Here is a 52,275-nt window from a genome sequence, read left to right as displayed (position 1 = left end):
TGCGGCTGGCCTCACAGGGGCTGCCCAGGGGCGGAGCGGTTGGTTTCGAGCTGATGGAGAGCCAGAAATTCGGCATCAGCCAGTTTGCCGAACAGGTCAATTATCAGCGCGGCCTGGAAGGCGAACTATCGCGCACCATTCAATCAGTTGCGGCGGTGCAGGCCGCGCGCGTGCACCTGGCCATACCGAAGCCGAGTGTTTTCATGCGCGAAGAGATGAAGCCATCGGCATCGGTGATGCTCAATCTCTACCCTGGACGCTCGCTCGATGCGGGCCAGATCGTCGGCATCCAGAATCTTGTCGCGGCCAGCGTTCCACAACTGGCGCCGGCCAGCGTCACGCTGCTCGACCAGAGCGGCACGTTGCTGTCGCAGATGAAGAGCAAGCTGCTCGAGGCCGGCCTCGACCCGACGCAGGTCAAGTACATCCAAGAAGTCGAGGCAAGCATCATCAAGCGCGTTGAAGATATTCTGGCGCCGATCGTCGGCCCCGGCAACGCCCGCGTCCAGATCGCCGCCGACATCGACTTCTCGCAGGCTGAACAGACTGCCGAAACGCATCGACCGAACGTGACACCACCGGAAATCAGCATTCGCAGCCAACAGACCAGTGAAACCGCCAGCACCAGCCCGACCGCACAGGGAGTTCCCGGCGCCCTGAGCAATCAACCCCCGGTGCCGGCTACCGCGCCGCTGACACAACCTCCGGTCGCGGGTGCCGGGGCCGCTGCTACACCCACCCCGCCGGTGCCCGGGCAACTCAATGCGGCCGGAGTGCAGGCGTCGATCGCCAATGTCGGCCAGCCGATCAGCACCAGCAAGAACTCGACGATCAACTACGAGATCGACAAGACCATCCGCCATGTCAAGCAATCGATCGGCACCATCAAACGCCTGTCGGCGGCGGTAGTGGTCAATCAGCGCAAGGAAATCGGCAAGGACGGCAAACCGGCCAACAAGCCGCTGCCGGATGGCGAGCTGAAGCAGATCAGCGACCTGGTCAAGGAAGCCATGGGCTTCAGCAAGGATCGCGGTGATACCATTTCAGTGGCCAATGCGCCGTTCACCGTCATTGAAAAGGACGAAGGAATGCCACTCTGGCGTGACCCCGAAATGATTTCGTTGATCAAGGATCTGATCAAGTACGGCGTCCTCGCCGGCATCATCGCCTATCTGCTGCTCGGCGTCGTGCGGCCACTGCTCAAGACCATGCTTCCCCCCCCTCCTCCTGCCGAACCCCCCGCCACCGTCGGCAGCAAGATTGACGTGGTTGACGAGGAAGAGGGCGAAGAACCCGTTCAGGAGCACGTCCCGACCGCCGCCGAGTTGTTTGAAGCCAAGCTCGTGCAGGCCCGCGAACTGGCGGAAACGGACCCGCGACTGGTAGCCAACATCGTCAAGGAATGGATGGGCGGCAATGGCAGCTGACGACGGCGTCGAGAAGAGCGCCATACTGCTGATCTCGCTGGGCGAGGACTATGCTGCAGCCGTGCTCAAGCATCTCGGCCCGAAGGAGGTGCAGAAGCTTGGTCATGCCATGGCGGCGTTGAAATCGGTTCCGCGCGCGCGCGTCGACGAGGTGTTGACCGAGTTCAAACAAACAGCCGACGAATCGGCTGCGGTGCACGTCGATACGGACGCCTATATCCGCTCGGTGCTCACCAAGGCGCTGGGTGACGACAAGGCCTCCAACCTGATCTCGCGCATCCTCCAACCCGGCGATACCAATGGGATTGAAGGCCTGAAGTGGATGGATGCGCCGACGGTCGCCGATCTGATCAGGAACGAGCATCCGCAGATCATCGCCACGATTCTCGTCCATCTCGCCCACGATCACGCCAGCGACATCCTGAACCAGTTTTCGGAAAGGCTGCGCAACGACGTGGTTCTGCGTGTGGCCACCCTCGAAGGCATTCAGCCGGAAGCACTGAAGGAGCTGAACGACGTGATGTTACGCCTGCTCTCGGGATCAGCCAGCATCAAGAAGTCAGCCATGGGGGGCGTACGCACGGTCGCCGAAATGCTCAATTTCATGGGCAGCGCCAATGAGACCGCGGTCCTGGACTCGATCCGCGAGTACGATCCGGACCTGGCGCAAAAAATTCTCGACGAAATGTTCGTCTTCGAGAATCTCCTCGACCTTGACGACCGGGGCATCCAGCTTCTGTTGCGGGAAATCCAGTCAGAATCGCTGATCCTGGCCATGAAGGGGGCCAGCGAGCCTCTGCGTGCGAAGATTTTCAAGAACATGTCGCAGCGTGCCTCGGAAATGTTGCGCGAGGATCTCGATTCGCGCGGCCCGGTTCGCCTCTCGGAAGTCGAGGCCGAGCAGAAGGAAATCCTCAAGATCGTCCGCCGCCTCGCCGACGAAGGCCAGATCGTACTGGGCTCGGCGGGTGGCGAGGAAATGCTGTGAGCTTGCAACGGCGATGAGCCACTCGATTCCGAAGGAGAAGATGACTGCCTACCAGCGCTGGGAACTGGCTTCTTTCGATATCGAACCACCGCCAGTGACATCCCCGGAGGTTCTGCCGGAGGTTCTGCCGGACGTTCCCCCGGCCGAGACAGAGCCGTTGGCGAGCGCAATCGAAACCCTGCCGGAAGAGCCACCGCTGGCGCTGCCAACGGCTGAGGAAATCGAGCGCGTCCATCACGAGGCGCATACCGCGGGATACACCGCGGGATACAGTACCGGCTACGCAGCCGGCTACGCCACCGGCCATGAGGAGGGGATCAAGGCGGCACAGGCGGTGGCAACCGATATGGCCTCGCTGATGGAGCACCTGCAACAGGCACTGGCCACCATTGATCAGGACGTGGCCGAGCAGTTGCTGGTCCTGGCGATCGAGATTGCCAATCAGGTCTTGCGCCAGAGTCTGCACGTTCAACCGGAGCTGATCTTGCCAGTGGTCAGGGAAGCAGTGACCGCCCTGCACCCGCATCATGGTCAGCCTCTGCTGTTCGTGCACCCGGATGACGCCGCGCTGGTTCGCAGCCATCTGGGCGAACAGCTCGCCCATGCCAACTGGCGAATCATCGACGACAAGACGCTCAGCGCTGGCGGTTGCCGAGTTGAACTCGGCGCCAGCGAGGTCGACGCCACCCTGGAAACACGTTGGCGACGCGTCATTGAAGCCATCGGCGTCAACCAAGAATGGCTCAAGGCCCGGGCATGAAGTCCATTGGCAAAGACGATGACTGAGCGCACTGAAAACCCGCACCTTGCCGCATGGCATGGTTTCCTCAATGGCTGCCGACAGACCGCCAGCCAGGCCAACGCACTGCTGCCGAGCGGCCACCTGACCCGCATCAATGGCCTGGTCATGGAGGCTTCGGGGCTCAAGCTACCCCTTGGCAGTTCATGCCGGATCGTTCCGCCGGGTGGCTCGCCAATCGAGGCAGAAGTGGTTGGCTTCAACGGCGAGCGACTTTTCCTGATGCCATCGGAAGATGTCTACGGTCTCTCGCCAGGAGCCAGGGTCGTCGCGCTCGAAACCCCCAACCCGCCTCCGCAGGTCGGTCGGCCACCCCCTGCACGCCGGCGCTGGATCGACCGTGCCAAACTGGTTCCGGTCGGAGAGTCGCTGCTCGGCCGTGTCCTCGATGGCGCCGGCCGACCGCTTGACCGGCTGGGTCCCCTGCACGCGAACTCCCTGCGCCCGCTCCAGAGTCGGCCCTTCAATCCCATGTCCAGGGCACCGATCAACCAGCCCCTCGATGTCGGGGTACGCGCAGTCAATGCTTTGCTCTGCGTCGGCCGCGGCCAGCGGATGGGACTCTTTGCCGGATCGGGAGTCGGCAAGAGCGTCCTGCTCGGCATGATGGCTCGCTATACTGCGGCCGAAGTGATTGTTGTCGGACTGATCGGAGAGCGCGGACGTGAAGTCAAGGAGTTCATCGAACAGATCCTGGGTGAGGAAGGCCTCCGCCGTTCGGTCGTCATCGCCGCACCGGCTGACGTCAGCCCGCTGATGCGCATGCAGGGCGCGGCCTACGCGACCTGTATCGCCGAATACTTCCGGGATCGCGGCCGGCAGGTGCTGCTGATCATGGACTCGCTGACCCGCTACGCGATGGCACAACGCGAGATTGCCCTGGCCATCGGCGAACCTCCGGTCACGCGTGGCTACCCGCCGTCGGTCTTCGCACGCCTGCCGCAACTCGTCGAGCGCGCCGGCAACGGCCTCGAAGGCGGCGGTTCGATCACGGCCTTCTACACCGTACTCGCCGAAGGTGACGACCAACAGGACCCCATCGCCGATGCCGCAAGAGCCATCCTTGACGGCCACATCGTTCTGTCGCGGATGCTCGCCGATGCGGGCCACTATCCGGCCATCGACATCGAGCAATCGATCTCGCGCGCCATGGTCAATCTCGTCAGTCCGGCGCATCTGCAGTACATCCGCAAATTCAAGAACCTCTTTTCGCGCTATCAACGATCGCGCGACCTGATCAGCGTGGGTGCCTATGCTGCGGGTTCCGACCCGCAGCTCGACCAGGCGATCGCCATCTATCCGCGATTCGAGGAATTGCTGCAACAAAACCTCAGCCAACGCTCCGATTTCACCAACAGCCTTGCGCGTCTGCGCGCCTTGTTCGAGCCGGTTGCGTGAGCCGCTGACACGACCTTGAAAGCAACCTAACCGATCGGAGAACTCGGCGTGGCCAAACCTTTCTCCCTGCAGATGGTGCTCGACCTGATGCGCAATCGTCACGACGAGGCAACACAATCGCTCGCTCGTCTGCTGGCAGCTGAACGTGACGCCAAGAAGAAGCTCGCGATGCTGCTGCAGTATCGCGAGGAATACACCACCCGCTTCCGGGAAGCTGCCCAGGGCGGACTGGGGCAACCCGAATGGCGCAATTTCCAAGACTTCCTGAACCGGCTCGATGAGGCCATCACGCAGCAGCTTCAGTCCGTCAGCCTGCAGGAAGCGCATACGGCCGCCGGTCAGGCAGAGTGGCGGCAACAGCAGAAGCGCTTGAAAGCCTTCGACGCGCTCTCCGAACGCCATCGCGTCAGCGAAGCACGATGGGAATCCCGCCAGGAGCAGAAAACCCAGGACGAGTTTGCCGCCCGCCACAAAAACCGCAATGAAGATCGTTGACCCGACTTTGGCATGATGTTTGCTTATGTCGCTGCAGCTCCTTCTGAAAGTGACCGATCATGACCATTGCCATCGTTGCAACGTCCTTCCAGCCCCCCCTCCAGGCAAAGTCCGTCGAGGACACCGGCCCTCCGGCGACGGCCCCCCAGAACAGCGGCCTCGACTTTGCCAGCATTCTACTTGGCCTGCCGGTCACTACCGCCAATCTTCTGCCTGAGGACGACAAGCCAGCCAAGGACGAAATGGTCGTTGCCGACGCTGGCACGGTGACTGCTGCTGCCGACCCATCATTCCTGGCAACGCTTGGCTACCTGCCATCGCCAGACCGTTCAGAAGTGGCAAGCCATCCCGAGATGGCGCCTTCCCTGCCCACTCTCAGCACGCTATCGAGGTCCGCAAGAATCGGGCCGGATGCCCTGGAAATCAGGACTCAGAGTGGCGATGGCCGGCAACCATCGGTATCGACCTTATTGGCTGCCGACGACCAAGCGGCAAAATTTGCCGTTGCGCAATCCGTTGAACCCGCCACTAGGCAATCCGGGACGAACACGCCCCAACCGCGCGATTCGGCCAGCAACCTGGGCACACTTGCTGCGGAGCCCTCCTCCGCAAGATCCGGGCCGACCACGTTCGGGCTGCGCGATCCGGCCAGCCATTCGGATACGCTCGCGGCAATGCCCTCCCCCGCACCGTCCGGGCTGAACGCGTTCGAACTGCGCGCTTCGCTCAGCAATCCGGACACGCCCGCGACGATGCCCTTCCCCGCGCCGTCCGGGCTGAATACGTTCGAACGGCATGATCCAACCAGCAATCCGGGCACGCTCGCGGCGGAGCCCTCTCCCGCACCGTCCGGGCTGAACACGTTCGTGCCAAGCAATCCGGACAGCAATTCGGATACGCTCGTGACGGGCACGCTCGCGGCGATGCCTTCTCCCATCCCATCCGGGACAAACACGTTCGAGTTGCGCGCTCCAGCCAGCCAGCCGACCATGCTCTCAACCATGCCATCCCTCGAGCCTGAGTCAAATACGACCGAGCTGCACGACCCGACCAGCAGCCTGAGCGCGCTCGCAGCCGTACCCGGCCATGGTGCAGCAGTGACCGACGACATCACCGTTCACCTTCCGACACCGCTACGGGACCCGTCCTGGGCCGGCGACTTGGGTCAGAAGCTGTTGTGGTTTGCCAGCCATGAAAAACAGCTCGCCCAACTGACCCTGCATCCGCCGCAACTCGGGTCGATAGAGATCACCCTGAACCTGGACAAGGGCGGTGCCAGTGCTCACTTTGTTTCGCCCCATGCCGATGTTCGGGGCGCCATCGAAACGGCTGTGCCACGCTTGCGCGAGATGTTCGCCGGTACGGGTATCGAACTCGGACAGGTCAGCGTCGGCAGCGAGTCGTTCCGTCAGCAACCAGACGGGCAGCAGGAATCGTCGCACCGACCCCGCCCACCGGCTGATAACGCTATACTTGCCAGCGATTCGGCGAACCGCCTGTCAGGCGAGACCTTCATCGCGCAGCGCGGTCGCGGACTGGTCGATATTTTCGCGTAGCAATAGTCATCCAGCCGGGACAAAGCCCGTGTATCGGCATGAGCCCGGCTGCACACCCAGGGAGAGAACTGCCGCATGGCCAAGGATGCAAAGCCCGCAACCGAGGGCGTGGACGCCCCACCCGCGAAGAACAACAAGAAGCTGTTCATCATCATCGGAATCCTGGTACTGGTTCTCGGCATCGGCGGGGTAGGCGCCTTTCTGATGTTGAGGCATTCCCCGGAGCAGGGCGACGATGACGGTGAAGTGGCCGTGGAAAAAGCCAAACCGGTCAAAAAGAAGAAAGTCGACCGCAATGCCCCACCAGTCTATATCGCACTCGATGCCTTTACCGTCAATCTCGTCCCGGAACGGGGTGACCAGTTCCTGCAACTGGTCCTGTCGGTCGAGGTCGACGATCCGCAGACCGGTGACCAGCTCAAGGCCTACATGCCGAAGCTGCGCAACGACCTGACCTTGCTGCTGTCGAGCAAGAAAGCCTCGGATTTGATCAGCACCGAAGGCAAGGAGAAGCTGGCGAAGGAGATCATGGAGAAAATGAACGGCGTTCTCGACCCGGCCGGCAAAGGGAAAAACCGCGACGGACCCATCAGAGATGTGTTATTTACCTCGTTCATCATCCAATAAACCGCAATGAGCGCCGATTTCCTCTCCCAGGATGAAGTCGACGCCCTGCTCAAAGGCGTCAGCGGCGAAACCGACGAACCCGAAGAGCTTGAAGAAACTGGCGAGGGCCCCCGCCCGTACAATCTCGGAACGCAGGAGCGAATCGTCCGGGGACGCATGCCGACGCTCGAGCTGGTCAATGAGCGTTTTGCCCGTTACCTTCGCATCGGTCTTTTTAACTACATGCATCGCAGCGCCGAGATCTCGGTGGGCTCGATACGAGTGCAGAAATACAGCGAGTTCACCCGCAACCTGGTGGTACCGACCAACCTGAATCTGGTCGCGGCCAAACCATTGCGTGGTACGGCCTTGTTCGTCTTCGACCCTAGTCTGGTCTTTCTGGTCGTAGACAATATGTTCGGCGGCGACGGCCGCTTTCACACGCGCGTCGAAGGCCGGGATTTCACCGCGACCGAACAACGCATCATTCAGGGACTGCTGAGGGTCGTCTTCAGCGAGTACGGCCGCTCATGGAAGCCGGTCTACGATCTCACATTCGAGTACATCCGATCCGAAATGAACTCGCAGTTTGCGAACATCGCCACTCCGTCCGAGATCGTCATCGCAACGACCTTCTCGCTGGAATTCGGTGGCTCGAACGCGGACATGCATATCTGTTTCCCCTACTCGATGATCGAACCGATTCGTGATCTGCTGTACAGCTCCATGCAGAGCGATCAACTATCCACCGATCGACGCTGGATCATCATGTTGCGCAAACAGTTGAAAAATGCCGAAGTCGAAATTACGGCGCAACTGGCCACGCAGACGGTGACCCTGCGCGAGATTCTCCGGTTGAAGGTCGGCGAGGTCATTCCTCTCGAAATCCCCGATAAAATCGTCGCACTGGTCGACGAAATACCCCTGCTGGAATGCCGCTACGGACAGCAAGGTGGGCAGTACGCGCTCAAGATCGAGCGATTCATGGCCTCCGAAATCGCGGAGGCTTCGGTGGGAGAAAGCAATGGCTAAAGAAACAGACGATTACGCGTCTCCGACGACTGACGACGCGGAAGATGACTGGGCGGCGGCGATGGCTGAACAGGCCATGGCTGAAACAGCCCCAACCGCCAGCGCACAGCCCGCCAACATCTTCCCGAGTTTCGATGACTCGGATCGGAAGACCTCGATGATGAACGAACTCGACCTGATTCTGGACATTCCCGTCCAGATTTCGGTCGAACTCGGGCGCACCAAAATCACCATCAAGAACCTCCTGCAACTGGCACACGGTTCGGTCGTCGAACTGGACGCCATGGCAGGTGAACCACTGAACGTCTTCGTCAATGGCACCCTGATCGCGCAGGGCGAAGTGGTGGTGGTGAACGACAAATTCGGCATTCGTCTGACCGATATCGTCACTCCCTCCGAACGGGCGCGTAAAATCGGGCACTGAGCGTCTCTGCCGAGCCTCTTTCTGGCCGATCACGACGACGTTTTGACCTTCTCCCCACTTGTTTTAAGATAGTGGCCTGTCACCAAGTCTGGCCGACCCTCTTGATTCGATACTGCAAACCGATTGGCCATAACGGCACCCGCAGGGTGGGCCGTTTGCTGTTTGCCCTGTATTCGGGCAGCGCCTTCGCGCAGGCTGCCGAACCGCCAGGCGTTTCAACCAGCATGTTGCTGCAGACCGTTCTGGCCCTGGTCCTGGTCATTGGCGTTCTGTTTCTTGCCGCGTTCCTGCTGCGCAAGCTCAATGGCGGCCGCGGCTTCGGCAGCAGTGGCCCCTTGCGCGTCGTGGGTGGTCTGATGATTGGCACCCGCGAGCGTATCGTGCTCGTTGAAATCGGCGACACCTGGATCGTCGTCGGCCTCGTACCTGGCCAGATCCGGACCCTGCATACGCTGCCGAAAGGCGACCTCAAACCTGCCGGGAATGGCGAGCGGCATTTTGCGCAGTGGCTGAAACAGATCACCGAGCGCAAGAATGAAGGCGGTTAAGCACCTCCCCTGGCTGCTTCTGCTCGCACTCGCCGTGCCTGCGCTTGCCTGGGCACAGGCCGGCGGGTTGCCGATGCTGACCAGTACGCCGGGCAGCGGCGGCAGCCAGACCTACACCTTGTCGATCCAGACCCTGCTGACGCTGACGGCACTCACCTTCCTGCCGGCTGCGCTGCTGATGATGACCAGCTTCACACGCATCATCATCGTCCTCTCGCTGTTACGGCAGGCACTGGGGACACAGAGTTCGCCGCCGAATCAGGTGCTGATCGGTCTCTCGCTGTTCCTGACCTTTTTCATCATGTCCCCGGTTCTCGACACCGTCTACAGCGATGCCTATCTTCCTTTGTCGGAGAACCGGATCAGCTACCTCGAGGCCATTGAGCGAGGGGCGGTGCCACTGCGCAAGTTCATGCTCAAGCAGACCCGTGAGGCCGACATCGCCCTTTTCGCGCGCATGACCAAGACCGCCAACTTCGCATCGGCTGAAGACATTCCCATGCGCCTGCTGATCCCGGCGTTCATCACCAGCGAACTGAAGACGGCCTTTCAGATCGGCTTCATCATCTTCATCCCGTTCCTGGTCGTCGACATGGTGGTTGCCAGCGTGCTGATGTCGATGGGCATGATGATGATGTCGCCGGTACTGGTGGCGCTGCCCTTGAAACTGATGTTGTTCGTGCTCGTCGATGGCTGGCATCTGCTGCTCGGATCGCTGGTCGCGAGCTTTGCCACATGACCCCCGAGCTGGTCATGGATATCGGACGCCAGGCAGTCGAGATGACCTTGCTGATGTCCGCGCCGTTGCTGCTGGCCGCGCTGGTGATCGGCCTGATCATCAGCATCTTTCAGGCGGCGACCCAGATCAACGAGCAGACTCTCTCCTTCATTCCCAAGCTGGTGGGGATGTACCTGATCCTTCTTCTGGCCGGCCCGTGGATGCTCGAGCTGATGGTCGATTACGTGCGGCGACTGTTCGAGAGCATCCCGCTCCTGATCGGCTAACGGTCATGACTTTTCCAGGCGCCCCAGATCATGAAAGTCATGACCGTTTCCCTCTCCCCCAACCCCTCCCCCACGAGGGGAGAGAGGCGGTTCGTGAGTCGCATACGCGACTTTCACATTAAACGCCGCATGATCAGCCTCAGCACAGCCGAGATCAACGCCTGGGTGGTAGCCTTCTTCTTCCCGCTGGCACGCATCCTGGCGGTCTTTGCCGCGGCTTCGCCATTTGACCATCCGGCCCTGGGCACGCGGGTCCGCTTGCTACTCGGCCTGGCGATCAGCATGGCCATTGTGCCCGTACTGCCCAGCGTGCCGTCGCTGGATCCGGCATCGGGAACCGGCCTGCTGATTCTGGCGCAACAACTGCTCGTCGGATTCGCCATGGGTTTTGCCATCCGCCTGGTGTTCACCGCGGTGGACTTGGCGGGCAGCCTGATCAGCCTGCAGATGGGTCTCGGCTTTGCCACTTCATATGACCCGCAGACCGCCGGCCAGACTGTAGTCATTTCGGAATTCATGGGACTGCTGGCCTTGCTGGTGTTCCTGGCCATCAACGGCCACCTGATGGTGGTCGCCACCCTGGCACACAGCTTTACGGCGCTTCCCGTCGGCACTCAGGGTTTCACAGCAGACTCCTGGGGGAAGCTGGCGAACGCCGGCGCGGTCATCTTTTCTTCGGGGCTGCTGCTGGCGCTGCCCATCGTCGTCGCCTTGATGATCGGCAACCTGGCCCTGACGATTCTGAGCCGCGCCGCGCCGCAACTCAACCTGATGGCCATCGGCTTTCCACTGACCATCGCGCTCGGATTCGCCGCCCTGATGGTCAGTCTGTCGTATCTGGGCGCCCCCCTGCAACAATTGTTCGAATACGGACTGGAGTCGATGCTCGGAAATTTGCATATTGTCCGCTAAAGTTTTCCCGCGGCGCGTCGTAAGAAAAAGTGTCAGCGAAACAATCGCCACACAGGACGGGCCGGCAGACACCTGAAGAGGCAGATCACCGGAAACCCGACGTTATTCGACCCAGCCAGGAGAAAGAAAATGCCCCAAGTCATCAACACCAACGTCGCGTCGCTGAACTCGCAACGCAGCCTCAGCATGTCGCAAGCCTCGCTCTCCACCTCGCTGCAACGCTTGTCATCGGGCCTGCGCATCAACAGCGCCAAGGACGATGCTGCCGGCCTCGCCATTTCGACGCGCATGAGTTCACAGATCACCGGCCTCAACCAGGCTTCGCGCAACGCCAACGACGGCATTTCGCTGGCGCAGACCGCTGAAGGCGGCCTGCAAAGCATCACCGACTCGCTGCAGCGGATGCGCGAGCTGTCGGTGCAGGCCTCCAACGCCACCAACACCGCCACCGACCGCGCCGCCTTGCAACAGGAAGTCGACACGCTGGTGCAGCAGATCAATACCGTCGCCAGTCAGACTGCATTCAACGGCGTCAAGCTGCTCGACGGCACCTTCAACGCGCAGTCCTTCCAGGTCGGTGCGAACAGCGGCGAAGCACTGACGATCAGTTCGCTCGCCAGCGCCAAAGCCGATGCGCTGGGCGTCGGCACGACTTCCTCGTTCAGTTCGACCACCGCCGGCGCAGTCGCCACCGGGGCCATTGCCGCCGGCGGCATCACCGTCAATGGTTTTGGCATCGGGCCGAGCGTGCGGGACGGTCTTTCCGCCGCGGGAAGCAACGATAGCGCCATCTCCAAAGCAGCCGCCTTCAATGCCGTGTCGGGTCAGACCGGGGTCACGGCCAAGGCGAGTGCCACCACGCTGACCGGCATCGCGAACACGGCACAGGCTGCCATTGCTGGCGATACCACCGACTTCATTTACGTCAATAACGTCAAACTGGGTGCCATCGCCGCAGGAGCAGACGCCGTCACCCAGGGCGCCAACGTCGCCGCAGCATTCAATGCCGTTTCCAACCAAAGCGGGGTCACCGCCACTTTCAGCACTTCGACGGGCGCGGTCTCGCTGACCGCTGCCGATGGCCGCAACATCAGCCTGATTGGCCGTGGTACAGGGGCGCTTATCGATAACACCGGTTTGACCATCGGCGACGATGGCGGCACTAACAGCAACATCGTCGCCGCCGGCGCCAGCGACGGGTCCGCCCTGGCTGCCGGAGATCTGACGATCAATGGCTACGATATTGGCGCAGTTGCCGCCGATGCTGCCGCGACGCCAGGGAACAACCTGGCCGCTGCGATCAATGCACTGACCAGCAAGACCGGGGTGACGGCAACCAATGCCGCTGGCACCCTGACCTTGTCGGCCGGCGAGGGACAAGCGATCACCATCAGTGGCAACCTGGCGCACGCAACCACTACGTCAACCTCCACCGGCTTCAGCACAGATCAACTCGGTGCAGGCGCTGACGAGACCGCCAATGCCGCATCCTCCAATGCCGTCATTACACGAGGCAACATCACGCTCAGCTCCACGGCGAGTGCCGGCATCACCCTGAGTGGTTCCGACATCGCACGCTCGGGACTGAGTTCAGCCTATACGGCCGCCACGGCCACCTTTGGCGCCGGCATCGCCAGCGTTGATCTGACCACCGCCACCGGTGCGCAGAACGCCATTGCGACGATCGACTCGGCGCTGGCCAACATCAACTCGAGTCGGGCCAACCTCGGTGCGCTGCAGAACCGCTTCAACAGCGTCGTCAACAATCTGGCGACCACCTCGGAAAACCTAACGGCCTCGCGCAGCCGCATTCTCGACGCCGACTTCGCTGCCGAGACCGCTAACCTGAGCCGCGGGCAGATCATGCAGCAGGCCGGTACGGCGATGCTGGCGCAGGCCAACTCGCTACCGCAGGGAGTACTCTCGCTGCTGCGCGGCTAAGCGAACGCCGTCAAATCGCGCTAAGATCAGGGGTGCGGTCGTGCTCAGGCGGTCGCACCCTGGCGTCTGTTCCCTAAGGAGTCCGAGATGAACATCCCATCCACTGCCGCTTCACTCTCCCCCCAGAGCAATCTGGTCGTTGTCAGCCCTGCGGCACGTGACGTCAAATCAGCGGGCGAAACCAGAACCACCGACCCCACGCTGACCCTGCTGCCGGTGCAGCCTCCCGACCGGACGCAGCTTGAAGCAGCCACCCAGAGCGTCCGCGATTTTGTCAAGCCGATCAACGACGATCTGGAGTTCAGTGTGGACGGAGATTCCGGGCAATTGGTGGTCAAGATCATCGACAGTGCCACCAAGGAAGTGATCCGCCAAGTGCCCTCGCAGGAAATGCTGGCCATTGCCAAGGCTCTCGACAGCATCAAGGGATTATTTGTCAAACAATCGGCCTGACGGTCATGACTTTTCCAGACACCTCCGATCATGAAAGTCATGACCGTTTCCCCCTCTCGCGAGTGGAGAGGGGAGCCCTTCGACAAAGCTCAGGGCAGGGTTCGTGAGTCGCTGACGCGACTTTTACATTAACCGCTTCCTCGCTCGCAGTTCGCAGCGCACAGCCGCAGGAGAATACCATGGCGGTTTCGTCACCGGGCCTCGGCTCGAACCTCGATGTAAACAGTATCGTCAGCCAGTTGATGGCGGTGGAGAAACGACCGCTGACCGTTCTGGCACAGAAGCAGGCCGGCTTTCAGGCCAAGATCTCGGCGCTCGGATCGCTGCAGGGGACGATTTCGGCCATGCAAACGGCCGCAGGGAACCTGGTGCCCGTCAGTGGCACGACGGCGGCGCAGAAATTCACGGTTTTGAGAACGTCGGTAGCCGACGCGACGATCGCTTCGGCCACCACGACATCAAGCGCGGTAGCCGGGACCTATAGTCTGGCCGTGACCCAACTTGCCACGCAGCACAGCATCGCCACCCCCAGCGGAGCCAGTTCGCCCTTTTCGGGGACCAACGGAACCCTCCCGCAGGGCGGTACGCTGACCCTCGCACTGGGCACCGCGGACGGCGTCACCGTGGGCAAAACGACCGACATCACCATCGCCGATGACGCCACGCCGGAGGCCATCCGCGACGCGATCAATGCCGCCAACGCCGGTGTTGCGGCGCTGGTGATCAATGGGACCGATGGCAAGCAACTCCTGTTGACCAGCGATACCGCCGGCAGCAACCAGGTGATCAAAATTTCTGGAAGTACGGGCCTGTCCTACGTCGCTCCAGAGGCCAGGCACCACAGCGTCAGCACGGACAGCGGCGTATTTTCCGGGGTCGGCGGCACCCTGCCGGTCAGCGGCACGCTGACCATCCAGCTCGGCGACAGCGATGGTTCCAATATCCACAAGACCACGGATGTCACCATCGCCGCTGACTCCACCCCGGAAATGATGCGCGACGCCATCAACAGCGCGAGCGCAGGCGTGACGGCAGAGGTCATCGACGGCACCTCCGGTAAACAGCTCGTGTTGACCAGCGATGCCGGCGGCAGCAACCAGTTCATCGAATTGTCGGGGAGTGCCGCCCCGTCCAATACCCGCTCGGACCCGGTCGAGCCGGCGGATACCTTTACCCAGACGCACGCTGCACTCGGCGCCACCTTCACCCTGAATGGCGTTGCGGTATCGTCCGCAACCAACACCGTGACGACGGCGATCGACGGCATCACCCTGAATCTGCTGAAAGGCCCGGAAGCGCCCGCGACCTCGCTCAGCACCACGCTGACGATCAGCAAGGACAATTCCAGCCTGACCACCGGCGTCAACGCGCTGGTCAAGGCGATCAACGAATTCCAGAGCACCGCCAGGAATCTCGGCAGTTACGATGCAGCCAGCAAGAAAGCCGGCACGCTCAACGGCGACAGCACGCTACGGACGGCGCAGAATTTTTTCCGCACCGCACTTGGCGAGGTTCCCTCTGCACTCGCCGGCGCCAGCCTGCAACGTCTGTCGGACATCGGTGTCAGCCTGCAGAAGGACGGCACGCTGACCGTCGATGCCGCCAAGCTGAGCACGGCCATCGGCAAGGATTTCAACGGCGTCGCCAACCTGGTCGCCGCCTACGGCAGCGCGGTCAAGAGCGCGGCCGACGGACTGGTCGGTAGTGGTGGCCTGATTGCCGCCCGCAGCGACGGACTCAATTCGTCGATCGTCAACCTCGGCAAGCAATCGACGGTGATATCGGATCGGCTGGTCGATATCGAAGCGCGCTATCGCAAGCAGTTCACCTCACTCGACACGCTCATCGCAGGAATGACCACGACCAGCACTTTCCTGACGCAACAGCTCGCCAACCTGCCCAAGTACAATAATAGTTAATCGTTAGTTTCATCCACCAGGAGCCCGCAATGTTCGGCAATGCACGCAACGCGATTTCAGCCTATCAGAAGGTAGGTATCGATGCAGCCATCGAGGTGGCCGACCCGTACCGGCTAATTCTGCTGCTCTTCGCCGGCGCCCAGACCGCTATCGGCAAGGCCCGCGCTGCCATGCAGCAACAACAGATCGCCGCCAAGGGGGAAGCCATTTCCAAGGCCATCGACATCATCGGCAACGGCCTCAAGGTCAGCCTCGACCTGGAACAAGGCGGCGAACTCGCCGAGCGCCTCCATGCCCTTTACGACTACATGGTGCTGCGCCTGCTGCGCGCCAATCTCGACAACGATCTGCGCGCGCTCGAGGAAGTCGCAGCTCTGCTCGAAGAGATTCATGGTGCCTGGCGGGAAATCTCACCCCAGGCGCGGCAAAGAGCTGTCGCATGACTTCCTCGCTGAGATCACTTGAGCAGCTGCTGGCGCTTGCCGAGGCGATGCTCAGCGCTGCCGAAGACGGTGACTGGGAATTGCTGTCCAGGCACGAGGCCGAACGCCGGGCCCTGACCGACAGCCTGCCAAACAACCTGACAGGCCAGATCGCACCTGCGGCGGCCGTGCGTGCGCGCACGCTGATCGAGAATTGCCAGCGCTGCGATGCGCGCATCCGCCCGCTGGTCGAGGCCCGCCTGAATGAACTGCGCGTCGTCCTGCGAGAGATCTGAGCGACTCTCACAGTAACGGCCATGACTTTTCGAGACACATCCGATCAGGAAAGTCATGACCGTTTCCCTCCCTTGCAGGACGCATCCCGGCGGGCAAACCGGAATCGCTCGATGGGCGCGGAGCATGCTCCGCGAATTCCCCATCTCGCCCCCCACCCCCCCCACGGCCCGCGCGGCATCGCGGGCCGGCTACGGCGGCACGGAGCAGTGCTCCGCGAAACCCCGCCTTCGCCCCCCGCGAGTGAGAGGGGAGATTCGTGAGTCGCTGACGCGACTTTCACAGTAACGGCCATGATCCGCCCCGACATCACCAACCGTCTACAGCCGATTGCCGATCTCACCCTGCGGCAGACGCCGCCGGGACAGGAGATTACCGACAAACTGTCCGGCCTCGTCGTCGGACAGCGCTTGTTGGCTGAAATCCAGTCGCTGCTGCCGAACGGCTCGTACCGTGCGCTGATTAACCAGCGCAGCGTCACCCTTACCCTGCCCTTTGCCGCCCAAAGCGGCGATGCGATCGAGCTGGAGGTCGCCGAGAGCAACGGCAAGCTGACTCTGGCAGTGCTGGCAAAAGCAGGAGCCGACGGCGGCCGGAGTGGCATCGAAGCGGCCACTACCAGTCTGAGCCGTACCGGGCAATTGATCAGCGATCTGCTTGGCGGGTCGCGCAGCAACAGTCCCACGGCGCTGCCACTCAACGGCAATCAGCCGATCGCCGCCAGCCCGCCGGCTAACGCCCAGGAGCTGCTGCCGCTACTCAAGGAGGCGATCAGCAAGAGCGGCATGTTTTACGAATCGCATCAGGCAGAATGGGTCGAGGGCCGCTACAGCAAGGCGCAATTGCTGCAGGAGCCACAAGGGAAGCTGGCTCCCCTGGTCGCAGCAAAACAGCTCACAGCTTCCCAGGTTGCGGCCACGCAGGCATCATTCCCGGTTGCCGAGCCTCTCACCATGCCAGACGCCTCCGTCGGGATCACCTCAGGGCAGGTCAGGCCGGCAGACCTGAACCGCTCCATCAGCGAGCCGGCACCCCGATTGCAGGAAGTGCAGGGGAAATCGGCTTCCCTGGTGGCCGCACCACTAGAAGCGGCTCCCCAGATCACGGCTGCACAGGAATCGTCAGAACCCCACGGCATGACAGACCCCGCCGTGGAGGCCACGCAAGCACAGACCAGGCCGGTAGACCCGAGTCCCGCCACCCGCCAGTCAGTATCACTGCTGCAAGAGCCAGAGGGAAGACCGGCTCCAGTGTTGGCCGAGCAGCCAGTCACGGCGCCCCGGCTTGCGGCTACCTCGGTCGTGACCCTGCAGGAGTTCCCTCAGGCTGCCGAACCACCGGCCATGTCAGGCAGCGCCGTGGAAGCCACCCAGGCACAGGCCAGGCCAGTGGATCTGAACCCTGCTAGCAGCCAGTCGGCCCAGTCTTCCCAAACTTCCCAGCCTCCCCCATCCGCACAGCCTTCGCAACCCGTCGCCCCACACGCACAGGCAATCGTTCAGCAGCAACTCGAAGCCTTCGCCACCCAGAATTTTTCATGGCAGGGACAGATCTGGCCCGGTCAGCAAATCCGGTGGGAGATTGCCAACGAGATTGACCACCGTGGCAGCAGGGGTGGCGGCGCTGCCGATTCCGACGGGAACGGTGAAAAGTGGCAGACGCGGCTGCGTCTGACGCTTCCCCAACTCGGTGAGGTCGATGCCCGCTTGCACATCCAGGGCAGGCAGATCACGCTCGCCGTGTTTGCCCCCGACGCCGAGACCCGCGCGCGATTGCGCAGCGACGCCGCAGTCCTGCGCAGCCAGTTCGAACAGGCCGGCCTGGACCTCGTGTCACTGGGAATTACCGTGCCACCAGCGAGTATCCAGCCCGCCCAGTGAGCAGCGGCAGACGCCGCGGCAACCCACGATGCGAAACCGAAAGCAGACCAATCCTGACCAGGCAGGCTCGACAACCTGCTTCTGGCAAGCTTGGCAAACCCTGCACGAGCCGTGTTCAGGCGCGGGCAAAAAAAGACTGGATCTGTGAAATAGTTGGCTAAAGTTTTCCTGACGCAGGCCGATGACCTAATCGTCCGACGCGTTTCGATGTGCTCGACCGGCATCCGAAAAAACGCCCTTGCGCATAGTCAATTTACTTTCGAGACTTTTCTCAGGGCAAGAAAAGCCTCCGAGGAAAAATAGATGTCAATCATTACGTCCCTTACGACCACGCAGATCAGTACTCTGGATGCCGGGCAAATCGCCGCACTGACGACCAGCGAGATCCGGGAACTCTCCACCAGCCAGATCGCCGCCGGCCTCAGCGCCGCCCAGATCATGGCGATGACCACGGCGCAAGTCGCTGCACTGACGACCAATCAGCTCGTCAATGGCCTCACCACCGCCCAACTGGCAGCGATGGAAACCGCTGATGTCGCGGCGCTCAAGACCAGTCAGGTGGCCGCCCTCACCACCACTCAGATCGCCACCCTCGGCACCAGCCAGATCGTCGCACTGACTTCGTCGCAGGTCGCCGCGCTCACCACCAATCAGCTCATCAACGGCCTCACCAGCAACCAGCTGACAGTCCTGGAAACCCGTGATGTGGCCGCACTCAAGACCGTCCAGGTGGCCGCGCTCACCAGCAGCCAGATCGCCATCGTCCTTGGCAGCAGCCAGATCGCTGCCATCAGAACGTCGCAGGTCGCCGCCCTCACCACCGCCCAGATCGCCGGCCTCGGCACCGCCCAGATCGCCGCGCTGGCTTCGGCACAGATCCGCGCCCTGACCACCAATCAGCTCGTCAATGGCCTCACCACCGCCCAACTGGCGGCGATGGAAACCGCCGATGTCGCGGCGCTCAAGACCAGTCAGGTGGCCGCCCTTACCACCACTCAGATCGCCAACCTCGGCACCAGCCAGGTCGTCGCACTGACTTCGTCGCAGGTCGCCGCGCTCACCACCAATCAGCTCATCAACGGCCTCACCAGCAACCAGCTGACAGTCCTGGAAACCCGTGATGTGGCCGCACTCAAGACCGTCCAGGTGGCCGCGCTCACCAGCAGCCAGATCGCCATCGTCCTTGGCAGCAGCCAGATCGCTGCCATCAGAACGTCGCAGGTCGCCGCCCTCACCACCGCCCAGATCGCCGGCCTCGGCACCGCCCAGATCGCCGCGCTGGCTTCGGCACAGATCCGCGCCCTGACCACCAATCAGCTCGTCAATGGCCTCACCACCGCCCAACTGGCGGCGATGGAAACCGCCGATGTCGCGGCGCTCAAGACCAGTCAGGTGGCCGCCCTCACCACCACTCAGATCGCCAACCTCGGCACCAGCCAGATCGTCGCGCTGACTTCGTCGCAGGTCGCCGCGCTCACCACCAATCAGCTCATCAACGGCCTCACCAGCAATCAGCTGACGGTCCTGGAAACCCGTGATGTGGCCGCACTCAAGACCGTCCAGGTAGCCGCGCTCACCAGCAGCCAGATCGCGATTGTCTTGGGCAGCAGCCAGATCGCTGCCATCAGAACGGCGCAGATCGCCGCCCTCACCACCGCCCAGATCGCCAGCCTCGGCACCGCCCAGATCGCCGCGCTGGCCTCAGCGCAGATCCCCGCATTCACCACCAATCAGCTCGTCAATGGCCTCACCACCGCCCAACTGGCGGTGATGGAAACCGCCGATGTCGCGGCGCTCAAGAGCAGCCAGGTGGCCGCCCTCACCACCACTCAGATCGCCAACCTCGGCACCAGCCAGATCGTCGCGCTGACTTCGTCGCAGGTCGCCGCGCTCACCACCAACCAGCTCATCAACGGCCTCACCAGCAACCAGCTGACGGTCCTGGAAACCCGCGATGTGGCGGCACTCAAGACCGTCCAGGTGGCCGCGCTCACCAGCAGCCAGATCGCGATTGTCTTTGGCAGCAGCCAGATCGCTGCCATCAGAACGGCGCAGGTCGCCGCCCTCACCACCGCCCAGATCGCCGGTCTTGGCACCGCCCAGATCGCCGCGCTGACCTCGGCGCAGATCCCCGCATTCACCACCAATCAGCTCGTCAATGGCCTCACCACCGCCCAACTGGCAGCGATGGAAACCGCCGATGTCGCGGCGCTCAAGAGCAGCCAGGTGGCCGCCCTCACCACCACTCAGATCGCCAACCTCGGCACCAGCCAGATCGTCGCGCTGACTTCGTCACAGGTCCGTGCCCTCACCACCAACCAGCTCATCAACGGCCTCACCAGCAACCAGCTGACGGCCCTGGAAACCCGCGATGTCGCGGCACTCAAGACCAGCCAGCTGGTCGCGCTCACCAGCAGCCAGATCGCCATCGTCCTTGGCAGCAGCCAGATCGCCGGGATCGGCACGTCGCAGGTCGCCGCCCTAACCACCGCCCAGATCGCCGGTCTCGGCACCGCCCAGATTGTCGCTCTGACCACCGCGCAGGTCCGCGCACTGACCACCAATCAGCTTGTCAATGGCCTCACCAGCACCCAACTGCAAGCGATTGAGGCGACGGATGTCGCGGCACTCAAGAGCAGCCAGATCGCCGCCCTTGCCACCAGTCAGATCGCCAACCTCGGCACCTCCCAGTTCGCGGCACTGACTTCTTCACAGATCGGCGCACTCACCGTCAATCAGATTGCCAACGGCCTCACCACCAACCAGCTGAGCACCATGGATGCCACCGATGTCTCAGCATTCAAAACCAGCCAGGTCGCCGCGCTCACCACCAGCCAGATCGCCATCGTCCTGCGCACCAGCCAGATTGCAGGGATCGGCACAGCGCAGGTCGCCGCACTCACCACCTCTCAGGTCGCCAGTCTCGACACCGCCCAGGTCGTCGCACTGACCACGGCGCAGGTCCGCGCCCTGACCACCAATCAACTCGTCAACGGCCTCACCACCACCCAACTGCAAGCGATCGAGGCGACTGATGTCGCGGTACTGAAGACCAGCCAGATCGCTGCCCTCGCCAACAGTCAGATTGCCAATCTTGGCACCAGCCAGATCGTCGCGCTGACCACGACCCAGGTCGGCGCGATCACCGCCACTCAGATCGCCAGCGGCCTCACCACGGCCCAGGTGAGCGCGATGGAAGCCGCCGATATCGCAGCTCTGCGGACCAGCCAGATCGTCGCGCTGACCACCGCGCAGGTTGCCGCACTCACGGTCACCCAGATCGCCAATGGCCTCACCACCGCCCAGGTGAAAGCCATGGAAGCCGCTGATGTCGCAGCACTCAGCACCACCCAACTCGCCGCACTCACCGCCGCTCAGGTTCCCGTCCTGACCCTCAGCCAGCTCGCTGCCATGAGCACGGCTCAGACCTATGCCCTCAAGGGGATGTTCCTGACGACGACGCAAACCGCAGCCCTGACCACGGCACAGGTCAACTTGGCTTCCACGCCACTGATTCTTGACCTCAACGAAGATGGCAAACTGTCGCAAAGCATTTCGTCAGGCGTTCAGTTCGACCTGTTGGCGACCGGCAACAAGGTTCATACCGGCTGGGTTGCCAGCGGTGACGGTCTCCTGGTCATGGACCGCAACGGCGATGGCACCATCAACGACGGCGGTGAATTGTTCGGATCGTCGGTCACGCTGGCCAACGGCGAAAAGGCTGCAGACGGCTATGTCGCCCTGAGTGAAATGGACAGCAATGCCGACGGTGTCATCAGCTCAGCAGACGAACATTGGTCGGATCTGGCAGTCTGGGTAGACGGCAATTCGGACGGGATCAGCCAGTCCGGAGAACTGCGCTCCCTCGAGTCGCTGGAAATCGTCAAACTCGACCTGAACGCGACCGGAACTGCAGTGATGGATGCGGGCAATCTGGTCGGACTGATTTCCAGTTACCAGACCGTTGATGGGGCAAATCACGAGATGGCCGATGTCTGGTTCGCAACCGACAGGAGCATTGCAAGCCAGGCAGCACCGCCTACCACTGCGGCAGCAGCGGTGGATCTCAGAGCGAATGTGGGCAACCTGCTGCAGGCCATCTCGTCGTTCAACACCGGACAGGCAGCGCCCGACCCGAACGCCCTGGGTACCAGCCTCCTGCCTCAACTCGCCCCGCAGGCAAGCATTGCGGCCTTGCTGCAGCAATACGACCCGAACGGCAATCCGTTCGGTGCGTCCCAGGCCTCACAGACGGTGGCGACCAACTCGCTGACCAATCCGCCAAGCCTGGATGCGATCACCAAGGGCATGCTCGCGACAGGTCATTAAGCAGCGCAAGCAGCGGTTCAGCCATGCAGCGGGGCCTCACTGGCCCCGCTTTTTTATCCATTTGTCGCCCGATCCGCGCACCAACGTACTGCTTGAATAAATCATCTTGTTCAATGATTACAATCAGTTATGATTATCCTGCAAAGACCGCCGAGACCTGTTTTCAGGATATAATCCAGGCTCGTTATAACAGTTAATCCGGGACGGCGGCCTTGAGGAGAGTGGCGTAGTGCGCGACGATGTATTTGTTTCTCTGCTGATGCAGGCATGGAACGGACAACTCGAACTGCTGCAACTCATCGACCAGTGCAGCAAACTGGAGCAGGAGCAGCGCGCTCCCCTGGCAGCGATCCTCTATCAGACCTGGCTCAAAAGAACCCCTTCAACGCACGCCCACGCGGCGTACTTCAACCTCGGCGCAACGCTGTCGAATCTCGGGGATCTGGCGGCTTCCGAAGAGGCCTACCGGCAGGCGATCGCCCTGTCTCCTGGCTTCATTCAGCCCCGACTCAACCTTGGGCTGGTCCTTGAGCGTAGGGGCTTGCTGGACCAGGCGGTCGAAGAGTGGCGGTGGGTCGAGCACAATGTTCCCGCCGACACGGATGAATACAAGGTTTTCCTGCTTCTTGCCCTGAACAATCTTGGCCGGGTGCTGGAGATCAAAAAAGAATATCGGGATGCCACGGACTATCTCGACAGGAGTCTGTCGATCGATCCCACCCAGTCGGATGTACTCCACCACTGGGTATTTCTGCGCATGAAACAATGCTGTTGGCCCGTTTATCGAACCACCGGCAAAGTCAGCCCGGAACTGATGGAGAATTCCACCTCCGCCTTGGCCATGCTCGCGATGACCGACGATCCTGCGGTACAACTGGCCGCCTCGCGACGCTATGCGGACAAAAAGGTACTCAAGGATCTGCCCTCTCTCGCCAAGCCAGGAGGCTACGGACACCCAAAAATCCGCATCGGCTATTGCTCCTCGGATTTCTGCCTGCATCCGGTCGCCATGCTGATGGTAGAGATGTTCGAATCCCATGACCGCGAGAAATTCGAGGTCTACGCGTATTGCTGGAGCCCGGAGGACGGCTCGGAAGTGCGCAGGCGGGTGATTGCCGCCATGGATCACTTCCAACGTATCGATCAACTCGGCGACGAGCAAGCGGCTTGCCTGATTCGGGAACACGAGATCGATATTCTGGTAGACCTGCAGGGCCAGACTGCCGGTGCCCGCATGAACATGCTGGCCTACCGGCCGGCGCCCATCCAGATCACCTATCTCGGCCTGCCCGCTACTACCGGCCTCCCGTTCATCGACTACGTCATTGCCGACCGCTTCCTCATCCCCGAAGAGGAAGCCCGCTACTATTCCGAAAAGCCCCTCTACATGCCCGACATCTATCAGGTCAGCGACCGCAAGCGCGCGCTGGGCCCCACCCCTAGCCGGGCGAGCTGCGGGCTGCCGGAAGAGTGCTTTGTGTACTGCTCATTCAACAATAACTTCAAGTTCACCCCCGAAATGTTCAGCGTCTGGATGAACATTCTGCGCCGCGTGTCCGGCAGCGTGTTGTGGTTACTGGCCGACAATCCCTGGGCCGAAGAAAACCTGCGCCGGGAAGCCATCCATCAGGGCATCGAACCCTCCCGCCTGATCTTCACCGAGCGGGTTGCCCCGGAAAACTATCTGGCTCGCTACCAGATTGCGGACCTGTTCCTTGACACCTTCCCGTTCAATGCGGGCACGACCGCGAACGACGCCCTATGGATGGGCCTGCCGGTCCTGACCCGGAGTGGACGTACCTTTGCGTCCCGTATGGCCGGTGCCCTGCTGACCGCAGCCAATCTCGGGGAACTCATTACCTACCAGCTCAGTGACTATGAAGAAAAAGCAGTTGCCCTGGGTCACCATCGAACCGAATGCCAACGGATGCGGGCCCACCTGGTCAGGGAGCGCACTCAGGGAGTGCTGTTCGATACCCCCTTGTTCGTACGCAATCTGGAAAGCCGGTTGTTGCAATTGACCAGGCATCCACCGGCAACTTCATCGCCAAGGTGAGGAAAATTCGGACTCCTTGAAAGGACCACCGTGCACCCAGCACAAACCATGGGACAAACCCCAATAAATTACATTCACAATCCGGATGTTCTCGGCTTCATGCGTAGCGACTATACCTTTGTCGTGGAAGTGGGCTCCAGCAGCGGTGCTCTGGCGCGTGCCTATCGCGGCATCAACCCTGGCTGCCGCTATGTGGGCATAGAAATCGATGCGGGCTACGCCGAAGCGTCTAGGCAACATTGCACCGAGGTGATCCATGGCAATGTCGAAGATCTCTCTGACGAATCATTCCAGCAGTTGAGTGATGCCGACTGCTGGATATTTGCCGACGCTTTGGAGCATCTTTACGATCCATGGCGACTGCTGGAGCGCATCCAGGCCAATGCGCGCAGCAGCACCGAAGTGATTGCCTGCATTCCGAATGCACAATACTGGGGCGTCCAGTCCCGGCTCAACGCCGGTCTGTTCATCTATCAGGACTCAGGTCTGTTCGACCGCACCCATATTCGCTGGCTTACCCGCCTGACCATCATCGATCTGTTCCATTCGCACGGCTTCCAGGTGCTCAACATGATTGCCCGTCTCCTCGATCAACCTAGCGATGAAATGGCAGCAGCGATTCGGCAAATGGCGCGTGCCTCCGGTAACGATCCCGAGATGGCCCTACAGGACGCCGTTCCATTTCAATATGTGGTCAAGGCGGTAACGGACGGCTGATGCAAACCGGAAAAATTACTGACCCGACGCAAGTGATGAGTCCTGCGTTTCATCCGGTTTATCTCTATCATATCGCCTACTCTGAAACGACCCTCGCTGAAGTCCCTCCGGGATACCTGATCCTGGACAATGTCAATAGCCCCCGCAATGATTGGCGTGAGTATTGGCCAATTCGCAGGTTCCTGATCGATGGAAATCTCGAAGAGCGTGCGTATTATGGTTTCTTCTCACCACGCTTTCAGGAAAAGACCGGACTGGGCCATGCCCAGGTGAAAGCCTTCGTGCAAGCAGCCGGTACAGACACGGAGGTGGTTTCATTCAGCCCGCAACCTGACATGGGAGCTTTTTTCCTCAATGTATTCGAACAGGAGGAACTGTTTTCACCGGGCTTCATCGCAGCCAGCGAGGCCTTCCTTGCGGCAATTGGCATGCCCATCGGTCTGGCGCCGCTGGTCATGGATTCACGGCAGATCATTTTCAGCAATTTTTTTGTCGCGCGTCCTGCGTTCTGGCGTGCCTGGCTCGATCTCAACGAGCAGTTGTTCTCGATCTGCGAAGGAGAGGACAGCGCGCTGAAACGATTACTGACGGTCGAAACAGCCTACCCCGGCTCCGTGCAAAGAAAAGTCTTCCTGATGGAACGTATTGCGTCCATATTACTGACGGTCGATCCCAGGTGGCGTGTACGCGCTTACAACACCTTCGACTGTGCCTGGTCAAATAGCCGCCTGAATCAGTTCAAGTTCGAGGCTGTGCTGAGCGACGCGCTGAAAATCGCGATGAAGGAGCAAGGGTTTCACGATTACAGGGAAGCGTACGCGCAGTTGCGCGACAAGTTGCGCGAATAGAAGAATCTTGCGATGGAAAACTCGATCATCATCATCAATGCTGCCGACATTCCCCCAGCCATACAGATCGCCAGGAACCTGTCCTCGTATACCGTTTACACATTCGACCCGATCCTGGTTGACCCAATCTCGTCGAGCGGACTGGGGAATATCGTTTATATCCCTTTTGACAATTGCCCGCTCTATCACGAACTGGACGCCAGTGCCCACTCTGCCGCATTCGAGCTGGAAAGGGCACTTGATCTCGAAGTCAGGGATATTGTCCCGGAGGTATCCATAGAGGGATGGCAGCATCTGAACCTGTATTACATCTTGATTACCCTCAAGTGGTACGCAGCACTATGGGCGAATTTTGGCAACAGACTGGCCGGAACCAAGGTACACCTCTTCATCTGTGATACCCCTGGCTCATATTATTTCAACTCATTCATTCCGTCGATCTTGCTCTTGTGGCACCTGAAATGCAATGACATCGAATTTTCAGGTTTTACCTACGGCAGCAAGGATGATGACAGCCATCTGATTCCTGAATTATCCACGGAAAATCACGATGAAGGACTTGAACAGCTACTGATTCATTTACCGACCTGCTGGTATGATATCAATTACTTCTTTCAGGAACTGATCTCGACCGGAAAAACGCTGATCAATATCGAGGCGAAGAATTTCAATATCCCATTACCGGCCACCAAGACCCTGGCACTGGTCGGCGTCGAAAAAATCCTCTCCAGTTTACCGGAAGAGATCCGTACAAAAATAAAGGATTTCTCCCATCAATTGGCGGAAACCCTGGACCGCATATTGCAGCCCTATCTGGTCATACCGAATTACCGCCAGCGCCAGGCCCGACACCTGAACAACATCTACTGCGCCCAACTGGTCACCTATTACCAGCTTTCCCGGTATTTCAAAGAATCGAAACCCTCAAGGATAGTGTTGTCCGATCACGACGCCGGATTTCATGGCCCGGTCATTTCCTTTGCACAAAAACACTCGCTACCGGTCATTCTTTTACCCCACTCCAAGTGTGTCAATGACCTCGAGTTCAAATACAGGAATATCACGGTCCTCAGTCACCCGATACATGGCCAGGAAATTTTTGATGCCCATCACAGGAGCGTACTGAACTTCAAAATCGCTTATCCGGAAACCTTCAGAAGCTCGAGTATCGTTAGCGGGATCAGAACGATTTCTCTGTTACTAAATTCCCTGTCACTCAACGGGTTCTATTTCACACGCTACCAGCCCTACATGCACGGAATACGACAGATCGTTTCCTGGTGCAACGAGCACGGCATCGCCCTGAAAATACGCTGCAAACCGAGTTATTCCATCATCAGCCTGTTGGAGAGAGATATTGGAGTTTCTGCCGCGGAGTTGATTAGGAATGCCAACGAGAGCATGGAGCAGCATGCAGAGAGCTGTGATCTTTGTTTGATGTACGATATGCCGACAACGGGTGCATTACATTTCCTGAAAGATTCCATCCCCATTCTCAACCCCGTTGTAGAACCCCTGGCCCCCTCCGAGATGACACTTGGCAATGCCCGGCTTGTTCCCCAGGAAAGCGTTGAAAATACGCTGCTCCGATTGAAGTGGTTCACTTCGGACCCAACCGCCTTATTTTACTTTCGCACTGAACAGTTCAGGAATTACATCACCCTGTTTCAGAATGCACGGCCATTGCGAGCTTACTTATAGAAGTATCCTGCTGGCGCTGGTGTAAGCGGTCAGCAAAAAGTCTTCCGACATTCCAGCGGCCATACGGGGAGCAATTCCGTCGTGTGAATGTCGGAAAACTTATCCGAGACCGCTTAGTATATTGATGAGCATCCGCGAGCTGCCTCTGTGATACCCGCACCCGACCACGCCCCGTCGTCCCGCCCCGACACGCCGACCCTGGTCCTGCTCGCCAGCCTGTACTGCGCCCAGGGGCTGCCGTCGGGCCTGTTCGCGCATGCACTGCCGGTGCTGCTGCGCCAACACGGTGTCGATCTGGCCGTGATCGGTCTGCTCAAGCTGCTCGCCCTGCCGTGGATGCTCAAACTGCTGTGGGCGCCGTGGGTCGACCGCATCGCGTCCGCTCGTCTCGGCCACCATCGCGGCTGGATCCTGCCGCTGCAGGCGACGATCATCCTCTGCGTCGTCAGCCTGGCGGCAGCGAGCCCGGCGCTTCTCTTCGGCAACGGGTTGCCGCTGCTGCTCGGCCTGATCCTGGCCATCAACCTTGCCGCCGCGACGCAAGACATCGCCACCGACGGTCTGACCGTCCGCCTGCTGCCCGAGTGCTGGCGCGGGCTCGGCAACAGCCTGCAGGTGGGCGGCTACAAGGTCGGCATGATCGTCAGTGGCAGCGGGCTGCTGCTGGTCATGGATGCGCTCGGCTGGAACGTCGCCCTCAGCGGAATCACGCTGCTGCTCGTCCTGTGCACCCTGCCGGTCTGGCGCTTCGACGAGCGGCGGCGGATTCCGCCTGCGGCCCGTGCCGCCGAGACGGCGCTCGGACCGCGCCTGCTGCTCGCGCACTACCGCGGGCTGCTCGCCCAGCCCGGGATGTTCGCCTGGCTGGCCGTCGTGCTCGGATTCAAGCTCGGCGATGCGCTGGGCTCGCCGATGATCAAGCCGATGCTGGTCGACCAGGGCTGGACCAATGCCATGCTCGGGCAGTTGACGCTGGTCAGCAGCGTCGCCGGCATCGCCGGTGCAGCGCTCGGCGGCGCGCTCTACGCGCGGCTCGGCGCCCACCGCTCGCTCTTCCTGTTCGGCCTGCTGCAGGCGGTTGGCATCGCCGCCATGGCACTCCTGGTCGGCCACGGCGGCAACGCCAGGCTGGTCTATGCGGTGGCGCTCGCCGAGCAGGTCGCCGACGGGATGTCCACTGTCGCGCTGTTCGCCGTGATGATGCGGCGCTGCCGCCCGCAGCACGAGGGCGCCGACTTCACCCTGCAGGCGAGCGCGCAGGTGCTGTTCGCGGGGCTGGTCGGCGCCACCAGCGGCGTGCTCGCCAAAGCCGTCGGCTACATGCCGCTATTCCTCATTGCCGGCACGCTCGGACTGGCCGCGCTGAGCCTGCTGCGCGCCGGCATCCCGGCACCGGAAAGCCGGCCGGCCGCCCCCTGAGCAGCACCCCGACGATCGGCATGCCATCCTCTGCCGACCACTCGACCCCGTGCTGGAGGAACATGAGAGGTATCTGCCTGGCCAGCCCCCGTTTGCGTTCGCAGCGGTCGATGAAGCCTGCCGCCAGAAAGCCCGAGGCGGCGGCACGGAAACTGAAAATGCGACCCGCAGACCGAACTGTCGGATGTCGATGTCCCGCCCCTGCATCAGGAAGGGGTCGAGCGTCATCATCAGCATGCAATCGACGATGTGGCTCAACCGGTCCGGCCGCCAGTGTGCGCAGGAAGAGCCGCTCGCACCGGGATGTCGGGGCTGGAAGCGGCGCCTCGTCAGGCGCGCTCACGGAACGCTCCGGGACTCGGACTCGAAGCGGGCGAGCAGACCATCGTAACGCGCCGAGCGCGCGGCGAGCAATCCGCTCGTGCCGTCCAGCACCTCCGCGAAGAAAGCCAGCGTCAGATCGACCGTCGCTGCCTTGACGAGCGGATTCAGGTCGCGCCCGCCGGAACCCAGGCGGTCGGTGAACATGCTGTGCGAGCCGTCGCGAAATACCACGAGCGCCTTGTGCGCACTGCCGGTCGCCGCAAAGACGCGCACCCGGTCCGCGTAGTCGGAACGATAGCCGGGAATCCGGATTTCGTCGCCCTGCGCCGTAATGTGCAGCGTCGGGATGCCGATCGGCCGCACGACGGCCTCCGGGTCGGGCTCGCCATGGAAGGGCGGCGCACTGATGAGGACGGCGCCGACGATGCGTCTATCGCGAAAACTCAGCGCCCCTTGCGGGCGCGCGAACACCGCCCCGGCGGCGAGCAAGGCCGTGTTGGCACCGTAGGAATGACCGGCAGCGAGAATCCGCGCAGCATCGATCGTGCCGGCAAGCTGCGCGTCGTCGAGCACCTCGTCGAGGGCAAAGCCAAGGTCGCGCACGCGGTTGATTGCCTCGGCCTCGTCCGCCGCCCCCTGCAGTCGGGACACCATGCCGAACGGGTTGCCGCTCCACAAGCGACTGTCGCTGCCGGCGTGCTGCACGTGCAGGCTGGCGTAGCCGTGCGCCGCCCAGTTCGCGCCAAGATAGGAGTAGCCCTCGCGCGAACCGCCCATGCCGTGCGAGAAGACCACCAGCGGCACCGAGCCGTGCCGCGCGGTCGCGGCGGGCAGGTAGAGTTTGGCCAGTACCTCGCGCTGCCGGTCGCGGTCGAGCCACTGGAAGCGAAGAATTTCATAAGCGGCCGGCTGTGGCACCAGCCTGGCCTCGATCAGCTCGGCCCGGTTGCGTGCCGACCAAGACTCGACAAGTCCGCCCGCTTGCCCATCCGGCGTCCCGGCGCAGGCAGCGAAGAGGCTTGCGCATGCCACCAGCGCCAGCACGGTGGTCGAACGGATTGCTGTCATCGGAGAACGCCGCCCAGGATACCCATCTCTTGTCAATCAGTCTCTGAGCATCCCGTGTCGAGTAAGTTCAGGTGCCGAGCGAAGTCAAGCATGTCTGTGGCGGCCAGGCCAGGCCGGCCTGCCAGACGGATGCCGGCAGAAGATCTCTAACGGTCATGACTTTTCCAGGCACCCCCGATCATGAAAGTCATGACCGTTGCCCTCTCCCCCGGCCCCTTCCACGGCCCGCGCTGCATCGCGGGCCGGCTGCGGCGGCGCGGAGCAGTGCTCCGCGAAACCCCGCCTTAGCCCCCGCGAGTGGGGAGGGGAAATTCGTGAGTCGCTAACGCGACTTTCACATTAACGGGCAGTGGCGATGCACCTGCCAAGGAAGTTTCCGGCGATCGGCAATGTGCCGCAAGCATGACCGATCAGTGCTGCAGTTGCCCATAAAGCTGGCTGTACAGCCCGTCGCCCTGGATCAGCTCATCGTGCTTGCCTTCCTCGATGATCTGGCCACCATCGAATACGTAGGCCCGGTCGGCTTGTTTCACCGCGCTCAGGCGATGGGCGATGATCAGGGTGGTTCGTCTCTTGAGGAAACCGCGCAGCGCCTCATGCAGTCTCGCCTCGGTGTCGGCGTCGAGCGCCGACGTCGCTTCGTCCAGGATGACGACCTGCGGGGCGGAAAGCACCATGCGAGCGATCGCCAGGCGCTGGCGCTGGCCACCTGACAGCCGCACGCCCTGGCGGCCGACGATGGTATCGAGGCCGCTCGGCAACTCGCGCACGGTATCGGCGAGCTGTGCCACTTGCAGGGCCTGCCACAGATCTTCGTCGGTGAGTTCGCGGCCCAGGGTCAGGTTCGTGCGCACCGTGTCGTTGAACAGCGCCGGATGCTGCAGCACCGTGGCAACGTGGCTGCGCACGACCTCCATACCGATCTCGGTCATCGGCACGCCAGCGAAACTCACCGTGCCGGAGTCAGGCGGATACAGACCGAGCAGGACCTGGACCAGGGTCGACTTGCCGCCGCCGGAAGCCCCCACCAGAGCCACTTTTTCTCCCGGCCGGATGCGCAGGCTGACACCGTTCAAGACGGGGGTATCGCCGTAGCTGAAGTGGACATCCTCCACCTCGACGCCGACCGTATGCTGGCCGGCGAAGGGGTCCTGCCGGTGCGGGTAATGCGGCTCATCCTTCAGTTCGAGCAGGCGGTTGATGCGCCCCAAAGCCGCCTTGGCCGCGTAGAAGGCGTACTGGATGCCCAGAATCTCCTGTACCGGACCCATCATGAACCAGAGATAGCCGAATACCGCCATCATCTGGCCGATGCTGAGATCGGAGTACACCACCATCAGCATGCTGATGGCGCGGAATACGTCGAAGCCGAACAGAAACACCACGAAGGACAGCCGCCCGGCCGCATCGCTCTTCCAGGAGAAAGCGGCGGCGTCAGTGCGAATGCCGCGCGCCCGGTCGATCACCAGGGCAATGTAGTGGCGCTCGCGGTTGCTGGCGCGGATCTGCTGGATGGCATCCAGGGTTTCGGTCAGCGCCTGCTGGAACAGCTCGAAAGCGCTGTTTTCGCGCTTCTTCAGATCCTTCACCCGCTTGCCCAGCAGCGTGGTGAAGTAGATGACCGCCGGATTGAGCAACAGGATGAACAGCGCCAACTGCCAGTGCATCCACAGCAGGACGATGGCGGTACCGATGATGGACAGCAGCGCCACCAGGAACTTGGACACGGATGCACCGATGAACGTGTCCATCGCGTCGAGGTCCTTGACGAAATGGGACGCGACGGCGCCGCTGCCAAGGGTTTCGTACTCCGACATGGCGATGCGGCTCAAACGCTGCAGCATCTGCTCGCGCATGCGGAAGACCACGTCCTTGGCGATCAGGGTGAAGCTACGGCCCTGCCATACACCGAGGATCAGCGCCGTCAGCCGCAGTGCCAGGGTCAGCGCCAGCACCGCGCTGATGTACAGCACCGGCCCCTGCCAGGCGGCGGGGAACTGGCTGTTCAGCCATCCCACCAGGCGACCGGGCTGATGCAGCAGCACTTCGTCCACCAGCAGTGGCATCATGAGGGGAATCGGCACGCTCGCCACCGCCGCCAGGATGGCGACGATGTGCGCGCCGATCAGGTCCGTTCTGTGCTCGCGGACGATACCGAGGACTGACTGCCACGTATATTGCTTGGACATGAGGTGTGGGCCGAAAAGGGGCGAGAAGACGAGGATGAAAAACCTGACACTGGCAGTGTATCTGCGCTTTTGTGGTGAATGATATCTGGATTGCTTGCCCATACCCTGTTCGGATACGATCAAGCCGAAGTGCGCGTCTTTGCACCTTACGCCAGCCTAAATCACCAAACAGCGGCCCGGACCCTGCCGAGCCGCCGCGCCGCGTGTTCACCGCCCGCAGGGAGCCATCGACTCGGGAGGCCGCGCGGCTTGTTCTGGCGGTCCTTGGCGCCTCATCTCGCCCCGACCTCCCCAACGACCCACCTCGACCCACCTCGACCCCCCTCAGGCACTCCGCTCGAAACACTCCAGCCTGGCCGCCAGCGGCGTGTCGTCGGTGTCGGCATCGACGACGATGTAGTTCAGTTCGTAGGGGAAACGGGCTTCGTCGCGCAGATTCTCGAGGCTGGGATGCGGGTGTTTTTCGAGGTCGAGGTAGCGTGTCCAGCTCCCCGGATTCAGGTAGCGACCGTTGTCGAAAGGCTGGTCGTCCGGCAGGTGGGTGTGACCCATGACGACCACCTGCGCCGCGGGACACGCGTCGAATCGTCGCTGCGCAAGATCGCGCAGCGCGTCCCTGCCGAAGTGGCGCGCGCCGATGATCGTGCCCAGCGTCTTCGACCCTCCTGCGGCGAGCACCGGCGCCGGCCGCAGCGCAAACAGCGCCAGCCACTCGTCCGCCGGCAGCACTGCGAACAGGCGCATCATCACATCGGCGAGCTGCTCCTCGGTGGACACGTCGCGGCGCACGCTTGCGCTGCTCCGCTCTTCGCCAAGGAGCCGGTACGCGGCGGCCAGACGCTGCGCGCAAGCGTCGTCTGCCCGCAGACGCGCCAGCAGCCGTGCGCCGACGTTGGCAGTGCTCTGCGTGTTCAGCGTCTTGGCATGCCGGGCGACGAACTTCAACAGCATCCAGCCGGCGCTGGCGAAGCCGCCGGTATCTTCGCGCAGCAGCACCGTCGCCAGGTTCTGCACCGGATGCAGGTTGTCGGCAAACGGGTAGCGCTCTTCCAGACCATTGACGAAGCGGACCATGAACAAGGTGCCGGGGCACATCTCGAGTCGCTCTCCGTCCGGCGCTCGCAGGATCGGCGCCGACCAGTGTTTGAAGCGATTGGCCGGGTCCTCGAGGTGGCCATGGCCGATGTGCAGACGGCCGTCGTAGCGCTCGACCCAATCGACGCCGGTTTCGAAACGCAGGCCGGGGCCGATGCGTGCGCGCAGGCGCTTGCGCACAGCCGGCCAGCAGAGGTCGACATCGTGGTTGCCGGCCGCCAGGGTCACCCGGTTACCCGCCGCCTGAAAATCGTGCAGCGCGGCGAAGCTGTTGTCGTGCCCGGCGAGGATGGCCTCGAGTTTCTCCAGCGACTCCGCTTCCGAACACCAATAGTCGGTCGATGGGCTGCGATAGGCCTCCTGCCGCACCTGCGCGAATTCCAGGAAATCGCCGTTGAAGAAGAGCTCGATCTGCCCCTCCTGGCCAGCCGGCGAAGCCAGACTCTGGCGCACGAAGCGTTCGAGTTGCCGATTCTGGTAAACATGGTCGTCGCCGGGGTCGGCCGCGCCGCCGCCCAGGTGGAGGTCGCTGACGATCAGCGTTTGCCGTCTTTCCGACATGCAAGGGCCCCTTCCCTAGAGATCAAGCTGACACTGCACGGCATAGAGCAGCGGCAGCGGATTGCCGCGCTGCAGGTGCTGCTGGCGAAAACCGAGCAGCAGGCCAGAGAGGCTGCGGCCCGGGCTGTGGAAACAGGCGTCGACGACATCGGCGCCGAAGCGGGCCGCGAAACAGGTCGGCACGGCAAAATTCGGCGCAATCAACCCGAGCGCCTTCTTGCGCCGGAAGGCCTTGAGAAAGCCGGTGAAGGACAAGGGCGAGCAAGCGCCGGCGCTGCAGGCGTTGAGAAAGACGACCGGCGCGTTCGCATAGACACGCTGCTCGTCGATCTGGTCGACCGAGACTGAGCAGTCCCGGTCGAGCTGCAACGTTTCCGGCTGTGGCGCCGCGGCCGAGGGCGGCGGGCTGCCGTGGCAGAAAACGTAGATCAGCGTCGCGTCGGTGCGCGCGCGAACGATGACCTCGCGCATGCCCTGGCCATCGGCCTTGACTTCGACGCCGGAGCCTTGCGCGCGCAAGCTGGCGGCCAGCCCCTCGTGCGCCTGACGCGCCTGCCCGGCGGGCACGACGATCGTCGGGTTGAGGTTCAGGCTGGCCGCCGCTCTGGCCTGCCGCCGTGCCCTGAGCAGCGACGCGTAGTCGCCCTCGCCGAGGAACTGTGTCTCCAGCGCGAAGCGCACGCCCCAGAAACGCTCCGGCTGCAGCGGCCAGTCGTCCGGCGCGTCGGCATCGAAGCGCTGCGGGTAGAGCAGTTCCCAGGGTAGCGACAGCTCGCGGCTGATGATCGTCAGCCGCGTTCCCGCTGCCACTTTCTGTTCGATGTAGTCGAGGATGCGGCGAAACGGGTCGTCCTCGTACAGCGCCCGATAGAGCACGCTGCCGGCCTGCGCGAACTGCCGGCTGATCCGGGTCAGGGCGCGCCGGCAGGCCGGCGTCGTGCTGGCCGAACCGTCGAAGTCGTCCCACACCGGCGACGACTCGTAGAGACCGGCGCCCAGGCTGGCCGTCAATTGCAGGCGCAGCAGGTCGAGCCGGGCGCGGTCCAGGGTCGACGCGAAACCCTCGATCGAAAAACTGATCTCGCCGTCCACGTAGTCGTCGAAGTTCAGATACAGCCGATTGTTTTCGAAGCAGGTTTTCAGCCGCAGGCGGCGCGCCGACGGAGCGATCTCGGCGGCGGCGCGCCATACCCGCTCGCCGTCGAGGTCTATCGTCGTCGGCGCAACGACCGCCGGCAAAGCCTTGCCGGGCGGCAGCACGATGATCGGCAGACGAAATTCGTAGAGCCGCGCGCCGGCGTGGTGGAACTCGACATGCACGCCGTATTCGCCGACCGATTCCGCCAGCGCCCGCAGGGCGAAGGCCGGCGCCTGCCGCAGTTGGCCGTCCTCGAACTCGGCCTCGCCCGCATGCGGGCCGTCGATCGCCAGTCCGTCCTCGGGCGTCACGCTGATCGCCAGCTTCTGTTCGCCGGTCAGCAGCGGCGCGAGTTTCTCGCCTTCGACCATCGCCCCAACGACGTCGCCCGCCGCAAACTGCTTGAAGACCAGCCAGGCGACTCCTCGGGCGCGCAGCGTCAGGCCCCTGGCCGCCGGACCTTCGAGGACGAAACCCAGCTTGCCGCCCGCCGCCGCGCTCGTCGGCGCTTTCTCCTGCGGCGCCTCGTCGGGCGACCCGTCGGCGATGCCCTTGGCGGCCAGCCCGGTGGCGCCGCGCAGTCGAAAGACATCACGCCCGCTGCCATCGTCGAAGAAAGCGAAACCGCGTCCGGCCGACAGGAATCTCTTGAATCCCTTGATCGACGACAGCTCGCGCAGCGGGCCGGCGTCGTCCGCTGTGGCCGCTTGGCGCATCGTCCCCGTGTCGCCGCGGCGGCGCGGCTTGCCGCCGATGAAGAGGGCGCCCTTGCCGAGCGCCGTGGCGCCGTCGCCCTGGGCGATGGCGCCGCTGCCGCGCAGCCTGGCGCGCTGGGAAACGGCCCCTGACGCCGGCAGCGCCAGCGGGTCGGGCGGCTGCTGTCCGGTGGCGAGTCCCTTTCCGCCGAGCAGCAGCGCCACCGGAAAGTTGCCGCGCAACTCCGGCCACGGCGTCTGCTCGGCCCCGTGGTCGGCGCGGGCGCTCTCCGGCACGCGGCGCTGGAGGTGACTGATCAGGTCGGAAACCAGCACCTCGGTGGCGCCGCCGGCCGGCCGCGCGTGCCCGCTCAGCGCCTCGATCAGGTGATAGGTGAAGATGCTCATGCGGCCATCGGCGCGCAGATAGGAGAGCTGCCCCGGCCGGCACGAACTGAGCACGGCACGGCCCTCGCCCTCGGCGAGCGGCGTCGCGAGCGACTTCCCGGCGGGCAGGAAGAGCGTCGGCGGAATCGCCGCGTCGTGCAGCGCCGTGGCGGCCAGAGTGCCCTTGACCGCCATCCCGCCCGCGTGGCAGCAATCGAGCAGCACCAGCAGTCGGCGCGGCGCCAGCTTGGCAATTCTGGTGGCGAAGGCGGTGGCCGGCATCGCGCTTTGGCCGACCTGTTTCAGGTCGAGATCGTAAGGAATCAGGAAATGCTCGCCGTCCTGCTCATGGCCGTGGCCGCTGAAATAGACGATCGCCGTCGCGTCGTCGTCGGCGGCCACGCGCTCGGCCAGCCAGTCGAGCCCGCTCAGGATGCCTTGCCGGCTGCTCTCGGCGCCACTCAGCAGGCGGACCTTGTCGGGCCGGTAGGCGCAGCGCTGCGGGTGCACCAGCACCTCGTACAGCGCGCGCGCGTCGGTGGCGACGGCGGGCAGCGCCGCCGCGGCTTCCAGGTTCCGGTCGACGGCAATCAGCAGCGCGTAGGCGTTTTCGAAGTGACGGCCCATCTTTTTCCTCCCCGCATCCGGTCGTCCGCCGGCCTCCGGCATTGACAGCCGCGCGCACCGACAGGCATCCTCGTATCCTACTCCAACGATCACCCGGCGAGCACCACGGCAATGAACAGCGAACGACTTCCCCCAGCAAGAAAGCCGCGCCGAGGCGCGAAAGGCCGCGTCAAGGGCGACGGTGCGCTCGCTCAGGGGAAGGCGGCCACCGCCCTGGGCCGGGGTGCGCGCCAGGCCGGCCGCGACATCTACGAAATCACCACCGTCTTCCCGCTGGCGGCCGCGCCCGACGACGCCGCCGAACTGCGCCAGGCCTATCTGGCCTGGCTGGTCACGCAGGCCAACCGGCTGCCACTCTTCCTCAGCGACAGCGGCAAGATGGTGCAACTGCCCGCGGTCTACACCGCGCTGCTCACCACGGCAAGCGACGACAGCCTTCGCCAGCCAGCCGCCGCACGCGGCACCCACCCGTCCGGCGAGGGCGAGCCGCGCCAGGGCGAGCGCCTGTCGGCGCTCGAAGCGCTCGACCGCGAGCGCTCGCTGGTGCTGATGGGCGGACCGGGGAGCGGCAAGACGACTTTCCTCAACTTCGTCGCCTTGTGCCTGGCCGGCGAGCTTTTGGGCTTGCCGGCCGCCAACCTGAAGCTTCTCCGCCAGCCGATCCCGCCCGAACCCGACGCTCCACCCGCCGACGCCAAGCCGCCGCGGCAACGCTGGACGCACGGCGCGCTGCTGCCGGTCTGCGTCGTGCTGCGCGATTTCGCCGCCAGTCTGACGCCTGACACGCGGGCCGACGCCGGCACCCTGTGGCGTTTCATCGTCGACCAGTGGCCCGAGCCACTGCGGCCCTACGCCGACCCCTTGCAGCGCGAACTGCTCGGCCGCGGCGGGCTGGTCCTGCTCGACGGGCTGGACGAAGTCCCCGACGCCGAGAGCCGGCGCGCCCAGGTCAAGCAGGCCGTGCAGTCCTTCGCCGGGGTTTACGGCCAGTGCCGTTTCCTCGTCACCAGCCGTACCTACGCCTACCAGCACCAGGACTGGAAGCTCATGGGTTTCGCCGAACGCGAACTGCTGCCCTTCACGCGCGGCCAGATCGAGCGCTTCATCGACGCCTGGTACGCCCACATGGCGAACGATCTGGAGCGCCTGAGCGCGTCGCAGGCGGCGGACGGCGCGGCAACGCTCAAGCGTGCCACCAAACGCCGCGAACTGCGCGAACTCGCTGCCCGCCCGCTGCTGCTGACCCTGATGGCGCGGCTGCAGACGCGCGGCGGCGGCGCGCTGCCGGAAAGCCGCGAGAAGCTGTACGCCGAGTCGGTCGACATGCTGCTCGACGAGTGGGAACGTCACAAGCCGCGCTTCGACCGCAGCGGCCAGCGGGTGGACGAACCCTGCCTCAGCGAGTGGCTGGGTGCCAGCCGCGAGAGCATACGCCGCGAAATCGACCGCCTGGCCTACGAGGTACACCGGGCGCAGCCCTCGCTGACCGGCACGGCCGACATTCACGCCGACGCGCTGACGGCGGCGCTGCGTGCCGCCTCGCGCGACCGGCCGGACGCCAGACTCATGCGCCTCGAGGAGTACCTGCGCGACCGTGCCGGGCTGCTCAGCGCGCACGGCGAGGGCTGGTATCAGTTCCCACACCGTTCCTTCCAGGAGTATCTGGCCGCCTGTCATCTGGCGCGCTTCAAGTTCCCCGACGAACTGAGCCGACTGGCGACAACCGACCCCGACCGCTGGCGCGAGGTCGTTCTGCTCGCCGCGGCGAGTTCCCGGAACGCGCCGAGCGCCATCTGGGACCTGGTCGACACCTTGTGCGGCGGGCCCGTCGATCCGGGCCCCGGAGCGCCCGAACCCGACAGCGAAACGCAGTGGGGCGCGCTTCTCGCCGGCCAGGCGCTGCACGAAACCGGCCTGGCGGCGGCCGACCCCGACCTGCAGCTACGCCACGAAAGCAAGCGCCGGCGCGTGCGCGACTGGCAGTGCTGCTTGTTGCACAGCACCCGTCTGCCGGTGCGCGAACGCGCGCTGGCCGGCGACCTGCTCGCCGCCCTCGGCGACACCCGGCAGGAACTGCTCGACGTCGACCACATGCGCTTTGCCTTCGTGCCGCGCGGCGCTTTCTGGATGGGCGACGAAGGAAACAACCAAGCGCCGCTGCATCGCAACGAAACGCTGGACTACGACTACTGGATCGCTGAATCGCCGGTCACGGTGGCGCAGTTCGCACAGTTCGTCGCCAGCGCCGGCGGCGAAGCGCCCGATCCGGATGCCTTGCGCGATCCGGCGAACCGGCCACTGGCATCGGTAAGCTGGCACGACGCCCTTGCCTTTTGTGTGTGGCTAGGCGAGCGCTGGCGCGACCGGCTGCCGGCCGGCTGGTCCGTCGCCCTGCCGTCGGAAGCCGAGTGGGAGAAAGCGGCGCGTGGCGGCGTGGAGCTTCCCGTCGCTGCGCAGTACACCACGGTCGGCCAGGGCCTCGCTCTGGCCGACCCGGCACGGCGGAAGAACCCGCAACCGCAGCGCGCCTGGCCCTGGGGCGACGAGTGGGAGGTCGACCGGGCGAATGCCGAGATGAACATCGGTGCGAGCAGCACGCCGGGCTGCTTCGAGGCCGGGCGCAGCCCCTGTGGATGCCTGGACATGGCGGGCAACGTCTGGGAGTGGACGCGCAGTCTGTGGGGCACCGATTGGCGGCAACCCGCTTTCGTCTACTCCTACGATGCCAGAGATCTGAAACGTGAAGACCTTGATGCCTTGGACGATGTCTTCCGGGTCGTGCGGGGCGGCTCGTGGTTCAATCGTCGGGACGGCGCCCGCTGCGCCTACCGCAGCGGGGCTCTCCCTGGCTCTCGGATTGGCTTTCTCGGTTTTCGGGTCGTGTTGCGTTCTTCCCCTGTTCCTTGACTCTGTTCTCTGCTCCCTCCGGCCTCTGTCACTCCGGGTACTCCGGCTCCGGAGGGGGGGCGGGGGAAACTTCCCCCGCCGCGCAGCGCCCTTGATTTTCACGACCCCGTCGCGTACGGTTTGCCCGACCTCAGCCTTCCCGAGCCGACAGCATGATCACCACCAGAAAGATCTTCCTCGCCTCCTCGCAGGAACTCGAAGACGACCGCCGGCAGTTCGAGGTTTTCATCGCTCGCGAAAACAAGTCGTGGGTCAAGCAGGGGGTGGAACTCGAACTCGTCCTCTGGGAAGACTTCCTCGACGCCGTTTCCCGCACGCGCCTGCAAGACGAGTACCTGCGCGCGATCGGTCGCTGCGACATCTTCGTCCTGCTCTTCTTCACCAAGGTCGGCCCCTATACTGCGGAAGAGTTCGCGGCGGCCTACGAGCACTTCCAGGCCACCGGCAGACCCTTGCTGTACACCTATTTCAAGGACGCGCCGCACCAGGCCGCACGCGCCGACCTGCTGAGCCTGTGGGCGTTTCAGGACAAGCTCGAGGCCCTCGGCCACTTCCCGACCAGGTACGCGAACGTCGACCAGCTCAAGCTGCACTTCCGCCAGCAACTCGACAAACTCGCCGCCAGCGGTTTCGGCGACTCGCCGCCCGACCGGGCGGCGCCGGCGGCGCCCGGCGGCGGCCGCTTCGAGGCGCGACTCACAGGCGACGGGGCCATCGCCCAGGGTGACGGCGCCATCGCGGTCGGTGCCGGCGGCCAGTTCACACAGATCGTCAGGAAGAAAGTCCCGCGTCGCGACAAATCGGTCGAGAACCGCGCCGTCATCGCCGACTACCTTGCCGCGCTGGCCAGCGATCTCGCCGGCCTGAAGCTCGGCGAAATCGATGTCGCCGCCAGCGACACCCGCCGCGAGCCCTTGCAGCTCGCCGATGTCTATGTGCCGCTGGCCACGCATCTGCGCCTGCCGGCGCAGACGACGCTGGCGCAGTGGCTGGCCAGCGACCGCCAGCGGGCGCGCGGCGAGCGCGCCGATCTCGAGACAGCGCACGAGACCCGGCCGGTGCCGGTGCTCGAAGCGCTGGCGCAGCATCGGCAACTGACGCTGCTCGGCGCCGCCGGCAGCGGCAAGAGCACTTTCGGCGCCAGCGTCCTGCTCACGCTGGCGCAGGCCTGGCCGGGGCAGGCCGAGCGGCTCGCCGATCTGGGGGACGCCTGGACGCACGGCGCGCGGCTGCCGGTGCGCGTCGTTCTGCGCCGCTTCGCCGAAGAGCTGCCGGCCGGCGGCGCGCCGCCATGCGCCGGCGACCTCTGGACTTTCATCGGGCGCTCGCTCGACGCCGCAGGCTACGGCCTGTCGTCGGCCACCTGCCAAACCATCCGGCGCGTCGCCCGCGACCAGGGGGCGCTGTTTCTGTTCGACGGCCTCGACGAGTGCGGCAGCGAAGCCGCTTGCCAGCGCGTTCTCGGCGCGGTCGACGAGTTCGTGCGCAACGCCGGCCGGCACTGCCGTTTCCTGCTCACCGCGCGGCCCTATGCCTGGCCCGGCGGTGCCGACCCGGCGCAAGGCGTGTACTCGCTGGCCGACCTCGACGACGGGCAGATCGAACAATTCGTCCGCGCCTGGTACGCCGCGCTGGCCAGGCGCCAGTGGTTGTCGCCCGGCGACGCTGAGCGCAAGTGCGACGATCTGCTCGCCGCGCGCCGGCGCCCGGACCTCTTGCCGCTGGCGCGCAACCCCTTGCTGCTGACGCTGATGGCCTCCTTGCACGCCAATCGCGGGCGCCTGCCCGACGACCGCGCGGACCTCTACGACGACTCGGTCGATCTGCTGTTGCTGCGCTGGAACCGGCAGATCGGCGCCGACCAGACGCTGCTCGACGCGCTGGCGATTCCGACGCTGAAGCTCTCGGACCTGCGCGGCGTGCTCGAAGAACTGGCCTTCGCGGTGCATGCCGAGAGCGTCGTCGAGCAGGCCCTTGTGCACGCCGGCCCGGTCGCGGCCAGCGCCGCCGGCGCTCCGGCCGATATCGGCGAAGGCCGCCTGCTGCAAGCGTTTCGGGGGCTGCTGCAGAACGATCTGAACAAAGCCGCGATCGTCGTCGACTACATCGAAAAACGCGCTGGCCTCCTGCTTGGCCAGTGCTTCCGCCACGGCGAGCGGCAGTTCGCCTTTCCGCACCGCACCTTCCAGGAATTCCTCGCCGCCAGCCATCTCGCCGCGCGGCCGGACTTCGCCACCAAGTGCGCGCGTCTGGCCCGGCAAGCTCCCGGCCACTGGCAGGTGGTGCTGCCACTGGCGGCGCGGCTGGCCAAGGCCGAGCGCGGCGCCAGCGCGGCCGACGAGCTGATCGGCGGCCAGGCGGTCGCCGACTGCCGCCGGAAGAGACCCGTCGCGGCCGCCGACTGGAACTGCGCCTTGCTGGCCGGGATGCAGCTGCTCGAGATCGGCGTCGGCGCGATCCGCCAGCGCGAGCGCACCGCCGCCATCGCGGCGCGCGTCGCCGGCTGGCTCGCCGCGTCGCTGCCGATCCATCCCGACGACGGCGGCGCGACGCGAACGCAGCGCGCGCGGGCCGGCGACGTGCTGGCGCAGATCGGCGACCCGCGTTTCGACGCGCAGCGTTTCTATCTGCCGGCCGACGACACGCTCGGTTTCGTTCGCCTTGCCGCCGACCCAGGGTTCGTGATCGGCACGCAACGAGGCGACAGGAAACGGGTTTCGCGGATCGCCGGTTACGAGCTTTCCGACGATGAAATCAACGACGCGCTCACGCCGACGCCGGAGTTCTACATCGCCCGCTATCCGGTGACCGTCGCGCAGTTCCGCGCTTTCGTCGAGGCGACGGGATATGCGATCGGCGACCCGGACGCCTTGCGCGACCCGGACAGCCGGCCGGTGCGCCACGTCAGTTGGCACGACGCGCTGGCCTGGTGCGGCTGGCTCAACGAGGTGCTGACCACGGCCGACGTTTTCGCCGACCATCCGATCGCCAGCCTGGTGCGCGAACGCGGTTGGCGGGTCGCTCTGCCGAGCGAACTCGAGTGGGAGAAAGCGGCGCGCGGCGGCCTCGCCGGCGCGGTTTTCCCGTGGGGAGACGAGGCCGATCCCGAACGGGCCAACTACGACGCGGCGGAGATCAACGACAGCTCGGCGGTCGGCTGCTTTGCGGCGAACGGTTTCGGCCTGTACGATATGGCGGGTAATGTCTGGGAATGGACGCGCAGCCTGTGGGGCGACGACTGGGCGCAGTCCGATTTCGTCTACCCCTACGATGCCAGGGATCTGAAACGTGAAGACCTGGATGCCTCGGACGATGTCTACCGGGTCGTGCGGGGCGGCTCGTGGAACCTTCTTCGAGTCCTCGCCCGCTGCGCCTGCCGCTACAGGATTCACCCTGGCGTTCGGGATGGTGATCTCGGTTTTCGGGTCGTGTTGCGTTCTTCCCCTGTTCCTTGACTCTGTCCTCTGCTCCCTCCGGCCTCTGTCACTCCGGGTACTCCGACTCCGGAGGGGGTGCGGGGGAAACTTCCCCCGCCGCGCGCAGCGCAACGCGCGATTTTTTTGCTATCCTTCGCCGACCGGATGGCGACATCCGGTCAGGCAGTCTGGAGAGGTCGTGCGGGGCGGCTCGTGGAACAATCATCGAGACAACGCCCGCTGCGCCTACCGCAACAGGAATCACCCTGGCAATCGGAATGATAATCTCGGTTTTCGGGTCGTGTTGCGTTCTTCCCACGTTCTTCCGCCCCTTCTTCTGGTTCCGCCGCCAGGTGGAACGGCGCGCCGGCACCCCCGTGCCGGCCGTGTTCCGGAAATGCCGGTCGATTCGCGCAAGCGGCTTGGCCGGCCGAGGCGAAGGAAGAAGAACAGCGCCAGACAGGTCTGGTCCGCGCGCAGGCCGCAAGGCGGGGCGACAGCGGGGCAATCGCCCGCGCCGGGCACCTAGCGAAGCACGGGAACGGCCAGGCCGACGCGCCCGCCGTTCCCGCCCCGACTTCCGCCCCGACTCCCGCCACCGGAACCGCGCCGGGTCAGGAGAAATCCTCGGCCTCGCGACCCGAGCGAGCGGGCCTGCCGGACGCCGTTTGCCGAATCCAGCCACCGAGCAGCCGGCCGACCTGGGCGACGAGGCGGCTGACGTGCTCGTATTGGCCGCTACTCAGCCAATCCCATTGCCGGGCCAGGCGCAAGTACAGTCGCAGCTTGTTGAGCTGCGCGTCGGCGGCCTGCAGATGCTGCAGGCGCTGCGCGCCGTGGCGGGCGTTGGCTTCGAAAATCGCCTCCTGGAAATCAAGCGCGGCACCCTGCAGGCGTTGCGTGACGACGAAGCGCTGGGTCTTCGGGAAGCGCTCGCAGTGCGGCAGGAGCCAGGTGAGAAGGTCGTAGGTCTGGGTGAAAATCACCAGTTCTTTCGTGGTGGGCATCGTGAGCAACTCCGGGCAGGGAAGGAGAAGCGGCGCCGTTCGCCGGCACCGCAGGCGGCTCGGCCGGCCCGCACTGCCCGGGCGGCGGTCCGTGTCGCCAAATCGGCGTCGTCCGGCAATGGCTGAACTTTTCGACGCCGTCACCGAATGGGACAACCTCTGGCAGGCGTTCTCCGTCGCCGCGCGCGGCAAGCGCCGCAAGGGTAGCGCGGCGGCGTTCGAGCAACAAGTGGCTGACCGACTGGTGACCGTGCAGGACGAGTTGCGCGGCAAGACCTATCGGCCCGGCGCCTATCGCCACTTCTTCATTCACGAGCCGAAGCGTCGCAAGATCAGTGCCGCGCCGTTTCGCGACCGCGTCGTCCATCACGCGCTGTGCCGGGTGATCGAGCCGCTGTTCGAGGCCCGGTTCATCGCCGACAGCTACGCCAATCGCCGCGGCAAGGGAACGCACCGGGCGCTGGACCGGCTGCAGTACCAGGCGCGGCGTTATCGCTACGTGCTGCGCGCCGATGTCGTGCAGCACTTCCCGTCGCTCGACCACGATCTCCTGCGCGGCAAGCTGGCGCGCGTGGTCGACGATCCGGATCTGCGATGGTTGGCCGGTGTCATCCTCGACAGCGGCGCCGGCGTGCTGGCCGACGAGTACCGCCCGGTGTACTTCCCCGGCGACGACCTGCTCGCCGCCTGCCGCCCACGCGGCCTGCCGATCGGCAATCTGACTTCGCAGTTCTGGTCGAATGTCTATCTCAACGACTTCGACGGGTTCGTGCAACGCCAACTGGGCTGCCGCGCCTACCTGCGCTACGTCGATGATTTCGCGCTGTTCGGCGACGACCGGAAAACGCTGTGGCAATGGAAGGAGGCGCTGATCGCCCGCCTGGCAGAGGAGCGGCTGACCATCCACGCGGCGCAGGCGCAGGTGCTGCCGACGCGCTGCGGCATCCCCTGGCTGGGCTTCGTCGTGTACCCGACACATCGTCTGCTCAAGCAGCGCAACGCGGTCAACTTCACGCGCCGGCTGACCAGCAATCTCGACGCCTATCGCGCGGGCTCGATCTCCTTCGCCGAACTCGACGCCAGCGTACGCGGCTGGATCAATCATGTCCGCTACGCCGACACCTGGGGCTTGCGCAAGCACCTCTTCGCGACGCATCCGATCCCACGCCGCCCCTCGAGGCTGCGCTGCGCGGCGGGGGAAGTTTCCCCCGCACCCCCTCCGGAGCCGGAGTACCCGGAGTGACAGAGGCCGGAGGGAGCAGAGGACAGAGTCAAGGAACAGGGGAAGAACGCAACACGACCCGAAAACCGAGATCACCATTCCGACTGCCAGGGCGAAGCCTGACGCGGAAGGCGCAGCGGGCGAGGCCCCGATGACCGTCCCACGAGCCGCCCCGCACGACCCACAAGACATCGTTCCCGGCCAGCAGGTCCTCGCGTTTCGGGTCGGCAGGATCGTACGGATAGTTCCGGTAGCGGCTGCGCGTCCATTCCCAGACATTACCCGCCATATCGTACAGGCCGAAACCGTTCGCCGCAAAGCAGCCGACCACGGACGTATCGCCAACCTGCGAATCCGCATAGTTCGCGCGGTTCGGGTCGGCATCGTCTCCCCAAGGAAAAACCGCGCCGGTAAGGCCGCCGCGCGCCGCTTTCTCCCACTCGAGTTCGCTCGGCAGGGCGACCTGCCAACCGCGTTCGCGCACCAGCCTGGCGATCGGATGGTCGGCGAAAACGTCGGCCGTGGTCAGCACCTCGTTGAGCCAGCCGCACCAGGCCAGCGCGTCGTGCCAACTGACGTGGCGCACCGGCCGGCTGTCCGGGTCGCGCAAGGCCTTCGGGTCGCCGATCGCATCTCCCGTCGCCTCGACGAAAGCGCGGAACTGCGCGACGGTCACCGGATGACGGGCAATGTAGAACTCCGGCGTGGGCGTGAGCGCGTCGTTGATTTCGTGATCGAGAACAGGGTAACCGGTAATCCGGGAGACCCGTTTCCTGTCGCTTGGTCGCGTGCCGATCATGAACCCTGGATCGGCGGCAAGGCGAACGAAACCGAGCGTGTCGTCGGCCGGTAGATAGAATCGCTGCGCGTCGAAACGTGGATCGCCGATCTGCGCCAGAACGTCGCCGGCCCGCGCGCGCACCGTCGGTCGCGATGCCGCCAGCGCATCGACGTCGCCCAAGAGGCCGACGAGGCGCTGCGCGCACTCGGCGCGCAGGGTTTCGCCGCTCTCGCGCCACTCGATCGCCGCCGTGGCGGCCAGCTCGGCGGCCGAGAATTGCGCATTGCCGACGCGACCGCTTGCGGCCAGGGCGCGCAGGAAGTCGCGCGCCGAGCGGGCGGCGTGCGTCGCCTGGTAACCGGCGAGCAGCAGGATCGGCTCGCGCCACCAGGGGTCCGCGAGTCGTTCGGCGAGACAGGAGAGCAGCGCCTCGCGGCTGACGCGCCCGATCACCTCGCTCAGGTAGCGGGCGACGAGGAATTCCTGCAAGGCGAGATGCAGGAAGCGGTAAGCGCCGTCGCGCTCTTCGAGGACGCTGCCGCGTTGCCGCGCATGGCGGACGAAATCGTCGAGGCGCGGCTGGAAATCGGCTTCCGCGCCCAGGATGGCGCGCAGCGCCGGCTCCTCGATTTCGCGCCCCTGGTCGGCGCCCTGCTGGTGCATCCGGAAAGCGAACTGCTGCGCCATGTCGCGGTACAGCGTCCAGTCGGCGGACAACTCGCGATTGTCGCTCTCGTCGCGCCCGTAATCGACCTGCAGCAGCGCGTTGATCGCCTTGTCGAAGAGGTCGGCGCGCTGGTCGGGCAGCGCGCGGTTGTTGAGATGGACGATCAGGAGCAGGCGCACCATCAGCGGGCTGTCGACCAGCGGCGCGGCGTTTTCGCCCAGACGCTGGCGGCGATCGGCCTCCAGCCGCTGAATCCCGGTCAGCAGGTCGTCGGCGCGCTCGTTGCGGCGCACGCTGTCCTGCGGGTGGATGCAGGCGTAGGCCTGACGCACCATGGGCGCGATGTGCCGTTCGTGGTCAAGTGCCTGCACGGCGATCTCGCGAAAATCGGCGCCGAGCGCGGTGCCGCCGCTGCGATAGGCGATCGTCCGGCAGGTGACGACGACGCGCATCGCGTCGCGGCCGGCGACGAGCTTCTCCACCGACTGGCGGACCTCGGCGCGCTCGCCTTCGTTCGCCACCTCGTCGAGTCCATCGAGCAGCAGCAGGACATGGCGCCCATCCCTGAGCAGGCGGACGAAGAAGTCGACCGGTAGTTCGGAGGGTGCTTCGCTACGGATCAGGTGGTGCGAGATGAAGTGCGCCAGGGTCTGCTCGTGGGCCGGAGCTCCGGCCCGCAGTTGGCGTCGGTAGCGCGCGAACGAGGCCAGCGGCACGAGGATGGGCAGCGGCAGTTCGTCGGCGGCCATGGTCAGGCCGAGGCGCGAGCGCGCCGGTTCCGGCTGCCCGGTGAGCAGCGAGGAGGCCAGCGCCCAGGCCATGTGCAGCAACACCGTCGTCTTGCCGCAACCCGGTCCGCCGATGATGGCCAGGCGATGGCCGAGACCGAGGACCTCGTTCAGGGCGATGTCGGCTTCGCTGCCGGAAGGCTGGCTGGCGGCAGCGGTATCATCGAATTCACCAAGAAACTCGTTCAGGACGGCAGCGATATCATCGAATTCGAGACCAAGAACCTCGTTCAGGGCGACATCGGCCTCGCGGCTGGAAGGCTGGCCGGCGGCAGCGGCATCATCGAATTGTGCGCGCTGGCGTTTGGCCTTGCCCGGCTGGCCGATCCGCTCGGGCGCCTGGCCGGGACGCGGCAGCGAACGGGCGCGCAGCGGCACGTAGGCGGTCTCGAGCGGCAAGACGACGACCGCCGCGCCACCCGCCCGTTCGATGCCGCGCAGCTCGATGCTTTGCGTACGCTCCTGCAGCCAGCGCAGGTAGCCGGCGACCTGCCGGGCGATGGCGTCCTTGTTGGGGACGCTGCCGCCGGCGGCGCGGCCGTCGTGGTAGTAGTGGTTGACGATCTGCGTGCCGCTGACGATGGTGCCGCTGTTGTCGCCAACGACCTGGGTCGCACGTTCGCCGAGGGCGTTGCCGCCGGCCTGAGCCGCGGCGCCCGGACCGCTGACGGTGGCCCGCCAGGAAACCGCCGGCGGCAGAGGCGCCAATGGCGTGAATGGATCGGGCGCCGCCTGCCCCTTGCCGAGCCCGTCGCCGCCAAGCACCAGGGCGACCGGGAAGTTGCCGGCCAACTGCGGGACGGGGTTCTGCTCGGCGCCATGCTCTGCCCGCGCGCTTTGCCGGACGGCGCGTTGAAGGTAGCTGGCCAGGTCGGAAACCAGGACCTCGCGCGCCCCGCCGGACGGCTGCGCGTGCCCGGTCAGCGCTTCGATCAGGTGATAGCTGAAGATACTCATGCGGCCGTCGGCCCGCAGGTAGGAGCTTTCGCCCGGCTGGCACGAACTGAGCACGGCGCGGCCGGCGAGCCGACCGGCAGCGGGCGACTTGGCCTGGGGCAGGAAGAGCGCCGGCGGAATCGCCGCGCTGGCGAATGGCGCCGGCACCGGCGCGGCCTGCTTGACGCCCATGCCGGCCGCGTGACAGCAGTCGAGAACGACGAGCAGGCGTCGCGGCGTCAGTTTTGCGACCGCGTCGGCAAAGTCGGTGGCGCGAATCGCGCTGCTGCGCATCCGCCGCAGGTTGAGGTCGTAGGGGATCAGATAGTGTTCGTCGCCTTCGACGTGGCCGTGGCCGCTGAAATAGAGGATGGCCGTCGAGTCGCCGTCCGGAATCGCCGCCAGTTCGTCGGCCAGCCAGTCGAGCCCGTCGAAAACTCCTTGTCGGGTGCTCTCGTCGCCGCTCAGCAAGCGCAGCTTGTCCGGGGCGTAGCCGCAACGCGCCGGATGGACCAGGACATCGCGCAGGGCGCGCGCGTCGGCGGCCACGGCCGGCAAGGCGGCACTGGCTTCCTTGTTCTGGTCCACGGCGATCAGCAGGGCAAAGGCGTTCTCGAAGCGATGGCTCATGTCGTCTCCTGGTCGGTAGCGGCGGGGCAAGAAACGCGATCAAGAGCGCCCCAGGCACCGACTATCGTACCCGAGATCGCCCGGTACGATGCCGGTCGGGCGCCGCGCGCGGCCCTGCGGACCGTTGCCGGCGCTGTCAGGGTCGCGACGGCGGTGCGCAGCCTCGCAGCCTGTCGGGTCGCCGCCGCGACGGTTGTTCACCAGCAGTCCAGAGCACGGCAAAGGCCTCGCCGCTGTTCTCGCAGACAGGCCTCCCGCTGCCCACCAGAACCTCGAGCAGCGCGTGCAACTGCGTATCGGAGAGGGCGGTACGGTGCCACGTCGCGCCGTCGATCGGATGCTCTCATTGCTTCTCACGGTCCACGGGATTGTCCGGCACGGCATCACCCGTGCCTTCGGCGTACCTGCGCATGGCCTGGCGCAGGAAGGCGAGGTGGCTGCGGAAGTTCCGACAGGCGACGCAGATCATCAGGTGCGTCCTCATCGTCACGCGCTCTTGCAGCGTCAGCTCGCGTTCGAGGGCGTCCGAGCACAGACGGGTCACTTTCCGGCAGCTGTCGATCATCGATCGATCCTGACGCCGGCGTCAACCCGCTGGCCGCCATGGCGCGGCGAACGCTTTGCGGCCGCGCGGCGGACTCGTCTCAAATGGCAGTCGGCCGGCATGGTCAGCGGGTCCGTCGGGCCAGGATGCACTTGCTCAAGGTTCCTCTCCTCGTGCGAAAGCCCACGCCGGACGATCAGGAAGCTGGCCGGGCCGGCGGTGCGAGCGCAGTTGGCCCAGTCGCAGTGACCGGACGACAACCGGGTTGCCGTTTCTTTGTCGGCTCGCGGCGCAGATCCTTACATTCTATTTGCCGAAATTTTGCGGCACGGGTCTGGCCATGCCGATTGCTAGCCGAGATGAAGCAGCCTGGCCAGAAAGTCGAAGAACAGGCAATAGACGGCGATCGGCAGAGGCATGCCGAGCAGCGTGCCGAGCATGTACTGGCGGAAGCCGACGCCGGACATGGCGAGGGCGTAGTTGAGCGCCGGCGCCGTCTGGAACAGGATGCGCAGGCAGAGAACGCTGCGGATCGGGTGGCCATCGAGTTGCTCCAGCAGGCGGCGCGCGGGCCGATTCTTCAACTGTCGCAGGGCATCGCCACCGACCAGGCGTATGCTGAGGAAGGTTACTGCACAGGAGACGTTGGCGGCGAGGTAGGTGACGACACCGCCCCAGCTCTGCCCCAGGGCCAGCACAGCGGCCGCGAGAAAGACCCACCCCGGAATCTGGAGCAGGTTGCCCAGCGAGAACAGCACGACAAAAATCAAGACGCCGTTCAGCCTGTGCTCGATGAACTGGTCGTGCAGGAACTGCCGACTGAAGTGGTCGCGCCAACCGGACAGCTCGAAGGTCGCGAACAATACGCCGAGAAACAGCGCCACGGCGAGCAGTCGCAGGTAGGCTAGGGTCGGGCGGTTCAGCACTTGCGGTCGAGTCGCCAGGTTCCGGCCTGCACCGGGATCGCCCGGTTGTCGAGCCGCCGCGTTTCCTCGGCCGCCCGAACACCGCGCACGACGTCCACGTGCAGCCCAGGTGCGAACGACAAGGCGACGCCGCTGGCAACGGCGGGCGGCTGGTAGGTGGCCTCGCGACCCGGCAGGTACGCGCCGAGCGGCGTCACCCGGAAGGCACTGAGGCCGTCGTAGCGGCCCAGGAACGCCTGCAGGCGGGCGCGCCAGTCGGTCGGGACGACATGGCGACCGTCGTCCCGCGCGTACGGAATGAACAGGCACCAGGCCGTGCTGTTGCCGGCGGAGTCGCCGTACGATTTCGCCGCGGCGACGCGAAAAGCCGGTGCGCGCTGGTATCTGGCGCGAAACCGCCGGTCGGAATACTCGCCGGGCGGGTGAGGCGCCGCTTCGGCGACGGCAGCCTGCTGCGCCTCGTCAGGCCGCGACCAGATGGCCGTCCGTTCCGGACCGAGCATGGCGACGACGATGCGCTCGATCGGATCGTCCTCGCGTGTCGCCGTTGTGCTTCCCGGCAGGTGGCTCACCAGGTCTTTTAACTCCGGCACGGTGAGAAATGCCAGCGAGTCTCGCACAGTAATCGACATATCCAGTCCCCTGGCAACTGAGGCCAGAGCCTTCGAGAAGTCGCCAATGCGCGATGGCCTGAGCGCCGCGCGCCGGAGTTGGGCGGTTGCCTGGCGGGGCGCCGCCCGATGCCTCGGTATCGAACCCTTGCTCCAGCCGCCGCGGAGCGGCAAGGCCTGGTCTGGCGTCGGCGCCGTGGCGCGTCCAGGCACGACTCCAGGCACGACGACTGGAACGCCAGGCGACTCCCGGGAGGGAATCCTCGGGAGTCGCCGGCGTGCGCGGATAGTACCGGTTGCGGGCGCTTCTGGTAAAGCGCCCTGTCGGCGAACTGCCGGCTGTTCCGGCGACCCTGCGGGCGCCGTTAAGGTGCAAGTCGCGTATGCGACTTGCACAGTAAGCCAACCCAGAAGCCATGCAGGCGCTGACCGGAATCGAACGCAGCACATCACCCGTTCCGGCCTGGGTGCCGATGCGGAAATCCTCGGTGGCGGCGCACCGCCCGAGCAGGTCGGCGCCGAGTTCGGCGGATTCGGCCGGCGGCAGGTCGAAGCCCCGGTAGCAGGCTTCCCAGGTGTAGCGAAGC

39 protein-coding genes are annotated in these 52,275 nt (G+C 64.3%); 30 read left to right on the top strand and 9 right to left on the bottom strand.

Annotated features, from left to right (window positions below; all coding sequences use genetic code 11):
* The 25 genes from fliF to V5B39_RS09735 form a co-directional block, all read left to right on the top strand.
* The coding region (gene fliF, locus V5B39_RS09855; RefSeq protein WP_332342719.1) for a flagellar basal-body MS-ring/collar protein FliF at window positions 1-1,427 on the top strand (1,427 nt) is incomplete at its 5' end.
* Window positions 1,417-2,415: a flagellar motor switch protein FliG gene (gene fliG / locus V5B39_RS09850; protein WP_332342718.1), complete on the top strand. Its 999-nt coding sequence runs from the start codon at window positions 1,417-1,419 to the stop codon at window positions 2,413-2,415. The genes fliF and fliG, both read left to right, overlap by 11 nt.
* A 13-nt stretch (window positions 2,416-2,428) precedes the next feature.
* Window positions 2,429-3,175, top strand: coding sequence for a flagellar assembly protein FliH (gene fliH, locus V5B39_RS09845; RefSeq protein WP_332342717.1), 747 nt, complete (start codon window positions 2,429-2,431; stop codon window positions 3,173-3,175).
* Between the two features lie 18 nt (window positions 3,176-3,193).
* Window positions 3,194-4,612, top strand: coding sequence for a flagellar protein export ATPase FliI (gene fliI, locus V5B39_RS09840; RefSeq protein WP_332342716.1), 1,419 nt, complete (start codon window positions 3,194-3,196; stop codon window positions 4,610-4,612).
* 72 nt (window positions 4,613-4,684) lie between these two features.
* On the top strand, window positions 4,685-5,107 hold the full coding sequence (gene fliJ, locus V5B39_RS09835) for a flagellar export protein FliJ (protein ID WP_332342715.1): 423 nt from the start codon (window positions 4,685-4,687) through the stop codon (window positions 5,105-5,107).
* Window positions 5,108-5,166: 59 nt separating this feature from the next.
* Window positions 5,167-6,663, top strand: coding sequence for a flagellar hook-length control protein FliK (locus V5B39_RS09830; protein WP_332342714.1), 1,497 nt, complete (start codon window positions 5,167-5,169; stop codon window positions 6,661-6,663).
* 75 nt (window positions 6,664-6,738) lie between these two features.
* Window positions 6,739-7,290, top strand: coding sequence for a flagellar basal body-associated FliL family protein (locus V5B39_RS09825; RefSeq protein ID WP_332342713.1), 552 nt, complete (start codon window positions 6,739-6,741; stop codon window positions 7,288-7,290).
* Window positions 7,291-7,296: 6 nt separating this feature from the next.
* On the top strand, window positions 7,297-8,301 hold the full coding sequence (gene fliM, locus V5B39_RS09820; RefSeq protein ID WP_332342712.1) for a flagellar motor switch protein FliM: 1,005 nt from the start codon (window positions 7,297-7,299) through the stop codon (window positions 8,299-8,301).
* On the top strand, window positions 8,294-8,725 hold the full coding sequence (gene fliN, locus V5B39_RS09815) for a flagellar motor switch protein FliN (protein ID WP_332342711.1): 432 nt from the start codon (window positions 8,294-8,296) through the stop codon (window positions 8,723-8,725). Before fliM ends, fliN begins: the two co-directional genes overlap by 8 nt.
* 155 nt (window positions 8,726-8,880) lie before the next feature.
* Window positions 8,881-9,273 (top strand): flagellar biosynthetic protein FliO, encoded by a 393-nt coding sequence (fliO, locus tag V5B39_RS09810; RefSeq protein WP_434735677.1) that lies wholly within the window; start codon window positions 8,881-8,883, stop codon window positions 9,271-9,273.
* Window positions 9,260-10,012 (top strand): flagellar type III secretion system pore protein FliP, encoded by a 753-nt coding sequence (fliP, locus tag V5B39_RS09805; RefSeq protein ID WP_332342710.1) that lies wholly within the window; start codon window positions 9,260-9,262, stop codon window positions 10,010-10,012. The genes fliO and fliP overlap by 14 nt, the downstream gene beginning before the upstream one ends.
* Window positions 10,009-10,278: a flagellar biosynthesis protein FliQ gene (gene fliQ, locus V5B39_RS09800; protein ID WP_332342709.1), complete on the top strand. Its 270-nt coding sequence runs from the start codon at window positions 10,009-10,011 to the stop codon at window positions 10,276-10,278. Before fliP ends, fliQ begins: the two co-directional genes overlap by 4 nt.
* Before the next feature lie 93 nt (window positions 10,279-10,371).
* A complete protein-coding gene (gene fliR, locus V5B39_RS09795; protein ID WP_332342708.1) occupies window positions 10,372-11,190 on the top strand; it encodes a flagellar biosynthetic protein FliR in 819 nt (272 codons plus the stop codon).
* Between the two features lie 129 nt (window positions 11,191-11,319).
* Window positions 11,320-13,131, top strand: a complete 1,812-nt coding sequence (locus tag V5B39_RS09790; RefSeq protein ID WP_332342707.1) for a flagellin — start codon at window positions 11,320-11,322, stop codon at window positions 13,129-13,131.
* 87 nt (window positions 13,132-13,218) lie between these two features.
* Window positions 13,219-13,584 (top strand): flagellar protein FlaG, encoded by a 366-nt coding sequence (locus V5B39_RS09785; protein ID WP_332342706.1) that lies wholly within the window; start codon window positions 13,219-13,221, stop codon window positions 13,582-13,584.
* Window positions 13,585-13,763: 179 nt separating this feature from the next.
* Entirely contained in the window at window positions 13,764-15,503 is a 1,740-nt protein-coding gene (gene fliD, locus V5B39_RS09780) for a flagellar filament capping protein FliD (protein ID WP_332342705.1), read from the top strand.
* 29 nt (window positions 15,504-15,532) lie between these two features.
* Entirely contained in the window at window positions 15,533-15,946 is a 414-nt protein-coding gene (fliS, locus tag V5B39_RS09775) for a flagellar export chaperone FliS (protein ID WP_332342704.1), read from the top strand.
* The gene (locus V5B39_RS09770) at window positions 15,943-16,221 is read left to right on the top strand and encodes a flagellar protein FliT (protein ID WP_332342703.1); all 279 of its coding nucleotides are present in this window, start codon (window positions 15,943-15,945) and stop codon (window positions 16,219-16,221) included. Before fliS ends, V5B39_RS09770 begins: the two co-directional genes overlap by 4 nt.
* Before the next feature lie 291 nt (window positions 16,222-16,512).
* Window positions 16,513-18,099, top strand: coding sequence for a flagellar hook-length control protein FliK (locus V5B39_RS09765; RefSeq protein ID WP_332342702.1), 1,587 nt, complete (start codon window positions 16,513-16,515; stop codon window positions 18,097-18,099).
* Between the two features lie 303 nt (window positions 18,100-18,402).
* A complete protein-coding gene (locus tag V5B39_RS09760) occupies window positions 18,403-22,428 on the top strand; it encodes a beta strand repeat-containing protein (protein WP_332342701.1) in 4,026 nt (1,341 codons plus the stop codon).
* Between the two features lie 229 nt (window positions 22,429-22,657).
* Window positions 22,658-24,484 carry a tetratricopeptide repeat protein gene (locus V5B39_RS09755; protein WP_332342700.1) on the top strand — a complete coding sequence of 609 codons (1,827 nt, stop codon included), beginning with the start codon at window positions 22,658-22,660 and terminating at the stop codon, window positions 24,482-24,484.
* Between the two features lie 48 nt (window positions 24,485-24,532).
* Entirely contained in the window at window positions 24,533-25,201 is a 669-nt protein-coding gene (locus tag V5B39_RS09750) for a class I SAM-dependent methyltransferase (RefSeq protein ID WP_332342699.1), read from the top strand.
* Window positions 25,201-26,049: a hypothetical protein gene (locus tag V5B39_RS09745; protein ID WP_332342698.1), complete on the top strand. Its 849-nt coding sequence runs from the start codon at window positions 25,201-25,203 to the stop codon at window positions 26,047-26,049. The genes V5B39_RS09750 and V5B39_RS09745 overlap by 1 nt, the downstream gene beginning before the upstream one ends.
* A gap of 12 nt (window positions 26,050-26,061) precedes the next feature.
* On the top strand, window positions 26,062-27,750 hold the full coding sequence (locus tag V5B39_RS09740; RefSeq protein WP_332342697.1) for a hypothetical protein: 1,689 nt from the start codon (window positions 26,062-26,064) through the stop codon (window positions 27,748-27,750).
* Between the two features lie 147 nt (window positions 27,751-27,897).
* Window positions 27,898-29,169, top strand: a complete 1,272-nt coding sequence (locus V5B39_RS09735) for an MFS transporter (protein ID WP_332342696.1) — start codon at window positions 27,898-27,900, stop codon at window positions 29,167-29,169.
* A gap of 339 nt (window positions 29,170-29,508) precedes the next feature.
* On the opposite strand, the gene V5B39_RS09730 is transcribed toward V5B39_RS09735, so the two are convergent.
* The 4 genes from V5B39_RS09730 to V5B39_RS09715 all read right to left on the bottom strand — a co-directional run bounded on the left by V5B39_RS09730 (window position 29,509) and on the right by V5B39_RS09715 (window position 37,253).
* Window positions 29,509-30,561 carry an alpha/beta hydrolase family protein gene (locus tag V5B39_RS09730; RefSeq protein WP_332342695.1) on the bottom strand — a complete coding sequence of 351 codons (1,053 nt, stop codon included), beginning with the start codon at window positions 30,559-30,561 and terminating at the stop codon, window positions 29,509-29,511.
* 410 nt (window positions 30,562-30,971) lie between these two features.
* The gene (locus V5B39_RS09725) at window positions 30,972-32,750 is read right to left on the bottom strand and encodes an ABC transporter ATP-binding protein (protein ID WP_332342694.1); all 1,779 of its coding nucleotides are present in this window, start codon (window positions 32,748-32,750) and stop codon (window positions 30,972-30,974) included.
* 324 nt (window positions 32,751-33,074) lie between these two features.
* Window positions 33,075-34,406 (bottom strand): hypothetical protein, encoded by a 1,332-nt coding sequence (locus V5B39_RS09720; protein WP_332342693.1) that lies wholly within the window; start codon window positions 34,404-34,406, stop codon window positions 33,075-33,077.
* A 15-nt stretch (window positions 34,407-34,421) separates the two neighbouring features.
* The gene (locus tag V5B39_RS09715) at window positions 34,422-37,253 is read right to left on the bottom strand and encodes a caspase family protein (RefSeq protein ID WP_332342692.1); all 2,832 of its coding nucleotides are present in this window, start codon (window positions 37,251-37,253) and stop codon (window positions 34,422-34,424) included.
* A 111-nt stretch (window positions 37,254-37,364) separates the two neighbouring features.
* On the opposite strand from V5B39_RS09715, the gene V5B39_RS09710 reads away from it, so the two are divergent.
* The 3 genes from V5B39_RS09710 to V5B39_RS09700 all read left to right on the top strand — a co-directional run bounded on the left by V5B39_RS09710 (window position 37,365) and on the right by V5B39_RS09700 (window position 44,105).
* On the top strand, window positions 37,365-40,160 hold the full coding sequence (locus tag V5B39_RS09710; protein WP_332342691.1) for an SUMF1/EgtB/PvdO family nonheme iron enzyme: 2,796 nt from the start codon (window positions 37,365-37,367) through the stop codon (window positions 40,158-40,160).
* 152 nt (window positions 40,161-40,312) lie between these two features.
* Complete coding sequence (locus V5B39_RS09705; protein WP_332342690.1) at window positions 40,313-43,615, top strand: SUMF1/EgtB/PvdO family nonheme iron enzyme; 3,303 nt, start codon at window positions 40,313-40,315, stop codon at window positions 43,613-43,615.
* The gene (locus V5B39_RS09700) at window positions 43,566-44,105 is read left to right on the top strand and encodes an SUMF1/EgtB/PvdO family nonheme iron enzyme (RefSeq protein WP_332342689.1); all 540 of its coding nucleotides are present in this window, start codon (window positions 43,566-43,568) and stop codon (window positions 44,103-44,105) included. The genes V5B39_RS09705 and V5B39_RS09700 overlap by 50 nt, the downstream gene beginning before the upstream one ends.
* 85 nt (window positions 44,106-44,190) lie before the next feature.
* Here the strand turns inward: V5B39_RS09700 and avd are convergent, their stop codons facing one another.
* Window positions 44,191-44,583: a diversity-generating retroelement protein Avd gene (gene avd, locus V5B39_RS09695; protein ID WP_332342688.1), complete on the bottom strand. Its 393-nt coding sequence runs from the start codon at window positions 44,581-44,583 to the stop codon at window positions 44,191-44,193.
* A gap of 118 nt (window positions 44,584-44,701) precedes the next feature.
* Between avd and V5B39_RS09690 the strand changes: the two genes are divergently transcribed.
* A complete protein-coding gene (locus tag V5B39_RS09690; RefSeq protein WP_332342687.1) occupies window positions 44,702-45,826 on the top strand; it encodes a reverse transcriptase domain-containing protein in 1,125 nt (374 codons plus the stop codon).
* 28 nt (window positions 45,827-45,854) lie between these two features.
* On the opposite strand, the gene V5B39_RS09685 is transcribed toward V5B39_RS09690, so the two are convergent.
* The 4 genes from V5B39_RS09685 to V5B39_RS09670 form a co-directional block, all read right to left on the bottom strand.
* Window positions 45,855-49,607, bottom strand: a complete 3,753-nt coding sequence (locus V5B39_RS09685) for an SUMF1/EgtB/PvdO family nonheme iron enzyme (protein WP_332342686.1) — start codon at window positions 49,605-49,607, stop codon at window positions 45,855-45,857.
* A gap of 343 nt (window positions 49,608-49,950) precedes the next feature.
* On the bottom strand, window positions 49,951-50,172 hold the full coding sequence (locus V5B39_RS09680) for a zf-HC2 domain-containing protein (protein ID WP_332342685.1): 222 nt from the start codon (window positions 50,170-50,172) through the stop codon (window positions 49,951-49,953).
* A 329-nt stretch (window positions 50,173-50,501) separates the two neighbouring features.
* Window positions 50,502-51,077: a TVP38/TMEM64 family protein gene (locus tag V5B39_RS09675; RefSeq protein ID WP_332342684.1), complete on the bottom strand. Its 576-nt coding sequence runs from the start codon at window positions 51,075-51,077 to the stop codon at window positions 50,502-50,504.
* Window positions 51,071-51,709 (bottom strand): hypothetical protein, encoded by a 639-nt coding sequence (locus tag V5B39_RS09670; RefSeq protein ID WP_332342683.1) that lies wholly within the window; start codon window positions 51,707-51,709, stop codon window positions 51,071-51,073. The genes V5B39_RS09675 and V5B39_RS09670 overlap by 7 nt, the downstream gene beginning before the upstream one ends.
* Window positions 51,710-52,058: 349 nt before the next feature.
* Here V5B39_RS09670 and V5B39_RS09665 point away from each other — a divergent pair.
* Window positions 52,059-52,275 (top strand): hypothetical protein (locus V5B39_RS09665; RefSeq protein WP_332342682.1); only part of this gene is annotated, 217 nt, incomplete at its 3' end.

It is taken from the genome of Accumulibacter sp. (genome assembly GCF_036625275.1).
Taxonomy (GTDB): domain Bacteria; phylum Pseudomonadota; class Gammaproteobacteria; order Burkholderiales; family Rhodocyclaceae; genus Accumulibacter.
The sequence above is the reverse complement of the archived record's forward strand: the minus strand, read 5'-3'. Positions and strand labels throughout refer to the sequence as shown.

Bases quoted from the DNA above. Each gene is read 5' to 3' on its own strand.
- fliG (WP_332342718.1), top strand. From the start codon at position 1,417: ATGGCAGCTGACGACGGCGTCGAGAAGAGCGCCATACTGCTGATCTCG.
- fliH (WP_332342717.1), top strand. From the start codon at position 2,429: ATGAGCCACTCGATTCCGAAGGAGAAGATGACTGCCTACCAGCGCTGG.
- fliI (WP_332342716.1), top strand. From the start codon at position 3,194: ATGACTGAGCGCACTGAAAACCCGCACCTTGCCGCATGGCATGGTTTC.
- fliJ (WP_332342715.1), top strand. From the start codon at position 4,685: ATGGTGCTCGACCTGATGCGCAATCGTCACGACGAGGCAACACAATCG.
- V5B39_RS09830 (WP_332342714.1), top strand. From the start codon at position 5,167: ATGACCATTGCCATCGTTGCAACGTCCTTCCAGCCCCCCCTCCAGGCA.
- V5B39_RS09825 (WP_332342713.1), top strand. From the start codon at position 6,739: ATGGCCAAGGATGCAAAGCCCGCAACCGAGGGCGTGGACGCCCCACCC.
- fliM (WP_332342712.1), top strand. From the start codon at position 7,297: ATGAGCGCCGATTTCCTCTCCCAGGATGAAGTCGACGCCCTGCTCAAA.
- fliN (WP_332342711.1), top strand. From the start codon at position 8,294: ATGGCTAAAGAAACAGACGATTACGCGTCTCCGACGACTGACGACGCG.
- fliP (WP_332342710.1), top strand. From the start codon at position 9,260: ATGAAGGCGGTTAAGCACCTCCCCTGGCTGCTTCTGCTCGCACTCGCC.
- fliQ (WP_332342709.1), top strand. From the start codon at position 10,009: ATGACCCCCGAGCTGGTCATGGATATCGGACGCCAGGCAGTCGAGATG.
- V5B39_RS09790 (WP_332342707.1), top strand. From the start codon at position 11,320: ATGCCCCAAGTCATCAACACCAACGTCGCGTCGCTGAACTCGCAACGC.
- V5B39_RS09785 (WP_332342706.1), top strand. From the start codon at position 13,219: ATGAACATCCCATCCACTGCCGCTTCACTCTCCCCCCAGAGCAATCTG.
- fliD (WP_332342705.1), top strand. From the start codon at position 13,764: ATGGCGGTTTCGTCACCGGGCCTCGGCTCGAACCTCGATGTAAACAGT.
- fliS (WP_332342704.1), top strand. From the start codon at position 15,533: ATGTTCGGCAATGCACGCAACGCGATTTCAGCCTATCAGAAGGTAGGT.
- V5B39_RS09770 (WP_332342703.1), top strand. From the start codon at position 15,943: ATGACTTCCTCGCTGAGATCACTTGAGCAGCTGCTGGCGCTTGCCGAG.
- V5B39_RS09765 (WP_332342702.1), top strand. From the start codon at position 16,513: ATGATCCGCCCCGACATCACCAACCGTCTACAGCCGATTGCCGATCTC.
- V5B39_RS09760 (WP_332342701.1), top strand. From the start codon at position 18,403: ATGTCAATCATTACGTCCCTTACGACCACGCAGATCAGTACTCTGGAT.
- V5B39_RS09750 (WP_332342699.1), top strand. From the start codon at position 24,533: ATGGGACAAACCCCAATAAATTACATTCACAATCCGGATGTTCTCGGC.
- V5B39_RS09745 (WP_332342698.1), top strand. From the start codon at position 25,201: ATGCAAACCGGAAAAATTACTGACCCGACGCAAGTGATGAGTCCTGCG.
- V5B39_RS09740 (WP_332342697.1), top strand. From the start codon at position 26,062: ATGGAAAACTCGATCATCATCATCAATGCTGCCGACATTCCCCCAGCC.
- V5B39_RS09730 (WP_332342695.1), bottom strand. From the start codon at position 30,561: ATGACAGCAATCCGTTCGACCACCGTGCTGGCGCTGGTGGCATGCGCA.
- V5B39_RS09725 (WP_332342694.1), bottom strand. From the start codon at position 32,750: ATGTCCAAGCAATATACGTGGCAGTCAGTCCTCGGTATCGTCCGCGAG.
- V5B39_RS09720 (WP_332342693.1), bottom strand. From the start codon at position 34,406: ATGTCGGAAAGACGGCAAACGCTGATCGTCAGCGACCTCCACCTGGGC.
- V5B39_RS09715 (WP_332342692.1), bottom strand. From the start codon at position 37,253: ATGGGCCGTCACTTCGAAAACGCCTACGCGCTGCTGATTGCCGTCGAC.
- V5B39_RS09710 (WP_332342691.1), top strand. From the start codon at position 37,365: ATGAACAGCGAACGACTTCCCCCAGCAAGAAAGCCGCGCCGAGGCGCG.
- V5B39_RS09705 (WP_332342690.1), top strand. From the start codon at position 40,313: ATGATCACCACCAGAAAGATCTTCCTCGCCTCCTCGCAGGAACTCGAA.
- V5B39_RS09700 (WP_332342689.1), top strand. From the start codon at position 43,566: ATGGTGATCTCGGTTTTCGGGTCGTGTTGCGTTCTTCCCCTGTTCCTT.
- avd (WP_332342688.1), bottom strand. From the start codon at position 44,583: ATGCCCACCACGAAAGAACTGGTGATTTTCACCCAGACCTACGACCTT.
- V5B39_RS09690 (WP_332342687.1), top strand. From the start codon at position 44,702: ATGGCTGAACTTTTCGACGCCGTCACCGAATGGGACAACCTCTGGCAG.
- V5B39_RS09685 (WP_332342686.1), bottom strand. From the start codon at position 49,607: ATGAGCCATCGCTTCGAGAACGCCTTTGCCCTGCTGATCGCCGTGGAC.
- V5B39_RS09680 (WP_332342685.1), bottom strand. From the start codon at position 50,172: ATGATCGACAGCTGCCGGAAAGTGACCCGTCTGTGCTCGGACGCCCTC.
- V5B39_RS09670 (WP_332342683.1), bottom strand. From the start codon at position 51,709: ATGTCGATTACTGTGCGAGACTCGCTGGCATTTCTCACCGTGCCGGAG.